Origin of the sequence: Brevibacterium aurantiacum, from assembly GCF_007558825.1 — a bacterium.
GTDB classification, from domain to species: domain Bacteria; phylum Actinomycetota; class Actinomycetes; order Actinomycetales; family Brevibacteriaceae; genus Brevibacterium; species Brevibacterium aurantiacum_A.
Window position 1 is genome coordinate 454,578 of record NZ_VLTK01000002.1, and the last position, 57,671, is coordinate 512,248.

Below are 57,671 nucleotides of genomic sequence, written 5' to 3' on the forward strand. Positions count from 1 at the left end.
GTTTCCGTGGACGTTGAACTCGTGGCGGAAGGATTCGGCCAAGGCGAGGAACTCACCGAGGGAATCCCAGCGGAGGTGGTTCTCCTCGACCAGCTGCTGGACGTGCTTCGGGGCCGAACCGCCGGCTCCCGTCTCGAACAGGCCGCCACCGGCGATGAGCGGAACCACGGAGAGCATCTTCGCCGAGGTGCCCAGTTCCAGGATCGGGAACAGGTCGGTGTTGTAGTCACGCAGGACATTGCCGGTCACCGAGATGGTGTCCTTGCCCTGACGAATGCGATCAATCGAGAACTGAGTCGCCTCGACCGGGTTCATGATGCGGATGTCGAGGCCCTCGGTGTCGTGGTCGCCGAGGTACGCCTCGACCTTGGCCCTCAGGTTGCGGTCGTGGGCGCGAGTCTCGTCGAGCCAGAACACGGCTGGAGTCTCGGAGAGGCGGGCACGGGTCACGGCAAGCTTGACCCAGTCACGGACCGGGATGTCCTTGGTCTGGCAGGCACGCCAGATGTCACCGGCGGCGACATCATGGGACAGGATGACCTCACCGACGGAGTTGACGACCTCGACAACGCCGTCCTGGGCGATTTCGAAGGTCTTGTCGTGGCTGCCGTATTCTTCGGCCTTCTGGGCCATGAGTCCGACGTTGGGAACGGTGCCCATCGTGGTCGGATCGAAGGCACCGTTGGTACGGCAGTCCTCGATCACGGTCTGGTAGACACCGGCGTAGGAGGAATCGGGGATGACGGCCAGGGCATCCTGGGTCGCGTCGTCCTTATTCCACATCTTGCCGCCGACGCGGATCATCGCAGGCATCGAGGCATCGACGATGACGTCGGAGGGCACGTGCAGATTGGTGATTCCCTTATCGGAATTCACCATCGCCAGGGAGGGGCCTTCGGCGATGCCCTTATCGATACCGGCCTTGATGCCTGCGGCTACATCGGCTGGGAGAGCGTCGAGCCCGCCGAGGATGGCGGCCAGTCCGTTGTCAGAGGTCAGACCCGCCTCGGCGAGGGCAGCACCGTATTCGGCGTAGACCTCGGGGAAGAACGCCTCGATGACGTGACCGAAGAGGATCGGGTCGGAGACCTTCATCATCGTGGCCTTGAGGTGGACGGAGAACAGGATGCCCTCGTCCTTGGCCCGTGCGATCTGGGCCTTGAGGAACTTGTGGAGCTCAGCCACATCCATCTTGGTGGCGTCGATGACCTCGTCGGCGAGGACTGGCAGCGATTCCTTGAGTACGACGGTCTCGCCCGAGGCAGGACGCAGACGAATCTGGAGGGTGTCATCGGCCGGAATGACAACGGACTTCTCATTGTCACGGAAGTCACCGGCGGCCATCGTGGCGACATTGGTCTTCGAGTCAGAAGACCAGTCACCCATCGAATGAGGGTGGGCCTTCGCGAAGTTCTTCACTGCCTGTGGGGCGCGACGATCGGAGTTGCCCTCACGCAGGACAGGGTTGACTGCTGAGCCCTTGACCTTGTCATAGCGAGCCTTGGCATCGTGCTCATCATCGGTCGACGGCTCGTCCGGGTAGTCGGGCAGTTCGTAGCCCTGGGACTGGAGCTCGGCGATGGTGGCCTTGAGCTGGGGGACGGAAGCCGAGATGTTGGGCAGCTTGATGATGTTGGCTTCCGGCTTCTTGGCCAGATCGCCCAGCTCTGCCAGGGAATCAGCGACCTGCTGGTCTGCAGGGAGGCGATCGGTGAACTGTGCCAGTACACGCGCAGCCAGGGAGATGTCTCGGGTCTCGACCTCGACGCCCGCAGAGGTGGCGAAGGCTTCGATGATCGGCTTGAGCGAGTACGTCGCCAGAAGTGGCGCTTCATCGGTGCGCGTATAAATGATTTTGGCCATGGTGATGGACTACTCCACATCGTCTTGGGGTTTGACCACCCCATCCTACCGTTGCCCCGGTTGTGCTCAGCTTCCCGGTAGGGTTCTGTTTCGTCACACACAACAGGACGATGATGACGAACAACTGAGAAATCATCACGAACGACTCAGAGAGGACGACGGTGGCCAAGCTCTACTTCCGTTACGGGGCGATGAATTCCGGAAAATCGACCGCCCTGCTGCAGGCCGCCTTCAACTACGAGGAACGCGGCCAGCGAGTTCTGCTGGCCAAACCCCACATCGATACGAAGGGTGCCGGCGAGATCGTCTCCCGCCTCGGTGTCACCAGAGAAGTCGACTTCCTCATCCCCGCAGGCTCCGACGTTGAGACCATCTACCGTGAGCACGCTGACTACGTCGATCATGATGCTCTGCTCGAATCCATCGACACGCCTAAGGCCCGCGTGGCCTGCCTGCTCATCGACGAAGCTCAGTTCCTCGAACCGCTCCAGGTCGATTCGCTCATGCGCATCACCACCAACGCCTCGGTGCCGGTGATGTGCTACGGAATCAGAACCGATTTCCGTACTAAGGCTTTTCCCGGTTCTGCCCGACTGCTTGAGATTGCTCACACTTTGGAAGAACTCAAGACAATCTGCCGCTGCGGACGCAAGGCGATGTTCAACGGACGGCTCGTCGACGGCCGATTCATCTTCGACGGTGACCAGGTGGCCATCGACGGCAACGCGGTGACCTATGAATCACTGTGCCCACGCTGTTATCTCCAGTACTCGGGCGGTAGGCTGAGTGCGGTGGTCTCCTGACCTTCCAACAGCACTCCTGACCTCGAATATCTCATCTGATCTCGAACCTTGCTAGGAGCACTCTTGCGCATTGCAGTCCACCCCCTCAATGACAATCCGGGTTCACCGGCCATCGTCTTCGGAAACGCCCTCGGCACCAGGGTCTCCCTCTGGGCCGCAGTCGCGGCCAGATTCGCCGATGACTATCAGATCTACCTCAGCGATCTTCCCGGTCACACACTTCCTCGAACCGATGACGGGGCGGACTTCACGGTCTCCGATCTCGCAGCAGGCCTCGTCACCAGCCTGGCCGAACTGGGTGTGGAGAAGTTCACCTACTGCGGTGTCTCGATCTCGGGCGGCATCGGACTGATGCTGGCACTCGAACACTCTGACTCGCTGACTGGTCTTGTGGCTTGTGCGACGGCGACGAAGTTCGGCACCGACGAATCCTGGGCCGAACGAATCAAGGACGTCACCGAGGACGGCACCCGCGGCCAGCTCGACGACACCGCCGACCGGTGGTTCGCCGCCGGTTTCCTCACCGAGGACATCGCATCGGGACCGGCCATCCTCACGGACCTGGCAATGATCGATGATGCCGCCTATATCGCCTGTGCACGGGCTCTGACTCAATACGACGTGACCGGTCGCCTTGAGGCTGTCTCCACGCCGACCCTGTTCATCGCCGGATCACAGGATCCGGGCTGCACCCCCGAGGCCATGACCGAGCTGTCGGCACAGGTGGCCGACTCAGCCATGGTTGTCATCCCCGATGCGGCTCATCTGCCGATGGCCGAGCATCCCGACATCGTCTTCGACCACATCGAGGCGTTCTTGAGTAGGGTGTAGATGTAGTCCACAGCATCCGACCTTGCTCAATGAGGAGCGCAGATGACTCAGGAACAGTACTCACGAACCGACAACTCCGCCGAGTTCAATGAACTCTCACCGGGTGAGAGGGCCCCAGGGTTCTCCAAGCAGGTGGTGCGCATACGCTGGACCGGTTTCCTGCTCGGGCTCATCCTCTCGACCCTCGTCTATGCGATCATGCCCGACGGGGTCGAGCACGGCGCGAAGCTGACAGCTGCTGTCGCCGTGTTGATGGCTGTGTGGTGGATGACCGAGGCACTGCCGATCGCGGCTACCTCTCTGCTGCCGCTCGTGGCCTTTCCAGTCTTCGGCACCGAGGTCGAGATGGACACCGTCGGTGCGTCCTACGGCAACCCGATCATCTTCCTGTTCCTCGGTGGATTCCTCATCGCCCTGGCCATGCAACGATGGAACCTGCACCGACGAATCGCCCTCATCACGCTGTCCGTCATGGGCAACAAGCCGGGACCGATGATCGCAGGCTTCATGGTCGCCACCGGTTTCGTGTCCATGTGGGTATCGAACACTGCGACGGCGGTGATGATGCTGCCCATCGGAATCTCTGTTCTGATGATCGTGAGCAAGGTCATCGGAGGAGCCGTCACCGATGCTTCGGGCACTGACTCCGCGGACTCAGACGAGGGTCAGGACGACACCGGGCTCGACGCCGTGGTGAAGTCCAACTTCGGCACCGCACTCATGTTGGGCATCGCCTATTCGGCCTCAATCGGGTCCCTTGGCACCATTATCGGCACACCGCCGAACCTCTTCCTCGTCGGCTACCTCAAGGACAACCACGACATCTCCATCGGCTTCGGCCAGTGGATGCTCGTCGGGGTCCCTCTGGCGGTCGTGATGATGGTCATCGCCTGGTTCCTTCTGGTCAAAGTGCTGTTCAAGCCTGAGATCGATGAGATCCCCGGCGGCCGAGAGCTCATCCGTGAGGAATTGCGGAAGCTCGGTCCGATGTCGACCGGGGAGAAGCTGGTGCTGGGCATGTTCGTCCTCGCCGCGGTCAGCTGGATCTCCCTGCCGCTGATCTTCGATGAGCCACCGATCAGCGATGAGGGCATCGCGATGGTCATCGGTCTCCTCCTCTTCCTCATTCCCGGCGGAGCCAATCGCGGTGTCCGCCTCCTCGACTGGGACACTGCCGAGAAGCTGCCCTGGGGTGTGCTCCTCCTCTTCGGCGGTGGTTTGGCTCTGTCCGCGCAGTTCTCCTCCTCGGGACTGACCGAGTGGATCGGCAAGTCCACGAGCGGATTGGGAGTCCTGCCGACAGTCTTCGTCGTCGCGATCTTCGCCTTGATCATCCTGTTCCTCACGGAGCTGACCTCGAACACCGCGACCGCGGCCACCTTCGTTCCCGTCGTCGGCGGGGTGGCGCTGGGACTTGACCTCGATCCGTTGCTGCTGACAATTCCGGTGGCGCTGGCTGCGACCTGTGCGTTCATGCTTCCGGTCGCGACGCCGCCGAACGCCGTCGCCTACGGTTCGGGATACCTGACGGTGGCGCAGATGGTCAAGGGCGGCGTCCTGCTCAACGTCATCGGAATCGTCCTCATCACGGTCACGGTGTATGTCTTGGCCGTACCAGTATTCAACATCGTGCTCTGAACGACGAGAGAAATTGGCAGACTGGTGGAATGACTCAACTCTTCTCACCCATGACAATGCGCGGAACTGAGATCGCCAACCGCATCTGGCTCGCCCCGATGTGCCAGTATTCCTGCGAGTCCGAAGACGGGATGCCCAACACCTGGCATCTCGTTCACCTGGGCGCCCGTGCCCAGGGTGGGTTCGGACTCATCCTCACCGAGGCCTCCGCTGTCCTTCCCGAAGGACGAATCTCACCTCAAGATGCCGGCATCTGGAATGACGATCAGGCAGAGGCGTGGTCCTCGATCACTGACTTCGTCCATTCACAGGGCAGTCGCATCGGTGTGCAGCTGGCACACGCGGGCCGCAAGGCCAGCACCTACCGTCCCTTCGAGGGCAATCCTCGGGGCAGTGTCCCCGAGGCCGACGGCGGTTGGCCCACCCTCGGTGCCAGCGCCATCGCCTATCCCGGATACGAAGCGCCGCAGGAGATGACGAAGGACGACATCGCCGAGGTGGTCGATGCCTTCGCCGCGGCCGCTGTCCGAGCCATCGATGCCGGGTTCGACCTCGTCGAACTCCACGCAGCCCACGGCTACCTTCTCCATTCGTACTTGTCCCCGCTGTCGAATGAACGCACGGATGAGTACGGCGGCGACCTTACTGGACGTTCGCGAATGCTGACCGAGACCTACCAGGCAGTACGCGCAGCAGTGGGCGAGGAGGTGCCGGTATTCGTCCGTCTCTCTGCCAGCGAGTGGCGTGAAGGCGGCTTCGACATCGCCGAGGCCGTCGTGGTCTCCCGTGACCTCAAGGAACGCGGCGTCGACCTCATCGATGTCTCCTCCGGAGGCAACTTCCCCGTCAAGGTTCCAGTCGGCCCCGGCTACCAGGTGCCGCTGTCGGCAGCGATCCGGGCAGAAGGCGTGAACACAGGAAGCGTCGGCCTCATCACCGACCCGGAGCAGGCGGAGACGATTCTGGCCTCGGAACAGGCCGACGCGATCTTCCTGGCACGGGCGGCACTGCGCGAACCGGCGTGGCCGCAGAGAGCAGCCCACGATCTCGGAGTCGAACCGGGACCGTATCCACCGCAGTACACAAGAGGAGCATGGTGAACCGACAATGACGAACACTATCGAAACCGAACACGTCGTCATCCGCAGCATCGCAGTGTCCGAGATGGCGAACAACGTCTACATGATCACGGCCAAGGAATCAGGATCACAGGTCCTCATCGACGCAGCCGACGATGCTGAGGCGATCAAGGATCTCATCGCCTCGGGAGCCGAGGACACCTCGGCGGCCCCTGAGCTGCACGCGATCATCACCACACACCAGCATTGGGATCACATTCGGGCACTGCCTGCCACCTCGGCGGCATTCCCCGACGCGATGACGATCGCAGGCAGCGACGATGCGGAGGCGATCACAGCGGCCGAGGGCGTGGAGATCACGCGAGCGGTCGACCACCTCGACGTCGGAGACTTCGGCGGTTTCGTCCTGCAGGCGATCGTCCTCCGCGGTCACACGCCGGGGTCGATCGCCCTGCTGCTGCGCGACGGGGGAGAGACCATCCTGTTCTCAGGCGATTCGCTGTTCCCCGGTGGACCCGGAAAGACCTGGAGCACAGAGGACTTTGCCTCCCTGATGGACGATCTGGAAGAACGAGTCTTCGACCAACTGCCCGATGAGACGAAGGTGCTGCCCGGGCATGGTGATTCCACGACGCTAGGCGAGGAACGCCCGAAGCTGAGCGAATGGCGCGAACGCGGCTGGTGATCAGCTGGGCAGGGCGGCGAAGCCGATGCCTGCCCAGATGATGGCAGTCACAAGTGCGGCGATGATACCGAAGTTCCACGAAGTTGTGATGGTGCGTTCGCCGCGAGGGTTCGCCAGCTCCTCGTCGCTGAGGCCGGAGTAACGGTCGAGCACGGTATCGACAGCGGGATTCGGATTGTCCATCAGCCTGCGGATGCCGTGTTCGTCCTTCTCCATCTTCTTACCCCTGCCGGCCAACGGCCACGACGAGTAGACCTTCTCATGGGTGCGCACCCCGAGTCCGAAGTGGATGTCGAACCCGTCGACGAGGTTCCAGGGGATGTGCGCGGACTGCATAGGGTTGATCAGTGCGATCTCCTTGCGCCTGAGCTCGACGCGAGGGAACCGATAGAGGGCGTAGACGACGGTGATGATGGCGACCGGAATACCTGCCACCGCAAGCCCTCGTGTTGTGAAGTCTCCGACAATGATCGAGCCCAGGCCGATCACGCAGAGCCCCGCGATGACGACGAAGAGCACTGTGGAGCTCGTCGTTCGCACGATCGTCGGCTGATTGTTCCCTGCATTGCGATCCATCTCACTGTTCACCACCTGAACATCCTATCCACTGAGACTGCAGGTTGTGTGCATGTTTCCTTGATCTCGAAAGGGTAACGATTGTGAAATATGCTCAGCATGTGGACTCCGTCACAGTGCCGCGTGAATTAACTTTGAGGCATTCCATGTGAAAAACATGAACGCGGTCACACTCCCGACCAGGGAGTGATCGAGCGCAACACGCCCCGGATTGCGGGCGTGGCTACACGGGCGAAACAGCCTCATGACAACAAGGAGAGAACGTGAAAAAGCGCTTCCTCGCGGCCGGAGCCTCAGTTGCCGCAGCAGCAATGGTGCTCACTGCGTGCACACCCCCCGGCGGCGGAGACGATGAGAAGTCGTCAGAGAAATCAAGCATCAACATCGGATGGAACGAATCCTTCCGGTCGATGAACACATTGACGGCCAACGGCAATGCCGTCTCGAACGCCATTCTCACCTACATGATGAATGACAACTTCAAGCACTATGACGACAAGCTTGAGCTCCAGGATGGTTCTCTCGGCAGTGTCGAACAGGTCTCCGAAGATCCTTTGAAGGTCAAATACACCTTCAATGATGACGCCAAATGGTCCGATGGCACCCCGGTGGACGCGGCCGACTTGGCTCTGACCTGGGCCGGGCAGTCCGCGAACTTCAACACCGTCGAACAGAACAACGCTGACGACGGGTCGGTCAAGGAGAATGACGCGAAGACGGTCTACTTTGATGCGGCAACCGCAGGGTCTGCCCTGATCAAAGACTTCCCCGAAGTTTCCGACGATGGCAAGGAAGTCACCTTCAGCTACTCCAAGCCGTTCGTCGACTGGGAAACCGAGCTCGGAACGGGTGCTGACGGCGTAGGTGTTCCTGCCCACATTGTGGCTAAGAAGGCTCTCGGAATTGACGATCCGGCTGAAGGCAAGCAGGCGATCCTCGATGCGCTCAAGGACAAGGACACCGAGAAGCTGTCCAAGATCTCGAACACCTGGAACACGGGCTTCGACTTCACATCGATGCCCAAGGACGAGGATCTCCTCGTCCATACCGGCCCGTACAAGATGACCGACTTCAAGGAGGGGCAGTACGTCACTCTTGAACTCGATGACCAGTATTCCGGCCCCGTCAAGCCGAAGGTCGACACCGTGACGGTTCGCTACAACGGAGACCCGATGGCTATGATCCAGGCGATCGAAAACGGCGAAGTCGATATGACCCAGCCGCAGGCCACAGCCGACGTTCTCTCCGCTGCTGAAGACCTTGACGGTGTCACAGTCGACGCGGCCGACGGTGCAACCTACGAGCACGTGGACTTCACCTTTGACAACAAGGGTCCATTTGACCCTGAAGCCAACGGCGGCGACGAGGAGAAGGCGAAGAAGGTTCGCCAGGCGTTCCTCAAAACCGTTCCCCGCGAGGACATCGTCGAGAAGATCATCAAGCCGCTCAATGAGGAAGCCGTCACCCGTGACTCATACTCACAGGTTCCCGGCTCGCCGATGTACGACGCGGTCACCAAGGAGAACGGTGTTGCCGACGCCACCGATGTCGACGTTGAAGCTGCGAAGAAGCTCCTCAAGGAAGCCGGTGCCGATGCGCCCAAGGTGCGCATCATGTACGACAACACGAACTCGCGTCGTCAGCAGGAGTTCCAGCTCATCAAGGAATCGGCGGAGAAAGCCGGTTTCAAGATTGAGGACGTCGGAGACGTCAACTGGGGCACTCGCCTCGGCGATGGCACCTATGATGTTTCGCTGTTCGGCTGGCAGTCTGAGGGCACAGGCGTGACTGAGAACGATGCGAACTTCCGCACCGGTGCTCAGAACAACTACGGCGGCTACTCGAGCAAGAAGACGGACAAGATCCTCGATAAGCTGCTCGTATCCAAGGAAGACGAGCAGGAGAAGTTGCTCACTGATCTGGAGAGCCAGTTGAGCGAAGATGCCTTCGGTGCACCGATCTTCCAGTTCCCTGAGCTGACGATCTACCGTGACAAGGTTAAGAATGTCTCGTCGACATCTGTGTCGCCGACCATGTTCTGGAACTACTGGGAGTGGGAGACCAACTGATCCGCGACTGACGCGATCGGTTCTCCTTCACCCCCAGCTGCTGTGGGGATCACTCTGTGATCCCCACAGCAGCGTTTTCGGAAGATTGAAACGGACACCCAATGACAAGATTCATCCTCAGACGACTCCTCTCGACTGCACTCGTGCTCCTAGTCGTGACCTTCGTCCTCTACCTCCTGCTCAATGTCGCCCTCGACTTCTTCTGGGACCTGCGTTCGAGTACCTCTCCCAACATCGAGGCACTCTACGAGTCCCGCCGTCGGCTCCTCGACCTCGATACGCCCGCCGTGGTTCGCTACTTCAAGTGGCTGGCCGGCGTGGGCGGCTGTGTGGTCGGGCAGTGTGACTTCGGCGTCGCCTGGAAATCCGGCCAAGAGGTCACCTCTCAGCTTCAGGGCGCCATCGCCAACACGGTCAAGCTGATCACAGCCTCGACGATCGTGGCCATCATGCTCGGCATCGCAGTCGGAATGATCTCAGCGATCCGCCAGTATTCGGGCTTCGACTACTTCATCACCTTCGTCTCCTTCCTCCTCTATTCCCTGCCTGTGTTCTGGGTGGCGGTTCTGCTCAAGCAGTACGGTGCGATCGAGATCAACAACTTCATCAACGATCCGACGCTGAGCAGCTGGGTGCCGATCATCCTCATCTGCATTGCGCTGGGACTGTTCTGGATGGGAGCGCTGGGCGGTGGCCGAAAACGCAGGCTCATCACCTTCCTCGCAGCCACGGTCATCACCTTCGTGACGATCTACTACATCCTTGCCAGCGGTTGGCTGCAGCAGCCGAGCATCGGCATCGTCGGAGTGGTCGTCATCGGCCTCGGTGCTGCTGTGGTCATGACCTTCCTGTCGACAGGTCTGAAGAACAAGCGAGTGCTCTATGCGACGTTGGCGATGGCTGTCATCGGGGCTCTGCTGTACATGCCGCTGCAATACCTCTTCTACTACCAGGAGATGAACTGGCTGTGGATGTTCGGACTCCTGATCGTGACGATCGGTGTGGCCGTCGGCGTGGGTCTGGCGTTCCGCGGACCCGATCCTTGGGACACTGTGCGCACCACATTCTTCACCGGCCTCATCGTCGCCGTCCTCATCTTCGCCGACCGAGTGCTTCAGGGATGGGGCGAGTATTCGGACCAGCCTGCGATCAATAACCGACCGATTGCGACGATCGGCGCATCGACGCCGAATCTCGAGGGCGACTTCTGGATAGCGAACCTGGACACGTTCACCCACCTCCTCCTGCCGTCTATCGCTCTGATCCTCATCTCCTTTGCTTCGTACACCCGCTACACGCGCGGTTCGATGCTCGAGGTCATGGGTCAGGACTACATCCGCACAGCACGAGCCAAGGGGCTCAACGAACGAACTGTCGTCATGCGTCATGCGCTGCGCAATGCGCTCCTGCCTCTGGCATCTATCATTCCCGTTGACATCATCACGATGATCGGCGGCGCCGTGATCACTGAGACGATCTTCGGCTGGAACGGCATGGGCAAACTCTTCATCGATTCGATGAGACAGTCCGAACTCGATCCGATCATGGCCTACATCCTCATTACGGGCCTGCTCGCCATCATCGCCAACCTCGTCGCGGACTTCCTCTACGCAGTCCTCGACCCCAGAATCCGAGTGAACGCATGAGTACCAACAACGACAACGAAAATGCTCTCGCGCCCGACGACGTCGGGGACAACGCGATCGAAGCCAAGGAAACCGAAGGTCTGTCCCAGGGCAAGATCGTCTTCCGGAAGTTCCTCCGCCACAAGGGCGCGATGATCAGCATCGGCGTCTTCGCCTTCGTCGCCCTCTTCGCCTTCTCATCGGTGGGCTTTGGTCCGATACCTGGTTGGTGGATCTACAACCACACCTCCTCGGGACAGATCCTCAATTCGGGAGGTGCACCTACCTGGTCGTTCTCGAACTTCTTCACGTTGGGCCAACACCCCTTCGGGCAGGACGACATCGGTCGTGACAACTTCGCCCGCGTGATGAAGGGGACGCAGATCTCCATCATCGTCATGGTCATCATCGGCCTGGTCTGTCTTGTCATCGGCACGATCGTCGGCGCGCTGGCCGGCTATTACCGTGGCTGGATCGATTCTGTGCTGATGCGCATCACGGACGGCTTCATCATCCTGCCCGTCATCGTCATCGGTTCGATCCTCGGCAAGCTTGTCGGCGGTGCGAACGGACCGCTGCTGGGCCTGGCCCTCGGCGCGATCCTCTGGACCGGTCTGGCACGACTCGTGCGCGGTGACTTCATGTCCCTGCGAGAACGTGAATTCGTCGATTCGGCGCGTGTGGCCGGAGCCAGCGACTTCCGCATCATGTTCAAGCACATGCTGCCCAACGCCATGGGTGTCATCATCGTCAATACGACCCTGGTGATGAGTCAGGCGATCGTGCTCGAAGCGGCACTCAGCTACCTCGGATTCGGCATCAGTCCACCCGGTATCTCACTGGGCCAGCTGATCAGCGAATACCAGACCTCCTTCGCCACACGCCCGTGGCTGTTCTGGTGGCCCGGTCTGTTCATCATCGTCATCGCTCTGTGTGTGAACTTCATCGGCGACGGTCTGCGCGACGCGTTCGACCCGCGAATGAAGACCATTCCCAGCTGGAGGAAGATGAAGAAGGCCGAGCGCATGACCCAGAAGAAGGTCGCGAACACGACGCAGAAAGAGGAGGCGAAGTGATGACTGAACAGACGAACACAGCCAAATCACCGGTCCTCGACGTCAAAGACCTGGGAGTGAAATTCTGGGTCAATGACGAATGGTGGATGGCCGCTGAGGAACTCAACTACACGGTCAACGCTGGTGAAGTGCTCGCGATCGTCGGCGAATCCGGCTCCGGCAAATCGCAGTCGAGCATGTCACTGCTCGGCCTGCTGCCCAGCAACGGTCGGGCCACCGGCTCGGCCAAGATGGGCGGCACCGAACTCATCGGCATGCCGCCGGAGAAGATGCAGCAGATCCGAGGAAACGAGATCTCCGTCATCTTCCAGGAGCCCATGACGGCGCTCAACCCGGTCTACACGGCGGGTTTCCAGATCGTGGAGACGCTGCGTGTGCACCTGGACGTCGGCCCGACTGAGGCAAAGGAGCGCGCTCTCGAGCTGATGCGTCTCGTCGAGATCCCGGACCCCGAGGAGCGTTTCCACTCGTTCCCGCACCAGCTCTCGGGCGGACAGCGCCAGCGCATCATGATAGCTCAGGCTCTGGCGTGCCAGCCCAAGCTTCTCATCGCCGATGAGCCGACCACGGCACTGGACGTCACGGTCCAAGCGGAGATCCTCAAGCTCATGCGTGAGTTGAAGTCGAAGCTCGACGCCGGCATCATCCTCATCACCCACGACATGGGCGTGGTCGCTGATATGGCCGACCGGATGATTGTGATGAAGGCGGGGCGCGTCGTCGAATCAGGCAATGCGGAAGAGATATTCTACAATCCGCAGCACCCGTACACGAGACAGCTCCTCGAAGCCGTGCCGCACCTTGGTACAGCCATTGAGGGAGAGGCTTTCGGGGCCGACCTCGCCACCGTCGAGGACTCGGCGGTCGTGCACGAGACGGAAGCCTCCCACAGCACCGATGATGACGTCACGGCGGGCACCAACGATAGCGGGGCTCACCCGCCGAAGGCGACTCTCAGCCCCCTGGTGGCCGAGGGCGGATCAGACCGAGTCTCGGGCCTGGCCGAGGCCGCGGAGGCGGAGCAGGACCATGACCACGACATCGAGATGGACTCGACAGAGACCTATTACCACCCAGGATCTCAGGCCGATTTCTCTCAGCCCTCTGCACTGCAGCTGCGCGATGCCGCGATCGAGTATCCGGCGATCGGACGGAAGAAGGCATTCCGGGCCGCCCATCACATCAACCTGATGGTCGCTCCTGGAGAGGTCGTGGGACTGGTCGGCGAATCCGGTTCGGGCAAGACGACGATCGGTCGTGCCGCACTGGGTCTTCTGCCCACGGTCGAAGGCGATATGGTCATCAACGGCAAGAGCATCAAGGGACTGAGCAATAAGCAGCTGCGGCCTCTGCGCAAGGAAGTCGGGATCGTGTTCCAGGATCCCGGTTCCTCGCTCAACCCACGCCTGCCCGTCGGCGAGTCCATCGGCGAACCTCTGTACCTCCACGAAGGAATGAAGGGGCCAGCGCTGAGCAAGAGCGTCGAAGAGCTGCTCACCGCGGTTGAACTGCCTACATCGATGCGCAACCGCTACCCGCACGAACTCTCGGGCGGTCAGCGACAGAGGATCGGCATCGCCCGAGCACTGACGCTGCGGCCGAAGCTGCTCATCGCTGATGAGCCGACTTCGGCGCTCGACGTCTCGGTCCAGGCGAAGGTCCTCGACCTGTTCGAAGGGCTGCAGCAGGAGTACGGATTCGCCTGCCTGTTCATCAGCCACGACTTGGCCGTCATCGAACGCATCGCCTCACGTATCGCGGTGATGCGTCACGGTTACCTCGTGGAGATCGGGAAGAGCTCACAGGTCGTCGCCAACCCGGTCCATCCCTACACTCAGCGACTGCTGTCCGCGGTCCCGGTCCCGGATCCACGCGAACAGCGTAAACGTCGTGAAGCCAGGGACGCCGTTCTGGAGGCCACGGCCAACGCCTGATCCCTTGACAGGTCAGCGAATGACGAAGTGATTCGGTGGTCGCAGCGGAGAAGTCAGATTCGCCCTCGGGTGCGTTCTCACTCGCCGCTGTGACCACCGAATGCATTCACGCTCGTATTCTTCGTGCTCGATTTTGAACACCAGCTGTCATTTCCGGTAAGCGTGTGGCCGTATAATGGTCTGTTGGGTCCGCACCGGACCAATCTCTCTAGCTCATAAGGTTCTTGATGACTGAAGCCATCACGCGTCGGGAAAACCGCCGCAACGTCGCAATCGTCGCCCACGTCGACCACGGCAAGACCACTCTGGTCGACGCCATGCTCCGCCAGACAGGTGTGTTCAGCGAACACGGTGATTTTGCTGAACGCGTCATGGACTCCGGCGACCTCGAACGCGAGAAGGGCATCACCATTCTCGCGAAGAACACCTCGGTTCTCTACAACGGACCCTCAGCCGGTGACGATCCCATCGTCATCAACGTCATCGACACGCCGGGTCACGCCGACTTCGGCGGAGAGGTCGAACGCGGCCTATCCATGGTCGACGGTGTCGTTCTCCTTGTTGACGCATCCGAGGGCCCTCTGCCTCAGACCCGCTTCGTGCTACGCAAGGCGCTGGCCGCGAAGCTGCCGGTCATCCTCCTGATCAACAAGACCGACCGTGCCGATGCTCGCATTGACGGAGTCGTCGAAGAGGCCCAGGACCTGCTCCTCGGTCTCGCCTCCGACCTCGCGGATGAAGTCCCCGACCTTGATGTCGACTCGGTCCTCGATGTGCCCACAGTCTTCGCAGCAGCCAAGGTCGGCGCAGCCTCCCTCGAACAGCCCGCAGATGGAGAGGCTCCGGCCAATCCTGATCTCGAGCCGCTGTTCAAGACGATCCTCGAGACCATTCCGGCTCCGGAGATCAACGATGACGACATCCTTCAGGCACACGTCACCAACCTCGACGCTTCGCCGTTCCTGGGCCGTCTTGCTCTGCTGCGCATCTTCGGCGGCACCCTGCGCAAGGGCCAGCAGGTCGCCTGGGCTCGTGGCGATGACATCAGCTCGGTCAAGATCACCGAACTCCTGGAGACTCAGGGCCTCGACCGGGTTCCGGCCACCGAGGCATCTGCCGGCGACATCGTCGCCGTGGCCGGCATTCCAGACATCATGATCGGTGACACGCTCACCGACTTGAACAACCCGAAGCCCCTGCCCGCGATCATCATCGACGATCCTGCGATCTCGATGACCATCGGCATCAACACCTCGCCGCTGGCGGGTCGCGAAAAGGGCACCAAGGTCACCGCGCGGATGGTCAAAGATCGCCTTGACCAGGAACTCGTCGGCAACGTGTCCCTCAAGGTCCTTCCCACCGAGCGTCCCGACGCTTGGGAAGTCCAGGGACGCGGCGAGCTCGCGCTGGCGATCCTCGTCGAGCAGATGCGTCGTGAGGGCTTCGAGCTCACCGTCGGCAAGCCGCAGGTCGTCACCAAGAAGGTTGACGGCAAGGTCCACGAGCCCTTCGAAGAGCTCCAGATCGACGTTCCTGAGGACTACCTCGGTGCCGTCACTCAGCTTCTGGCCAGCCGCAAGGGTGTCATGTCGACCATGACCAACCACGGCACCGGCTGGGTCCGGATGGAATTCACCGTCCCCGCACGTGGCCTTATCGGATTCCGCACCCGGTTCCTCACCGAGACTCGCGGTACCGGCATCGCGAACTCCTTCTCGGCAGGTTACGGCCCCTGGGCCGGCAACATCGAGTTCCGGACCAACGGGTCCCTCGTCGCTGACCGTCCCGGCTCCGTGACCCCGTACGCGATGATCAACCTGCAAGAACGCGGCAGCTTCTTCGTCCAGCCCACCTCGGAGGTCTACACCGGCCAGATCGTCGGCGAGAACTCTCGCGCCGATGACATGGACGTCAACATCACGAAGGAGAAGAAGCTGACGAACATGCGTTCAGCCTCGGCGGACTCCTTCGAAAACCTCGTACCGCCCCGCAAACTGACGCTCGAGGAAAGCCTCGAATTCGCCCGTGAAGACGAATGTGTCGAGGTCACACCGGGTACAGTGCGCATCCGCAAACTGGAACTCGACCCGAAGGAACGCGCGAAGACCTACGCCAAGATGCGTAAACAGAACGCGTGAGTTCGAACAGCACAGTATGACCTCGAGCGCTCAGGACCCCATGACCGTCGTACCCCGCATCCTCTTCGTGCACGCTCATCCCGACGATGAGACGATCACGACCGGAGGGACGATCGCCGCACTGTCCGGCGAGGGCGCACAGGTCACGGTCCTGAGCGCCACACGAGGTGAGGACGGCGAGGTGATCCCCGCCGACCTCAAGGGTCTCGAGGGAAATCGGGCAGGGCTGGCCCGCGTGCGGGAATCGGAGATCGCCGAGGCGATGGCTGCCCTGGGTGTGCGCGAGCACTTGTTCCTGGGCGGCAGCGCCCACACCTTCGAAGACTCCGGCATGGAGTGGGGCGGCGATGGTCATGCCGTCGCCGCCTCGACCATGCCGGCCAATGCTCTCTGCGCGGCCGAACTGACGACCGTTGCCCGCTACATCGCCGCGGTCATCGACGAAGTCCGACCGCATGCGGTCATCACCTACGCTTCCAACGGCGGCTATGGTCACCCCGACCATGTGCGCGTCCACGAGGCCACCGTCGCTGCCGTCGATACAGCCGCATGGAGGGCCGGGCGACTCCTGTTCGTCGATGTCCCGACTGAAGCGGCCCGAGAAACATTCGACCCGAACCAGCCGGGATTTGCCGAGACTGGTTTCGCACCGGCTCAGACGATCCCGACCAAACCGCCTGTGAGCGAGATCGTCGTCGCCCAGGACATCTCCTCTGTCCTCGACACCAAGCGTCGTGCCTTGGCTGCCCATCGCACCCAGGTGACAGTGTCCGGGGCCTTCTTCGCCCTGTCGAACGGCATCGGCATGAAGATCCTCGACCACGAGTACTACTCCATCGGCGCAGGAGCCCTCATCTCTGACCTGCGGCTGCGTTCGGGTCCCGCACCCCATGTGCTCACCGACCTCGACATCGACGCCTGCGAGACGCAGGATTCAGGCGCCGGAGCCGCGGATGGAGCTGCCGGCGGCGCTCTTCCTCTGCGCCGGCGACGCCGGGAGCCGAAGAAGCCGGGCTTCTTCGCGTACGCCCACGCAGTAGTGTTGGCCGTACTCATCGGCTTCCTCGGCGCCATGCAGCACCTCAACGTGAGTGTGTTCGACTTGGCGGGCACCCCGGTCATCCTGCCCTGGGGGCTTGCCCTGTCCCTTCTCCTGGTGGCCAGCGGGCTCTGGCACCTCAAAACGATGTACCGGAGCTCCTCGCCGATGCTCATCGCCGCATTCGTCATCGTCATCCTCTCCTATGTCCTCGGCCAGCCGACGTGGCTGCCTGGCGCGGACATCATCGTGACCGGGATGCTGCGCTCAGCAGCCTGGCTGATCGGTCCGATGCTCATCGCTGCCGTCCTCGCGTTCACAAAGGTGCGGCGGCCCGAAGCAGCCCGTTAGAATCGGGAGAACTATGCCGACTCAGACCCTGTCCCACTCCTCACCGAACCCCGGCGGTCGCTCGCAGGGCACGACGGAGACTCCGAAGCGCAAGCCGTGGCTGATCGCGCTCTTCATCATCCTCGTACTCGCGGCCATCTACCTGGTGGTCGGGTTCCTCACCGGCCGCGTCCTGTCGCCTGGGACGATGGTCGCAGGCATCGATATCGGAGGCCAGTCCACCACCTCGGCCGAAGCGACTCTGCGAGAGGAGCTGGGTGACAAGGCCGGGGCGAAGATCGAGCTCAAGGCGGGAAAGCCCACCGCCGAACTCGACCCGGAGAAGGCCGGAGTCAGCTTCGACATCCCGGAGACCATCAGCCGGGCCACCGGATTCACACTGGACCCGACCATCATCTGGGACCGGCTCTTCGGCGATGACGAAATCGAACCTGTCATCAGCATCGACAACGAGTCCTTCGACGAAGCCACAGGCAAGGTGACTAAATCCCTCGAAGTTGAACCAGTCGACGCTGAGGTCAGCTACGTCAAGGCCAAGCCGGAGATCAAAGACGGCACCAACGGTCAGACCGTCGATGCCGAACAGGTGCGTACAGCCATCGAGGATTCGTGGCTGCGTACGGACAATGCACTGCCGGTCACAGCAAGCAAGGTCGAACCCGATATCACCACCGCCGAGGCGAAGGACGTCGCCGACGGCTTCGCTGAAGACGCAGTGAGCAGGGATCTGACTGTACGCGCGGAACCTGCGAAGGACGCCGACTCGGATGTCGATGCCGGCGATCTCACGATCAGTCCGACAACGATTGCGAAGACCCTGACCTTCGAACCGAAAGACTCGAAGCTGGCCCCCGTCTTCGACGAAGAGGACCTGCAGAAGCGTGTCCTGGCGTCTAACAAGGACGTCGGCAAGCCAGCGAAGGACGCCAGCTTCACGATCAGGGACGGCAAACCAGAAGTGGTGGAGTCCGAATCGGGAATCGGCATCAAAAAAGACGAACTGACGACGGCCGTCACCGACGCCATCACGGGCGAGACCGACAGGCCCACGGTCACGCTCGCCTCGGTGAAGCCGGACTTCACCACGCAGGACGCGAAGAAGGCCGATGTCTCCGACGTGATGTCAGAATTCTCGACCAGCTATTCCTCGGAGCCCAACCGCGACACCAACCTCAGAGTCGCGGCGAAGAAGGTCTCCGGCACAGTCGTTCAGCCGGGGGATCAGTTCTCCCTCAACGAAACCATCGGGCAGCGCACCGCCGCCAACGGGTACAAGGCTGCTGGAGTCATCTCGGATGGCCAGATGAAGGAAGACTTCGGCGGGGGAGTATCGCAGGTGTCGACGACGCTGTTCAACGCGGCCTTCTTCGCCGGCTTGGAACTCGACGAACACCAGGCTCATTCGCGCTATATCTCCCGCTATCCGGAAGGAAGGGAAGCGACGCTGGATTGGTCGACCATCGACATGAAGTTCACGAACACATCGAAGCAGCCGATTGTTCTCGACATGTATCTGTCCGGCGGTGAGGTTCACGCGAAGATTTTCGGCGACAAGAAGCTCAAGGTCGGCTCAGACTCCTCCGACCGTTACAACTACAGTTCGCCCGGTTCCGTGACCGATTCGGGTCCCGAGTGCACGCCGCAGACCCCGAAGCAGGGCTGGTCGATCAAGATCACGCGGACGATGAAGGACATCGAATCGGGCAAGACTTCGAAGGACTCATTCGTCACTGTCTACCGGCCGGTGAACAAGGTTGAGTGCAAGGACTGATCTGCGTCAGCCGCGGCTGGCGTACCAGGACCGGTGTCGGACTGTGGCACCGAGTGATGTGAAGAGGTTCAACGAGGCGTCATTGCTGGCCTCCACGTCAATGAGGTAAGAGCGGACTCCTCGCTGCGACAACAGTGCGGCAGCGGCCCGGGCCACAGAACGGCCTGCCCCGCGCCGACGCAGATCCGGACGGGTGACGAGGTTCGTCAGCACACCCCATTTGCTGCGCTCGACGATTCGGGCGCCGGCCACCATGGACCGGCTGCCATCCGGATGGTCGGCATAGGCCGTGATGAACTGACAGGGATCGGATGCTTCGATGAGCCCACGGAAGGCCTCGTCCGAACCCGGGTCGCGCTCACTGGCCCACGCCGCATAGTGCAGGGGACTCGGTTCCTCGCTGACGTCGATCGAGAGTCCAGGTGCGGCCGCGTCACCGGGATGCGCGGCCCCAGCTGCCGCCTCGGCGGTGGACCCGGCCAGCAGAAACACCGGCTCAGAGGGAGAATAGCCCCGGGCCGAGAGAAGTGGTGCCAGACCTTCGCACGCCGGTGCAAGCGAGTTGGAATCCTCGCTCGAATAGATCTGGATGCAACTTGGCTTCTGGCGTGCTGCGTACCAGGCCTCGACAGCATCGAGGCTCTGCTCCCAGTCCAATCCGGTGTCAGTGACGGGAAGGCAGCTGTTGGCACGCCTGGTCACCGATTCGGAGCTGCGCAGCAGCCAACCCTTCTGCAGCAATCCGATGTCGGCATCGGTTTCGGCGCTCTCATTGCGCAGATTCTCCATGTGCAGCCAGGAGATGTCCTGAGGCAGCCAGGCCGCGGCAGAGATCCTGCGCAGGTCGACGGCAGAGACGATCTCATGGGTGCGACCCGATTTCGTCGGTGCCGGCGGAACTTCGTGGACAAGCATGATCTGGTCCCGAGGTATGCGGATCGGCCCGCGTTTGGTCCCGATCTCCACCGATGTCTCGTCTGCGCTGTTGACGACGCCGAGGGCATCCGAGGTCGAGTGCGTGTCACCGGGCTCGAGCGAATACCGTACGACCACTCTTTTTCCGGGCTGCAGATCGTCCACTTGTCGCCTTCCGCCGAAACGCCTTTAAGTACTGGAGCCTCCAGCCTAATCCAGCCTCTGCCGCAGACGTTGCAGGCGTGACGGAGGACACGAATGTGAAAGCAGGATCACGTCGACCCGATGGGACCCTGCGCGGTCAGAAGGCGTAGTCTTAGGCTGTATACGTGCAATCTCGTTGAGTCTTAATAGGAGTCGTACTCGTGACGTACATCATTGCCCAGCCTTGTGTCGATCTGAAAGACAAGGCCTGCGTCGACGAATGTCCGGTCGACTGCATCTATGAAGGTGAGCGCAGCCTCTACATCCACCCCGACGAATGCGTCGATTGCGGTGCCTGCGAGCCGGTCTGCCCGGTGGAGGCGATCTTCTACGAAGACGACACTCCCGAAGAATGGTCTGAGTACTACAAAGCTAACGTCGAATTCTTCGACGAACTCGGTTCGCCAGGTGGCGCCGCGAAGCTGGGCAACACCGGCCTGGACCACCCGATCATCTCCGCCCTGCCCCTGCAGCAGCACGACTGAGCCATGTCTTCTCGCTTCGGCCTCAACCTGCCTGACTACCCCTGGGACCGGCTCACCGAATTTCGCAATCGGGCCGCAGAACATCCCGACGGGGCATGTGATCTGTCCATCGGCACCCCGGTCGATCCCACACCACAGGTGATCCAGTCCGCGTTGTCCGACGCTGGTGATGCCCACGGCTACCCGACGACGGCAGGTACGGATGAACTGCGCGAAGCCATCGCCTGGTGGTACCAGAACTGGCATGGGGTCTCGCTCGACCCCGCCGCCGAGGTGCTGCCCACGATCGGTTCGAAGGAAATGGTCGCGTGGCTGCCCACCCTGCTGGGGCTGCGCCAGGCCGGCTTGGACGTGGCCTGTCCTTCGGCGGCCTACCCGACCTACGAGATGGGTGCCACGATCGCCGGCGTCGACTGCCGCCGCCTCGACGCGGCAGACGTCGCCGCCGGAGCCTCCCTCGACGGGATCGGTCTGCTCTGGATCAACACCCCGGGCAATCCCACCGGGGAGGTGCTCGACACCGATACCCTCGCCGAGGTCGTCCGCCGTGCCCGCAGCGCCGGAGTCGTTCTTGCCTCAGACGAATGCTACGGACTCCTCAATTGGGAATCCGAGTCTCCCGCTCCGAGCATTCTCAATGCCGCCGGTGACGATCACAGCGGTGTCCTCAGCGTGTATTCGATGTCGAAGCAGTCGAACCTGGCCGGGTACCGTGCGGCCTTCGTGACCGGAGACAGTCAGCTCATCGGTGATCTCACCAGGTCGCGCAAACACGCAGGCATGATCGTGCCTTTCCCCGTCCAGGCCGCGATGATCGCCGGACTGCGAGACACTGCTCACGTCATCGAGCAGAAGGAACGGTATCGGACTCGTCGGGAACTTCTGCGCAGCGGACTCGAAGCCTACGGATTCCGCATCGATCACTCCAGTGCGGGTCTTTATCTGTGGTCGAGCGCTGATGTCAACTGTTGGGACTCGCTGTCGAAATTGGCAGAAATCGGCATCATCGCCGGTCCTGGCGAATTCTATGGTGAGGCAGCCACTGATCATGTGCGCATCGCCCTGACGGCAAGCGATGAGCGTATTCGCGCCGCCGCTCAGCGGTTGCACATGGCGGCTGGCTGAGCCGTTCGGCGGCCAGAAAGCTGGTCACTTCAGTACCCGAATTTGAGCCCGAGAACCCTCTGTAAGGCCAGTTCAAGTAGGTTACTGGCCGGTACCAGCAGGTGGCTGTGATTTTTTGATTCTGACAGTTATCGGTAGTCTTTGATGGAATTGTGCAAGACACCTCAGGAAGTTCTTGAGGTGGGTCCAAGCAGAGGAGAACATATGCCAACGGATGCGAGTCTGCAGGTCGGGGACACAGAACTGACACTGCCCGAGGTGGCATCCTCGGCGGGCAACAACGGATATCGCATCGGCTCTCTGCTGAAAGACACCGGCGCGGTCACCTACGACCCAGGGTTCGCCAATACGGCATCAAGCTCCTCGTCCATCACCTACATCGATGGTGACGCGGGCGTCCTGCAGTATCGCGGCTATCCCATCGAGCAGCTTGCCGAGCATTCCAACTTCGTCGAAGTCAGCTACCTCCTCATTCACGGAGAACTCCCGACTCAGGAGCAGTACGACGCATTCGATGGTCGGCTTCGCGGTCACACCATCGTCCACGAAGACCTGCGTCGCTTCTTCCGGGCCTTCCCCTACGATGCGCATCCGATGCCCATGGTGGCAGCTGCGGTCGCGGCTTTGTCGACTTTCTACCAAGATGACCTCGATGTCTTTGACGAGGGTCAGGTCGACACCTCCACATTCCGACTGCTCGCGAAGATGCCGACGATCGCTGCGCTTGCCCACCGCAAGAACATGGGTCTGCCGGTCATCCACCCAGACAACTCCCTGAGCCTCGTCGAGAACTTCCTGCGCGTGAACTTCGGCGTTCCCGCAGAGGAGTACGAGCCTGACCCACTGGCCGTCAAAGCCATGGACCAGCTCTTCATCCTCCACGCCGACCACGAGCAGAACTGCTCGACCTCAACGGTGCGCCTCGTCGGTTCATCGCAGGCGAATCTGTTCCAGTCGATCTCCGCAGGTGTCAATGCTCTGGCCGGACCGTTGCACGGCGGCGCGAACTCCGCAGTCCTGACGATGCTCGAGGAGATCTCGGCCTCAGACGATGGTCCCGAGAAGTTCATGGAGCGAGTGAAGAACAAAGAAGACGGCGTTCGCCTCATGGGTTTCGGTCACCGCGTGTACAAGAACTACGACCCGCGGGCGAAGATCATCAAGAAGACCGCTGACGAGGTCCTGGCTCGTTCCGGTGGCGACCCGCTGCTCGAGGTGGCACAGAAGCTCGAAGAGATCGCATTGGCCGATGACTACTTCGTCGAGCGCAAGCTCTATCCGAACGTGGACTTCTACACCGGTCTGATCTACAAGGCTCTCGGGTTCCCGACGAATATGTTCACGGTGCTCTTCGCCGTCGGTCGTCTTCCGGGCTGGATCGCCCAGTGGCGCGAGATGATCAACGACCCGGAGACCAAGATCGGCCGTCCGCGCCAGATCTACACGGGTGCCTACTCGCGCGATTACAAGGACATGAACGAGCGCTGATCGCACCGTCACTCTCAACCGGCAGCCTGTGCCGCAACTGACCCCTTGCGCCGTAGCCGGCAGCGGTGGCGGCAATAGGCACCGCTGACCAGATACGTCCTACACTCAGCACTGCTTCGACCCGTTGCAAGACGGTGTTCAGCAGCTGAGCGTAGGGCGTATTGTCATGTCTGCCCGCGCCGGCACGCTCACACCGACTGTCCGAGGCTGAGACACGACGAGGCCGCGACACGACGAGGCTGAGACACGACGAGGGCGCGCCCACTTTCGTGGACGCGCCCTCGTCGGTGTCAGTTCATGGCCTACTCAGCCAGCTGATGCTCAACCGCCTGCAGTGCAGCCGACCGAGCCTCAGCATAGAGGCCAGCAGCCTGAAGCTCAGTGAAGGTCGGGGTTGAGCTCAATGCCCTTGGACGAGCGGGAAATCGCCTCGACGGCGCCGGTGACGGAGTTGCGGCGGAAGAGGATGTTGTTCTGACCGCTGAGTTCGGAGGCCTTCACAACCGTGTCATCGTCACCTGGAACGGTGACGCGTGTGCCGGCGGTGATGTAGAGCCCGGCTTCGACGATGCAGTCGTCTCCGATGGAGATGCCCACACCGGAGTTCGCACCCAGCAGGCTGCCATTGCCGATCGAGATGCGGTGAGTGCCGCCGCCCGACAGGGTGCCCATGATGGAGGCACCGCCGCCGATGTCGGAACCGTCGCCGACGACGACGCCCTGGGAGATACGTCCCTCGACCATCGCCGAGCCCAGCGTGCCGGCATTGAAGTTCACGAAGCCCTCGTGCATGACGGTCGTGCCCGGGGCCAGATGTGCGCCGAGGCGGACGCGATCGGCATCGGCGATGCGGACACCGGAGGGGATGACGAAGTCGGTCATACGCGGGAATTTGTCCAGACCGAAGACGGCGACGGGACCGTTGGCCAGCAGCTTGGCACGAGTGGCTTCGAAGTCCTCCGGAGAGCAGGCGCCGGCGGAGGTCCACACGATGTTCGCGAGGTGACCGAAGATCCCGTCGAGGTTGACATCATTGGGAGCCACCACACGGTGAGACAGCGCATGCAGGCGCAGGTAGGCGTCGGCGGCTGAGGCGGGACCGGCGTCTAGGTCGATCGTCGTGGTCACGACCTCAGTTCGAGTGCCGCGGGCTTCATCGGTGCCCACGAGGGCATCGAGCCCGTCGGTGTTCGTACGGGAGACGGCGGCCTCCTCGGCGGCGTCTGGAGTTTCTCCCGTGCTCAGGGCGGGGTACCAGGCGGTGAGGACTGAGTCGTTGTGCAGGGTGGCCAAGCCACGCGCGGAAACTATGCGTTCTGTCATGCCACCAAGACTAGTCGCTAGCGGCAGTACTAGGCTAAGCGGTATGACTGTCGATCCATCTGCTGAGACCGAATCCGTTTTCACCCCCACCGGTGACCTGGCCGATTACCTGTTCGAAGCACTCAACAACCCTGCCGAGCTCACAGGTCGCCTGTGTGCCATCGAATCGGTCTCCGGCAATGAGACAACGATCACCGATGCTGTCGCCGAGGTGCTCAACCGCATCGGTGCGGGGCCCGGACCGGACCTGGAGATCCTGCGCGACGGAGACACCATCGTCGCTCGCACCCAGCTGGGGCATTCCGAACGCATCGTCGTCGCCGGGCACCTGGACACGGTGCCGGTGGAGAACAACCTTCCGGCTCGGCGCACGCACCTGGACGGTGCCGACTACACCGCCGACGAGGTCATCTGGGGCAGAGGTGCCTGCGATATGAAGGCAGGTGTCGCGATGGCGCTGGTCACTGCCGCGGCCCTGCGCGAACCGAACCGTGACGTCAGCTGGGTCTTCTACGACCACGAAGAGGTCGACGCCTCCCTCAACGGACTCGGACGAGTCTCACGCAACCACCCCGACTGGTTAGGCGGTGATTTCGCGATTCTCGGAGAACCCTCGAACGCTTCCGTCGAGGGCGGCTGCAACGGCACCATCAGGGTCAACGTGTCCACGACCGGGATCCGCGCCCATTCCGCACGTGCCTTCATGGGAGTCAACGCAATCCATGCCGCCGCAGAAGTACTGAGACGCTTGGCCGAGCACCAAACCGGGACCGTGAACGTCGACGGACTCGACTACCGTGAATCCCTGTCCGCTGTCTCGATCTCCGGGGGAGTCGCGGGCAACGTCGTGCCCGATGCCTGCACAGTCGCCGTGAACTACCGTTTCGCCCCAAGCAAGTCCGCGGCCGAGGCAGAGGGGTTCCTGCGCGAGTTCTTCACCGGCTTCGACGTCATCGTCACGGATGCGGCAGAGGGTGCCAGGCCCGGTCTCGATCGCGAGATCGCTCAGGACTTCATCGACACTCTTGGGCTCTCACCCGCACCGAAGCTGGGATGGACCGATGTCTCGCGGTTCAGCGCGCTGGGAGTGCCTGCAGTGAACTTCGGGCCAGGCAACCCCCTGTACGCCCACAAGTCCGATGAGCATGTCGCCGTCACGGAGGTCGAAGAGGCCACCCGGACGCTGCGCGAATACCTCGAAGGGCGCTGAGCCCCAATGGGCGTGCACGATCCGGCTGCCGGCGGGCCAGCCACCAACGAACCAGCCACCAACGATCCGGCCGTGGTCGAATCCCCGACCGATGACCCCGCACCCATTGACGCGGCGTTCTACAGCAAAGGGTCCCTGCGCCTGCGCGGCTCTCAGGTGCCCACGACCACAGCGGACCAGAGCCTTCTCGAATCCCGCGACACCTCCGACTGGGTCCACCAGGACCCCTGGCGAGTGCTTCGGATTCAATCCGAGTTCGTCGAGGGGTTCGGCTCCCTGGCAGAGATCGGACCGGCCGTGTCGATCTTCGGCTCGGCCCGACTGAGCGCGGACACGCAGGCCTATCAGGATGCCCGTGAGATAGCCCGGAGAATCGCCGCCCGTGGCAACGCAATCATCACCGGCGGCGGGCCAGGGGTCATGGAAGCCGGGAACCTGGGTGCCCGGGAGGCCGGTGGAGTCTCGATCGGCCTCGGCATCGAGCTGCCCTTCGAATCCGGACTCAACGACCACGTCGAACTCGGCGTGAACTTCCGCTACTTCTTCGTCCGAAAGACGATGTTCCTCAAATACTCGCGAGGCTTCGTCGTCATGCCCGGTGGCTTCGGCACTCTCAACGAACTCTTCGAAGCCTTCACCATGGTGCAGACCGGAAAGGTCACCTCGTTTCCGATCGTGCTCTTCGGCACCGCCTACTGGCAGGGACTTGTCGACTGGATGACCACGACCCTTTTGGCCGAAGGCACCATCAGCGACCGAGACATGAACCTGTTCACCCTCACCGATGACATCGATGAAGTCGTCGACATCATCGGCACCGCCATCGCCGAAGACGGAGACCGACAGTGAGGGATGCAGCGCAGCCAAGCCCCCACCTCGGCGGTTTCCACCTGTCACAGGCACGGCCGGGCAATCCTGCCATCATGGCCGTGATCAACAGGACCACGGACTCGTTCTACGAATCCGCGTCCACAGCCGAAGAGGCCATCGACGCGGTCGCCGCAGCTGCGCAGGAAGGTGCGCACATCGTCGACATCGGAGGAGTGCGGGCCGGCCGGGGCCGGGAGATCTCCGTGGCCGAGGAGATCGACCGTGTCTGCCCCGTCATCGAGGCCGTCGCGCACAGTCACCCCACCATGCTCATCAGCGTCGACACCTGGCGTCACGAGGTCGCCGAAGCGGCCTGCGCGGCCGGCGCCGGACTGCTCAATGACACCTGGGCCGGTGTCGATCCCGAGCTGGCATCCGTCGCAGCGAAGAACGATGTGGGCATCGTCTGCTCGCATACGGGCGGTCTGTCTCCGCGCACCGATGCCCACCGCAATCGATACGGTCTGACCGCAGGCGAAGTCGTCGGCCGGACTCTGGCCGGAGTGATCGGGCTGGCCGAGGCGGCACTGGACGCTGGTGTCACGGCCGAGAAGATCATCATCGATCCGACACCTGACTTCGGGAAGAACACCTATCAGTCACTGCGGCTGCTTCGTGAACTTCAGACGTTCACCGAGACCCGATTCCGAGTGCTGCTGGCAATCTCTCGCAAGGACTTCGTCGGCGAGGCCATCGGCGACGTGGAACCGTCGCAGCGACTCCACGGAACGATCGCGGCCACCGCACTGGCCGTAGCCAAGGGTGCTGCGATGATCCGCACCCACGACGTCCGCGCCACTGCAGACGCCCTCGCTGTGACCCTGGCGATCACCGGAGATGCGGTACCCAAACACACCGTGCGCGGCCTGCGCTGAGCCGGCGAGCCCACTGTGAGAAAATGACCGTATGCCATTGTGGATTGTGATCGGAGTGGCCGCAGCGATATTCGTACTCGTGATCGTGCTGGCGGCAACATTCAACGTCTTCTCCGCCGAATCCGCTGAGGAGACCGAAGCGGCGTGGGAGCCTCTGCCCCACGACTTCACACCTGAGGATCTCGACAGACTCTCATTCCGGCCCGCCCTGCGGGGCTACCGCATGGAGGACGTCGATGAAGCGATGAGAGTGCTGCGCACTCGCATCCACGAGTTGGAAGCCGCACGCGGGCAGCAATGAGCAGAGCCCACGACCTCCCCGGAATCACCCTCGCCCCTGAAGTCTTCAACTCCTCCCGCTTGTCACGATTCGGCACCCTGTTCCTCACCCTGCCCGTGTGGGTGCAGGCCATCGCCGTCTACTTCGTCTCACGAGTCGTGAGCATCTCGATCTTCGCCGCCGTCCTCAAGCGCCAGGACCCGGCGAACTGGTCCTCAAGTCCTGTCACCACCACCCTCAACGACTTCCTCAACTTCTGGGACGGCGGCTGGTACGGCCGAGTCGCGAAGGAGGGCTACCCGAGCATCCTGCCCACTGATGAGTCGGGAGCGGTGACGGAGAACCAATGGGCGTTCTACCCGCTGCATCCAGCCGTGGTCGGCAACCTCTCGAGCGTGACCGGCCTGAGCTACGAGGTGATCTCTCCGATCGTCTCGACAATCGCAGCCGGACTCGCCGCTATCGTCATCCTTGCGCTGTTTCGCAGATACACGGACCCGGGACAGGCCCTGACGGGTCTGGCCCTTGTGATGTTCTTTCCCCCGGCCGCCATCTTCTCCACCGGGTATGCGGAGTCTATGACGCTCCTCCTGCAGGCCACCGCGCTCTTCCTCGTCGTCGAACGCCGCTACCTGAGCGCGATACCCGTCGTGTTCCTGATGGATCTGTCTCGCCCCATCGGCGTCGCTTTCTCCTTCTTCATGCTGCTGCACCTCATCGATCGATTCGCTCACCGCAAGCAGGATGCGTATCCCTTCGCCGAGGTGGTCCGATCCTGGTCCTTGGGTGTGCTCTCCTGCGTTGCGGCGCTGGTCCACCCAGCCCACGCGTGGTTGACGACGGGATCGTTGACGGCGTACACGGACACCGAGGCGGCATGGCACACGGGGGAGTCGACCTATCTTGTGCAGTGGTTGGCTCAGGCCAACAGTCTCATCGGTCCGCTGGGCCCGGTGCTCCTCTTCGTCGTCATCGCAGGAATGTTGGCCCTGATCTTCTCCCCGGCAGGAGCCAGGATGGGCCGGACCCTGCAGTACTTCTGTCTGGCCTATGGTGTCTACCTGCTCATCTTCTTCACTCCGCAGACCTCGACCCTGCGACTTCTGTTGCCGCTGTTCCCGATGGCACTGACCCTGTCGCTGGTCCGCTCTCGGGGGTACCGGGCGGCGGTGCTGTGTGCGTTCGTCCTGCTTCAGATCGTGTGGGTCGCCTATCTGTGGCACTTCACTCCACCGGCGGATCTGCCGCCCTGACAGACAAGCTCAGATGTCATAATTCGATCGGGTTACCCGTCCTTGACCGGATCGTGGAATAATCGTGTGTACAACATTCGGTCCATCGAGAGTGAACCGTCTTTGCATAATCAACGGAAGGAAGAGCCCACATGGCAGCCCAGAAACCCCGCACCGGCGACGGACCTCTGGAAGTGACCAAAGAAGGTCGAGGCATGGTGATGCGGCTCCCAGTCGAGGGCGGAGGCCGTCTGGTGATCGAACTCAGCAGAGACGAAGCCACAGATCTGCACGACACCCTGGCCGAGACCTTGGGCCAGTGAGCAGCACAGCACATTTTCCCAGCTGAGCAATCAGCTCAGCGAACCGAACAGCAGAGACTTCGCAGAGTCTCTGCTGTTTCCGCATTCACCGCCGGGTCTTCTGCACCATCAGCAGGCCCTGGCCGATGGGCAGCAGGACGCGTTCGAGGCTTTCCTGTTCGGCCAGCCGGTTGAGCAGCCCCCGCGCCGCCTGGGTCCGCGGCGAACGGTCGACGGGATCGGCCACGCCGCCCTTGAGCAGCGTCTGGTGGATGACGAGAAGCCCGTGCGCGTCGAGCAGACGCAGCGCAGGTTCAATCATGCGTTCGAGGTTGGTTGGTTCCGAGTCGATGAAGACCATGTCATAGGCGCTCGGTGCCAGACGTTGGAGGACGTCTTCGGCACGCCCGCTCATCAGGCGCAGACGGCTGTGTCGGATGCCTGCCATGTCGATGAGATCGCGGGCGGCACTCTGAGCTGTGGAGTTCGTGTCAATAGAGGTCAGGATCCCTGCATTGGGCATTCCCCGCAGCAGCGCCAATGTCGAAGTGCCGGCACCAGTACCGACTTCGACCGCGGCGACAGGTGTGAGCAGACGGGCCAGAAGAGTCAGCGTCGACGCCGTCGTCTGCGACACCGGGGCCAGGCCGTTCTCGTGTGAGAGCGCCCGCGCGGCGTCCAGGAGCGGATCGGGCCCGTTGTACTGTTCGGAGAAGGTGAGATCACCTGCGTTCTCGCGTGACAATCGACCCTCCCTTTCGGCTGATATTTGGTTCCAAGTCTAACCGCTCCCGGGATCGATTCCGTGAGTCCGCCACAGCTCCTCGAGATCTTCGACGTCGACGAAGGCCGATCTGCTGACCTTCTCATGTGTGTGCGGGGTGCCCTCCTCATCCCAGTGTTCGCGAGCCGCGGGAAGCAGAGCCTCAGGCAGCACTCCAGCGGCGTTGACGACCCTCCACCAGGTGACATTCGAGCCGAATTCCTTCATCACCCGCCCGACGTAGCGCGGTGAGCAGGAGGCGACCAGTCCGATGGTCCCGTAATTGACGACGCTGCCCTCCGGCACGAGTTCGACGATACGCAGAACTCGTTCCACAACCACCTCGTCCATTCGCGCAGCTCCCTCCTGTGGCATGTGTCCGATTCTGTGCTGACCGTGAGTCGAGCCTACTGCGGTGCACGGTAGACTTGTTCTCATGTTGGGTATCAACGGCACCGAGATGTTGATCCTGGTGGTAGTCGCTCTTGTCGTCATCGGGCCCAAACGCCTGCCCGAATACGCGCAGAAGCTGCGCGACCTGGTACGCCAGATGCGTCGCATGGCCGAGGGCGCGAAAGACAGTGTGCGTCGCGACTTCGGGGACGATTTCAATGACGTCGATTGGCAGAAATTGGATCCACGCCAATACGATCCACGCCGGATCGTACGTGAGGCTCTCGTCGAAGAAGACTCAGCCATCCGGGAGTCGAAGCTTCGGGAGCAGTCGACGGCGGGCAGCGACAAATCCGCTCAGGCGATCGATTCCGAAGGCTCCACAGACGTCGCAGATTCCGCTGCCGAGTCCCGCCCGAAGACCCTGTCGCCGATCGAACGTTTCCAGGCTCAGACCGTCCTGCGTGATCGCTCAGTCAACGCGCCCTTCGATACCGAAGCGACCTGAGTCAGAACGACCTTAATCAGGACAACCTGGATCAGGACAACCTGAGTCAGAACGAGCAGACGGATCAGACCGGGCTGAGGCCCAGAGATCGTCCGGACAGACCGCGCGAGCGATGAGCCAGCGACGAAGCCAGAGACGCGAATTCCCGCGCGGCAGGGGAGTCCGGTTGTCCCAGAACTACTGGCGTCCCCGAGTCCGAACCTTCGCGGACCTGAGTATCCAGCGGCACCTGAGCCAGCAGTTCGACCTGAGAACCGATCGTCTCGGACAGATTCGCGGCCACCTGGGCGCCGCCTCCGGAGCCGAAGACATCCAGTCGAGTGCCATCGGGCATCTCCATCCAAGACATGTTCTCAATCACACCAGCCAACCGCTGGTCGGTCTGAGTCGCGATAGAACCTGCGCGTTCGGCGACCTGCGCGGCAGCCTGCTGAGGGGTGGTGACGACGAGGAGCTCGGATCCCGGAAGCAGCTGAGCCACAGAGATCGCAATGTCGCCGGTGCCCGGAGGCAAGTCGAGAAGGAGCACGTCGAGGTCGCCCCAGAAGACATCGGTGAGGAACTGCTGGAGGGCGCGGTGGAGCATCGGTCCGCGCCAGACGACGGCCTGGTTGGCCGGCACGAACATGCCGATGCTCATGACCTTCACATCGTGGGCGACCTGCGGAATGATCATGTCATCGACCCGGGTCGGCTTGCCGGAGAGTCCGAGCATGGCCGGGATCGAGAATCCGTAGATGTCGGCATCGACGACACCCACCCGCAGTCCGCTCTGGGCCAGGGACACGGCGAGGTTCGCAGTGATCGACGACTTGCCGACGCCGCCCTTGCCTGAGGCGATGGCATAGACCTTCGTCAGGGAGTCGGGTTTGTTGAATGGAACTTCGCGGCTCGTGCCGGCGCCCTGGAGCTTCTCGCGCATCGCGGTGCGCTGCTCGGGAGTCATGGTGCCGAGGACTACCGACACCTCGGTGACGCCCTCAACCTTCGACACCGCCGCCGTGGTGTCCTTGGTGATCGTGTCCTTGAGAGGACAGCCGGAGATCGTGAGAAGAACGGTGACGGTGACCTTGCCGCCGTCGATGCTGATGGACTCGACCATGTCGAGTTCCACGATGCTGCGGCGGATCTCCGGGTCGATGACGCCCGTCAGAGCTTCCCGAACGTTGTCCTCGGATGGCCCACTCATGTGCTCACGTCCTTTCTCTTCCCGATCAGTGTTCTCGGGGCCTTCAGCCTACCTGTTCGTCATCGGGGCGGTCACTTCTGATCGGATTGTCCTCAGGTGCCTTTGCGTCCTCTTCGAGTTCCTTGAGCAGGTCCTTGAGCTCGGAACGGATGAAGTCGCGCGTGGCCACCTCACGCATGGCGATGCGCAGAGCCGCGACCTCACGTGCCAGGTATTCGGTGTCGGCGAGGTTGCGTTCGGCGCGCTGCCTGTCATGTTCGAACTCGACACGGTCACGGTCTGTGCTGCGGTTCTCTGCCAACAGGATCAGCGGTGCGGCATAGGAGGCCTGCAGTGACAGGATCAACGTCAGGAGTGTGAAGTTCAACGACCGCGGATCGAACTGCCAGGACTCGGGCAGGAGAGTGTTCCAAATCAGCCAGACGGCGCAGAACACGGTCATACCGACGAGGAACGCGGGAGTGCCCATGAACCGGGCGAAGCCCTCGGCACCACGACCGAAGGTCTCCGGTGACATCGCGATGTTGGGGAGTCTGCGTTTGCTTGAACGGGGAACGTCGAAATCGTCAGCAGCCACGGCTATCCCCTCCTGAGATCATCACGACCGGTGACCCGCCAGTCGTCGGGCAGCAACTCGTCGAGGACATCGTCGACGGTGACAACACCGATGAGGTGGTCGTTCTCGTCGGTGATCGGCACCGACACCAGATTGTACGCCGCCAGCAGCTTGGTGACCTCGCCCAGCGGCGAGTCCGGAGGCAGCGCCTCGACCTCCGTGTCGAGCATGATGCCGACCGCCTCGTGCGGAGGATGTCGCAGCATCTCCTGAATATGGACGATGCCCAGATACTTGCCCGTCGGAGTCTCGATGGGCTGTCGGCAGACGAAGACCGCTGCTGCCAGTGCCGCGGGAAGATCCTCCCGTCGGACATGGGCCAGCGCCTCGGCGACGGTGGTCTCCGGGGTCAGGATGACCGGCTCCGTGGTCATCAGCCCACCGGCGGTGTCGTCGTCGTAGGACAGCAGGGTGCGCACGTCTTCGGCGTCGTCGGGCTCCATCAGGGCGAGGAACCGTTCGGCCTGCTCATCGCTGAGCTCCCCGAGGAGGTCGGCCGCGTCATCGGGCTCCATCTCCTCGAGGACGGTCACCGCACGTTCGGTGTCGAGGGCGGAGAGGAGCTCGACCTGCGTCTCATCGGGCAACTCCTCGATGACATCAGCCAAGCGCACGTCGTCGAGGGCGCGGGCGACCTGGAGTCGACGTTCGGGCTTCATCTCGAACAGGACGTCGGCGAGGTCGGCGGGCTTCGTATCCTGGTAGGCCGCAATGAGCTGTGTGGCCTCCTGGTCGACGTCGGAGTCGGCAGGATGTTCGGTGTCCGACCAGGAGATCTGCATCGTCTCACCGCGCCGTCGGAAGGCCGAGAACGCACTGCGTTCCTGGACTCTTCGCACAAAGAGGCGAGTCACCTCCCAGTCCTTGTTGACCTGCTGTTCGATGCCGACGTCTTCGATTTGGATGGGGGAGTCGTCCTCGCGCAGGCGCAGACGACGGTCGAGGAGGTCGTTGATCACCAGCGTCTCCGAGCGGCGCTGTTCGAAGCGGCGCATGTTCACCAGTCCGGTGGTGATGACCTGACCGGAGTCGATTGAGGTCACCCTGCCCATCGGCACGAAAACGCGTCTGCGACCGGGAACTTCGACGACGAGGCCGATGACCCGAGGAAACTGCCGCATGGTGGCGCGGTAGACGATGACGGCGTCTCTCACGCGCCCGACCTGGTCCCCGAGAGGGTCGAAGACAGGGACGGCGATGAGGCGCGCGACGAAGACTCTTTTCGGTGGACCACTCATGATCTCAAGCCTACGGGGTCATGGACCTGGTGTGAGCGAGGCGGCGCAGATCGAGATCGTCGAGCTCCGCCATTCCGACATCACTTGTTGTTCATTAACGGGCCGTGCCGCGGCCACACAGGAGTCTCACAGCCTCCCTAGGGTCTTTTCTCGGCAGAACTTCCCACTACCGAATACAAGGAGACCATTATGTCTGAAAGACGAATTCGTCCGCGAGTGGTGACAGGAGTAAGCGCCTGCGCCGCTCTCGCCCTGATGGCGCCGCTGGTGGGCGCAAGCTCTGCAGCGGCCGCCGATTCCCCTGCCGAACTCTACGAAGGCCACGTGCAGGTGGACCGCGGCAAGGCCGATGACCCTGAGACTCTGCGGGGTCAGGTCTTCGATGACGTCAACGAGAACTCGAAGCTCGACGGAGACGAAACGGGCATCGCCGACGTCGCCGTGACCAACGGCATCGACGTCGTGCAGACTGACGGCAAGGGTTCCTACGAGCTGCCCGTTCGTGACAATATGACGGTCTCCATCACCCAGCCGTCCGGCTGGCAGGTCCCGGTCGACTCGGACAATTTCGCGCAGTTCAGCTACAACCACCTGCCGAAGGGGTCGCCACAGCTCAAGTTCGGTGGAATCAAACCGACAGGGGACACCCCGAAGGCCGTGAACTTCCCGATGATCGAGTCATCGGCAACCGCCTCGGCGAAACAGAACTGCGCAATCGCCTCCGACACCCAGGCCTATGACAAGACCGAAATGGGCTACGCCCGTGACGGTGCCGTCGGCGACCTTGCCGATCGTGACGACTACAAGGGCTGCGGAGTCCTCCTGCTCGGAGACAATGTGGGCGATGACCTCAGCCTCAACGACGAGCTCCGCGACATCTACTCTGAAATGAATGGTCCGGTTCGTGCTGCTCCCGGCAACCATGACCAGGACTACGACTCCCCGGACGACGCCCACGCACTCGATACCTTCCGTGACCAGTTCGGACCCGGCCACTTCTCCTACGACGTCGGCAAGACGCACTTCGTCGTCCTCGACAGCATCGAATACTCGGGCAACCAGTCGACGAAGAAGTACAAGGAGAAGATCGGAGCAGAGCAGCTCGAATGGCTCGAAAACGATCTCAAGAACGTGCCGAGCAACGCCCACGTCGTCATCGCGACCCACGTGCCGATCGTCACTCACAAACAGGTTGTCGCCGAGGACGCCAAAGAATTCTATGACGTCATCTCCGACTACCCGAATGCGGTGACCGTCGGCGGTCACACGCACACGCAGGAGAACCTCGTGGCCGGTGAACAGCGCAAGGAATGGGCCGACGAGGGCATCGACACCCTTCCCAACACCCAGATCGTCGCCGGTGCCGTCTCCGGTGACTGGTACTCGGGTGGACTCAACGCAGACGGGCTGCCCTACTCCTTCACCGGTGATGCATCCGAACCGGGCGTACAAACCCTCGAATTCGACGGCTCCGACCGCAGCGAACGCTACACCGTCCGCAACGAGTCCGATGACCACCAGCTGCTGCTGGGCGTGAACTCACCAGAATGGCGCGATTGGGCACAGAAAGCACAGGACTGGCAGGACGCAGACAAGGCAGGTGAAGAGCCAGAGGCGATCTCCGAGCGCGTCGTGACCCGCGAGGACCTCAAACAGGGCGACTCCTGGCTGACATCGAGCTTCCTCGCCGGCACATCAGATGCTCGGGTCGAGGTCAGCTTCGACGGCAAGTCGAATACCGTCGCCGAGCACACTCAGCCTGGTAAGGGCGAGTCGCTGGCGAAGGGCTGGGAGTACACCGATCCCTACACGGCCTCGCAGAACCTGCGGACATCGGGCAGCGTCGGACAGTCAAGCTCGCACCTGTGGCGAGCCGAGCTGCCGACTCATCTCGACCTCGGCACCCACAAGGCCGAAGTGACCGGCACGGACCGCTACGGTCGTGAGTACACGGAGACCATCCGCTTCACCGTTGTCGAGGACGAAGCCGCTGCGGCGCAGACCTCGAAGAAGCAGCTGGCGAAGGACGGCTTCAGCACTCAGCAGGAGAAGAAGGTCGACGAAGACGACCGTAAGGGACTCGACTCGGACGAGGCACGCCAGGCGGACTCGAACTGATCGGTTCCCCTGAGCGAGACTGCTGAAACAGGGCGAGACTTCTGAAGCAGATCTGCACCTGTTGGGGCGGGCGCCGACATCAATGATGTCGGCGCCCGCCCCAGTTTCTGCCTGCTTCCGGCTGTCCGAGCCGCAGCTGTGCTCTGCTCAGGGCAGTGCGGAGAAGGCCGCTGCAAATTCGGGGGCGACATGGCTGAGCGTCGGCGGCTGGCCCCATGAGTCATCCACTGACGCAGCGGCGACGTGAGCATCGATGACCGCCAGGCTCAGGGCATCCGCGGCAGCTGCCGTGATCGTCACCTGGTCAAGTGTCGAGGCGGCGAAGTCATCAGGAAGTCCAACTTCACCGGTGGCGATGCCGAAGACTGTATCGCCGTCGAAGAGCGTGTGCGAGGGCCGGATCGCGCGGGCGATTCCGGCCTGGGCACCAGCGGCCATCCGTGTGACTTGGGCAGGATCCAACGCCGCGTTCGTGGCCACGATGGCGATGGTTGTGTTCTTCGCCGAGGTGGCATCCACCGTGGATGTGGGAGGTGCGGGCAGATGCCCGATGCTCGGCAGATCGAACCCATAGGAGTGCAGGAGAGGGTGCGCCCACAGTGTGCCACCGGGCGTCCCGATCGTACCGAAGGGGTTAGCCACCACAAGCGCGGCAACGAGGTATCCGCTGGGCAGACGGATCGAGACGGATCCCAGAGAGCTGCGCATGCTCTGCATCCCCGAACGAGCACCGAGACCCGCGCCGAGGCTGCCCCTGACTGCGGTGGATCCTGCCCCATCGTGGGTAGATCGAAGGGCCGCACGGGCCGCGGTCGCCCCGTCGGAATCCGTGGGCGGACACACGGGCCCATCACCTCGCCCGAGGTCGTAGATCGCGGCAGCAGGGACGAGTGGAACGACGGTATCCGTCAGGCCGGGGGCAGGGAATCCGCGTCCCGCTTCGGCGAGCGTGCGAACGACACCGCTCACCGACTGCAGACCCAGGGCCGAGCCACCGGTGATCACGATCGCATCGGCGCCGTAGGAATGAGTGCCGGGAGCGATGACGTCGGTCTCATGGGTGGCCGGGCCGCCGCCGCGGACGTCGACGCCCACCCTGGCACCCGGTGGAGGCAGGACGGCAGTCACCCCGGTCAGCCCATCCGGGGCGAACCGACCGGCGTGGCCCACAGCGATTCCCGGGATCTCCAGAATTCCCCGACCCCGGATCGGGCCTGTGGTCATCGTCCCTGAACCCAGGCCTCGACCTCTGCGCGGGTGCGCGGGAAGCCTGCGGACAGGTTCTCGACACCGTCATCAGTGACGAGGACGTCGTCCTCGATGCGCACACCGTTGCCGCGGAATTCCTCGGGCAGGAGCAGGTCATCGGTTTTGAAGTACAGGCCCGGTTCGATCGTGAAGACCATGCCGGGTTCCACCGCGGCATCGAGATACATCTCGGCGCGAGCCTGGGCACAGTCGTGGACGTCGAGTCCGAGGTGGTGGCTGGTTCCGTGGACCATCCAACGGCGGTGATGCTGGCCCTCCGGCGACAGCGACTGTGCCGCGGAGACCGGCAAGATGCCGAATTCCTCGAGGCGGACCGCGATGACCTCCATCGCCGCTTCGTGGATCTCGCGGAACTTCACCTCGCGGTTGACGTGGTCAGCGGCGACGGCGAAGGCAGCGTCCGAGGCGTCGAGGACGGCGTCGTAGATCTTGGCCTGGACCTCGGTGAAGGTTCCTGAGACAGGGAGCGTGCGAGTGATGTCTGCTGTGTAGAGGGAATCGGCCTCTGCCCCGGCATCGACGAGGACAAGGTCCCCGTCCCGGACCGCACCGTCATTGCGGATCCAGTGCAGGGTGCAGGCATGGTTGCCGGCGGCCGCAATCGTGTCATAGCCGATGCCGTTGCCATCGGATCGTGCAGCCGTTTCGAAGGCCGTCTCGATGACGCGTTCGCCGCGACGATGAGCGAGAGCGGTCGGCAGAGCGGCAATGACGTTGTCGAAGCCCGAGCGGGTGATGGCGACGGCTTCACGCATGGCCTCGATCTCGTGCTCGTCCTTGAGGAGCCGCAGCTCGGACAGCAGCTGGGCCAGTTCGGCATCGCCGGCCTCCGAAGTCTCGAGATCGGCCTGCACCTGAGTGCGGGCGACGTCGATGACCGAGTCGATGCGGACATCGGCCTGGCGGACGAGTCTCACGGAGATCGCACCGAGGTCTTTCGTGATCGCGTCGTCGACCGTTGCTGAGCTCTCGGTGGCGATGCCCGTCATCGTCGACATCGCCTCGAGATCGGCGCGGGGCCCGACCCAATACTCGCCGTACCGGGAATCGGAGAAGAACTCGACGGTGTCCGAACCTGCGCGGGGACGGAAGTACAGGGTCACGCTGTGGGTGTCGTCCTCGGGTTCGAAGACGAGGACGGCATCCGGCTCTGAGTCGGCTTCAAGACCGGTCAGATGGATGAATGCCGAATGGGCACGGAACCGGTAGTCGGTGTCGTTGGACCGGACCTTGTGGCCACCGGCTGGGATGACCAGTCGCTCACCGGGAAAGGCTGCGGAGACCTTCGCTCGTCGGGCGGGAGTGAATCCGGCTGCGGCGAGAGCCTGGGCGTCAAGCGGTGTACGGTCCCACCCCTCGGCGACGAAATCGCGGAAAGCCTGCGAATTGGGGCGGTGGGAACGGTTGTTGACGCGATCGTCAAGGGCCTGGGTCTTCTCGGTGCTGTCTGCATTCTGGGCTGTCATGCTTCCATTCTAGGCACTGCCTGGAGACCATGCCGGGACGAGGACCAGTATCCCGCGCGACTGCGGATAGACTGGGTGCATGGTCAATGATCTCCATGTGCACACTGCATTCTCGGACGGGACTCAAACCCCGTCCGAACTCATATCCGAAGCGGCGATGGAAGGCATCGACGTACTCGGCGTCACGGACCATGACACGACCGCAGGGTGGGCGCCAGCGGAGGCTGCCGCCAGGGTCTACGGTCTTGGTCTGGTTCGGGGAATGGAGATCTCATGTCGGCATGAGGGAATCAGCGTGCACCTGCTGTCCTATCTCCACGACCCCTACGACACCGACTTGGCAGCAGTCGTCGAGGAGACTCGACGTGCACGTATGGACCGTACACACCTGATCATCGACCGCCTCGCGGAGGACTATCCCATCGACATGGATGCGGTCCTCTCCGTCTCCGGCGAAGATGCGACCATCGGTCGACCCCACATCGCTGACGCTCTGGTGGCTGCAGGACTCGTCGAATCGCGGACCGAAGCCTTCGCCTCGATCCTGTCCAGCCACGGCAAATACCATGTCAGCCTGCCGACGATCGACCCCATCACGGCCATATCACTGATTCGCGACGCTGGGGGAGTCTCCGTCTTCGCCCACCCGCGTGCCGCAATGCGCGGCCTGGTCGTACCCGATACGGCGATGACCGAATTCATTGCGGCCGGTCTCGACGGACTAGAAGTCGATCATCGTGACAACCCGCCGAACGAACGTGAGGTCATGCGCAGGCTCGCCCACGACCACGACCTCATCATCACTGGATCGAGTGACTACCACGGCACCGGAAAGCCCAACCGCCTGGGCGAGCACACGACCACGGACTATATGTTCGCCAAGCTCCTCGATCGTGCGAACTCCCGTCCCGGGGGAGTCGACTTCATCCAGGGCTGAGACGCAGCCGCTGGGTTCCGACGGCTGCTCACCGATTTCAACCGAGGATCCTGCGCAGTCGCAGCTTTCCCCATGTCAGGCTGAGCGCGTAGGACAGGACCGCGGTCAGTCCGAGGTATCCCACATACTGCGCGACCAGCAGCAGAGGCGAGGCTTCGATGACGAAGAGGTGCTCGAAGAACAGTTCGAGGAAGAACACATGAACGAGAAATGCGCCGAATGAGGCCGATGCCAGTTTGGTGAAGAAACGGTTCGTGCGTTCGCCCAGTTCGATGCGGGAGATGATGAGGATGACGCTGACCGCCAGTCCGACGATGAGCGGATTCGCATTGGCGATCGGATACGCGAAGTCCGATTCCCACCAGAAGACTCCGGCTGCGCAGGCTCCGAAGGCGAGTATCAGCGTCCACATCGGCGGACGCAGATCCTTCGCATAGTGGATGAAGAATGCACCCATGCAGAAGTACACCACCTGGTAGGTTGCAAAGCCCCATTTCCACGCGTCCTGGCTGGAACCGAGCTGCTCGAGCACGAACGGCGCCCACACACTCGAACAGGCCAGCACGACTGCCAGACCCGCGAGCTTCCACGGCCGCTGTCCGCGCCAGAACAGCACGAGGGTTCCGAACACGAGGATGAGCGGGATATAGGCGTAGAGGTACCAGAGATGGAACGCCGGCCGGCCGGCCTCGAGGAAGGTTCGGACCAGATCGTGGCGGACGTCGACACCGTCGCTGTCGAAGAGATTGAAGCCGAGGATGAAGATGATCGACCATGCGAACAGCGGCACGAAGTGACGGATGATGCGGTCCCACACCTTCGCCCCTGACTTCGGAGGCGCACCCACGAGGGTTGCCCAGCCGGCGATCATGAAGAACATCGGGACCGCCCACGGATTGACCGCCTCGGCGAGGTGGCCCAACAGCCAGGCGTGATTGCTGTCTGCGTCCTGACCGCGTCCGATGAGGACTCCTCCGGAGTGGCCGATCATCACGGTCAGTCCAGCCAAGACGCGCATGACGTCGACGTCATGTCGGTGGCCCCGGGAGGCGAGAGGGAATTCCTGAGTCTGTATCTGGGGACGAATTCCATCCCGTGGTGCTGCTGCGACGGACTCCGCGTCCGGTCGGTGTGAACCGAACAAAACTCACTCTCGTTCATGCTAGACGACATGGGCTCCGCCATTGTCTGGGCACGAATTGAACGCAAGATGAACGAACGGCCCCGACCTTAGTGGTCAGAGCCGCTCGTTCGGTTGCGCCCGTTGGGGGCTTGCTGCCTATTCCGCGGAGGGCTGGCTGTCGCTGGGGGCACTCGAAGTGCGTCCCACAGGCTTGCCGCCACGGGTACGTCGACGTTCGCGGTTGCGTCGTGGCTTCTTCGTTCCTTCGTCACCCGTGGACGGTCCGCTGCGGCCAGAGGAGCTGCCTCGGCGCTGTTCGGGCTTCTTCGGTCCAGAGTGGTCCTCGGCGCCTTCGGTCTGCTGTCGGCGCAGACGCCCCTTTGTCCCTTTCGGAATGGAGAGATCGGCGAAGAAGTGCGGTGACGTCGAGTAGGTCTCGGCCGGCTCGTCATGGTCGAGTCCGAGGGCCTTGTTGATCAGTCGCCAGCGAGGCATGTCGTCCCAGTCGACAAGGGTCACTGCGATGCCGGTGTTGCCGGCGCGGCCGGTGCGGCCGATGCGGTGGACGTAGGTCTTCTCGTCGTCTGGGCACTGGTAGTTCACGACGTGGGTGACATCGTCGATGTCGATTCCGCGCGCAGCGACATCGGTGGCGACGAGGACGTCGACCTGACCGTCGCGGAACGACTTCAGGGCCTTCTCACGCTGTGCCTGACCGAGATCGCCGTGCAGCGGTTTGACCGCGAAGCCACGGTCGCCGAGCTCAGCGGCGAGTTTGTCCGCGGTCCGTTTGGTGCGAGTGAAGATGATGGTGCGTCCACGTCCCTCGGCCTGCAACATGCGGGCGACGAGTTCGCTCTTGTCCATCGAGTGGGCACGATAGACGTACTGAGCCGTGTTCTTGCCCAACAGCGACAGATCTTCGTTGTCGTGGGCGCGAATATGGGTGGGCCGGCTCATGTAGCGGCGGGCCAGGGTGATTACCGCGCCGGGCATAGTGGCTGAGAAGAGCATCGTCTGACGGTGCGCGGGCACAGCGTTGATGATCTTCTCGACATCGGGCAGGAACCCGAGATCGAGCATCTCATCGGCCTCGTCGAGGACGACCGTGCGGACCTTATGCAGCCGAAGGACCTTGCGTCCATAGAGGTCGAGGAGGCGACCGGGTGTGCCGACGACAACATCGACACCTGACTTGAGCTTCTTGATCTGCGGGTCGAAGTCCATGCCGCCGTAGATCGTCATGATGTCGATGTCACGCTGTGTCGAGGCGGTCACCAGGTCGGCAGCGACCTGTTTGGCCAGCTCACGGGTGGGCACGACGACCAGAGCCTGGGGGAGGCGTGTCTCGGTGCTGTCAGACACGATGTCCGGCGTGTTCTCCGGGTCTGCCGAGACAGCGCCGTCTTCATTCTTGCCGATGACACGCTGCAGGAGGGGTATGCCGAAGCCCAGCGTCTTGCCGGTTCCAGTCTTTGCCTGTCCGATGATGTCGGCTCCGGACAGGGCCACCGGCAGCGTCATCGCCTGGATCGGGAACGGATGTGTGATGCCCTTGGCAGCCAATGCGGCCACGATCGGTCCAGCAACTCCAAGCTCAGCGAAATCTGGTTCTGTCTCCGCCATGTTTCAAACTCCTTTTAGCGCCTTCGCGCTCGTCATGGTCGTGAACCGGTACTCTTGAGTTATGCCCGATTCTGCCCCATTGGCCGGTAATAATGCTGCTACGCTCGCGCTGCTGGCGTTCGGCGAGTTGACCGCTTTCGAACGAATGGCCACCAACGCGACCACCGCGGTGCACATGGACGATAAAGTCACTCTGGCGCGGCTGGCCTCTCTGTCCTTTGCGAACTTCGAAGAGCTCTCGCAGCACATCAGTCGATTGGGCCAGGATGCGGTCGAGCTCTGTCAGCATTTCGAGCCGACCTTCACCGTGCTGGCTGAACGGACTCGTCCTCGTGACTGGCACGAAAGTCTCATGAAGGGATTCGTCTTCGACGGAATCATGAATGACTTCTACCGCACGGCCGTGGAGGAGCTCAGCGAGCCCGGATACAGCCTGGCAATTACAATTCTCGATGATACACGTGCGACCGAATATGTGCGCAATCGCCTGACCGCCGACGTCGCCGCCGACACCCAGCTGGCTTCGCGTCTGGCGCTGTGGGGCCGCAAGCTCGTGGCCGAAACATTGGGGCGCGCACGCAACCTTCTCACCGACTCTTTTCTGGGCATCGATGAGGAGTTGGTGGTGGCATCGATTCCGGCAGTGACGGCCAACCATTCGAAGCGGATGTCAGCCCTGGGGTTGGTGGCCTGAAGCTCCTTGATTCGGGTCCGTGAATAGGCTGAGGGCCCGGTGTCTGACCGGGCCCTCAGCCTATTCACGGGGAATTCACCGAGATGCGACGTTCATCCGCGCACGTTGTGTTGCGCAGGCAGTCGTTCAGGCGCCGAAGCCGACGCGACGGGCAGATTCCGTGCCGATCTCGACGTAGGCCAGAGCGGAAGCCGGGACGAATACCTGGCGCCCCTTCATGTCTGTGAAGGACAGCAGTGAATCGGCCTTGACGGATTCTTCGATGCGCGCGGCCAGATCCTTCGGTGCCTCGTCTGATTCCATGACGATTTCGCGCGGTGACTGCTTGACGCCGATCTTGATTTCCATTGTGCTCCTTGTGCGGGTCGTGGTGTAAGTCGTCCTCAGCATAACGTCAGCGAGGTCGTGTTTTCTTCCCTCTCCAGATCAGAGTTCGCAATCACTTCGTCCTGAAGGACTGGAGGCCGCCCCAGCTCATCTGGGTGAGCAGGCTGACGGCGGTGTCGACGTCGATCTCCGGCGTCGTCTCGAGCTGCTTGACGACGACCTCGGCAGTGCCGATGAGAGTCCGGCACAGCATACGGGCCTGGATGTCATCGAGATCGGTGTAGCTCTTCAGCGCAGTCATGACACGTGAGGCGGTGCGTTCTCGCAGGCCGCGGATCCGCTCCTGTGCCTCCGGTTCGTAGACATCGGAGTTGAAGAGGATGATGAACTCCTCACGATGGGAGACAACGAACTCGAAGTAGGAGCGATAGGTGGCACGGACCTTCTCATGAGGATCATCGGTTGATCCGATCGCAGCGTCGAGTGTCGTGTCGAGGTGCGCGGCAGAATCGTCTATGAGTGCTAGATAGAGGTCTTGCTTCGATGCGAAGTGCTGGTAGAGGACAGGCTTTGAGACACCGGCCGCCTCTGCGATCGTGTCCATCGAGGTGGTCCGGTATCCGCGTGTCGCAAAGACCGAACGTGCCACCCCCACCAACTGGTCACGGCGCTGTTCACGGGGCAATCTCTGTTGCGGGCTTGACATTCCTTCATGCTACGCGAAAACCAGGTCCGGGATCGGTCAACGCGCTCGGGCTCGGCCACATCGTTCTCATGTCCGTGACTCATGATGGAATACGAGTATGGATGAAGTGACTGAGGGGATCAGCGCGAAACTGCTCGCGGGGGAGTCGGTGACAGTCGTCGGACGCCCCGGGACGGGCAAGACGTCGAAGCTCGAATCCGTGTATGCACAGCTGATGGTCGAGGTCAGTCCCGCCTCGGTGCTGGTTCTCACGCCCAATCGCGATCATGCTGATGTGCTGCGCAACCGTCTCGCCGTACCCAGAGACGCGGTGCTGGCCTCCGCCCCGGCTCGAAGCATCTCGTCGTTCGCCTACGGAATTGCGCGCGCTGCTCACACGACTCAGACCGGCGATGACCTCGAGTTCATCTCGGGCGCTGATCAGGACGTGTTCCTCGCCGATCTCCTCGCCGGCCACGAACTCGGCCACGGCCGTGGACCGGCCTGGCCTGCTGAGATCACCGCGGAGGTGCGATCGACCTCCGCGTTTCGGACCGAGGTCCGAGATTTCCTCAACAGGGTCATGGAGTTCGATTTCGGTGTGCGGGTTCCTGCCCCGACCGCCGGGGGTGGTCCCGCGCAGACACCCGAGTTCGTGTTCGACTTCGGGCGCAGCGTGCTCGATCGTGCGCTTGAGCGGCATCACGATCCGAGATGGGAAGCGGTGGCCCAGGTTCTCGACGAATACCTCGACATCATGAGCATGCCCGGCTACGGAGGCACAGACTCTGCGACTGTCTTGGCTCGAGCAGCATTCGAGGTTCTGCGCGAACCAGCCGAGGTGACCGCGGGCCGAACCTGGACCTTCGCCCCCGATGTGGTGCCCACCGTGGTCCTTGCCGACGGAGTTCAGGATTTTCCCGCTGCGAGCTGGGGTCTGCTTGAGCAGCTGCGTGAGCGCGGAAGTGCTGTGGCGCTCTTCGGCAGTCCGGAGACCGTGACCGGACGTTTCCACGGAGCCGATGCCTCGATCATCGACCGCAGTGCTGCAGACGACGGATTCACCACCGTGATCCTGCCCGAGGTGAAGGGCACAGGACCCGACATCGTCAACGTCAGCGATGACTTCGGCCGGCGGATCACCACTCGGTGGGGCCTGCACCATATGCCACGCCCCAGCGGCGGGCCTGGCACCTCAGATGACGCCTCGGTCGCCGTTGACTCTTCTGACGAGGCCGCAGCCCCGGCCCTCAGCGCTGACGAAGCAGTTCTCCATGCGGTTGATGACTCTGTCCTCGCGTCTTCGCGTGACCTGCCGGATACGGTGGAGACCCATGTGTTCGAGGGCGCGGCTTCGAGCTACCGGTACCTGGCACGTCGAGTGACGAGCTTCGTCGAAGACGGGCATTCATGGTCGGATGTGGCTGTGCTGTGTCGCAACACGTCGACGGCTCGAGTCGTCGCGAACGAACTGAGTGCCTCCGGTGTGGCCACCGCGAACCTCATGCAGCCTCTCAGCGTCGACCCCGCCACAGCACCGCTGCTCGAGCTGCTCTCGCGCACCCCGGACTTCGCCGACGACGATTCGATCGCTGCACAGGCTCTGGCCCTGGCCGGAAGCGTCTATGTCCGCCTCGACCCGGTGCAGATCAGACGATTCAAGCGTGTGGTGAGGAAGAAGTTTCCCGCAGCGAACAGTTCGACCTCGCTGGCACAGGCGCTGCGTAACGATGTCGACGACGCATCCCCGACAGGACTGGCCACGATCTCCCGGATGCTGCACGCTGCAGCTGAGGTGCGATCGGTCGACCCGCACCAAGCCCTCTGGATGATCTGGGAGGCCTCAGGCGTCGCAGAGAAATGGCAGTCGGAGGCCCTTCGCGACCCAGAATCCGTGGCGAATTCGCACCTCGACTCAGTGCTGCGCCTGTTCACCTTGGCGCAGAAGATCTCCGATCGTGGCGGATTCACAGCACGTTCGTTCGCCGGGATCGTGGCAGAGCAGGACATCGCGCAGGATTCCCTGGCTGCGCGGGCTGGCACAGACGATCATGTGCAGGTGGGCACCCCGTCGTCCCTGGCACATCTGCGAGTCCCGCTCGTCATCATCCCGGAGGTGAACGAGGGAGTCTGGCCCAACCCGAAGCTCCGCGGCGGCATCCTCGGGCTCGATGATCTCAGCTCTGTGCTGAGAACTGGTGAGACCGCGACAGGTGACCCGGGCTACCACGCCCACGCCAAACGGAAGAATCTGCGTGAAGAGGGCGAACTCTTCTACACGGCGCTGACTCGGGCCGAAGAGCATGTCATCGTCACCGCAATCTCCGATGCTGAGAGCAATCCCTCGCCATTCTTCGACGTGATCGCGGCGCGCACAGCGAAGGGCACCGAAGATGCGGACAGCTACGCGATCACTCACGAGGACGAACTCCTGCCCCTGTCTCTGGCAGAGATGGCTGCACACACTCGGGCACGGCTGCTGAGAGCCGCAGCTGACCCGGCACAGGAAGAGTCCGGGGAAGATGTGGATGCCTGGGCACAGCTGCTGGCGGCACTGACTGCCGCGAGCACTGCGGTCGAACCACCCGACCAGTGGCGCGAGACCGAAGACATCACCTCATCCGGGCCTCTCTTCACTTCCGAAGACACGGTGAGAGTCTCACCGTCCCAGGTCGAGTCCTTCACCGACTGCTCGCTGCGGTGGTTCCTCACCCGCAATGGAGGTGACAGGCCAGGTTCCCTGGCGCAGAGCTTGGGGACGATCATCCACGCTGCAGCGGAGAACTTCCCGCAGGGCCCACCCTCAGCGATCCGCGACTACGTGGACAAGGAGTTCACGACGCTCGAGTTCGACGCGGAGTGGGAGCGAGATCGCGAACACACCTTGGCGATGAAGATGGCTGACCGCCTCGGCGAATACATCAAGACCGCGCCCGGTGATCCCATCGGCGTCGAAGCCCTGGTGTACGCCACCGGCGTTGATGACAAAGGCCAGGAATGGAAGGTCACCGGTCGCCTTGATCGGGTCGAGCAGACTCCAGACGGCATCCGGATCGTCGACTTCAAAACCGGCAAGAACGTGGTCAAGGGGCAGGAGATGCCCCGTCACGCCCAACTCGGCGTTTACCAGGAGGCGATCAACTCCGGGACCATCACCATCGGAGAAGACCAGGTCATCGACGCCAAGGCGTACGGTGCCGAACTCGTGTTCCTGCGCAATTCCAAGCAGACGACGAGAGAGCAGTCCGCGCTCGAGATCGACGAGGATCCGGGCTGGGCCCGCGACCTCATCAACGGTGTCTCCGATCGTATGCGGGCTGCGCAGTTCCCAGCCAGGGTCGAGCCTCAGAAATGCCTGAGCTGTCCTGTGCGCACCTCCTGCCCGGCAATCGGGCCCCAGACGTTGGAAGAGTCCTGATGCGCTTCACCGCAGAACAACTTGCCCGCCTGACCGCCGCCGACCCTGCCCAGGCGTTCCCCCCGAGCGAAGAGCAGCGAATCATCATCGAAGCCGACCCTCAGCAGTCGATGAAGGTCACTGCCGGTGCCGGCTCTGGCAAGACGACAGTGATCTCGCAACGGGTGGTGTGGCTCGTAGCCAATGGCTTCGTCGCGCCCGAGGAGATCTTGGGACTCACCTTCACCCGGAAGGCCGTGGGCGAACTGGGTGGCAGGATCAGGGTGCTCTTGGCCCGCCTGCGCCACAGCCTCGGGCTGGGTTCCGACTTGAGCCTTCCTGGTCTCGACAACCCCACGGTCTCGACCTACAACTCCTATGCGGCCTCGATCGTCAGCGAGCACGGAGTCAGCATCGGCATCGAACCCGAGACTGTGCTCCTTGATGACGCCGGTGCTCACACGATCGCCGGCTCGATCATCGACTCAACCTCAACAGAGGAGATCCCCGGCAACTTCGCACGAGAGACGATGATCGCCGACATCATCTCGTTGGCAGCGGCGATGAATGACCACGGTCGCGACGTCGAGGAAGTCACTGACTATCTCGACCAGTGTCTGCAGGCACTGGTCTCAAGCAAGGGCAAACCCGTTGACCCCAACGGTCGCAGGGCAAAGCTCGAGGCAAAGATCAAGACAGCGAAACTGGCCGGCGAATACATGAGCGCCAAACGTCGCAACTTGGCCATGGACTTCTCGGACCAGGTTCGGTTCGCGCAACGCATCCTCGACGAAGTGCCGGCCGCTCGCAGTGCCGAACAGCGGCGATGGTCAATCGTTCTCCTCGATGAGTTCCAAGACACCTCGGTCGCCCAGCTGAAACTGCTGCGCGATCTGTTCCATTCCACCGCAGTGACAGCGGTGGGAGATCCCAGGCAGGCCATCTACGGTTGGCGCGGTGCCAGCGCTGACAACATGATCCGCTTCTCAGCGGATTTCTCAAACGTAGCGCCGTTGACACTGAGCACCAGCTGGCGCAATGACCACACGATCCTGAAGGTCGCCAACCGGACAGCGGACGGACTAGCCGGGAGCCGGGAAAAACCGCTGACTGCTCGCACAGGTGCAGGAGACGGTGACGTGGCCATCGACATCAGCTCGGGAGCGCATGATCCCGACTTCCTCACCGTCGGACTCCGGTCGCTGACAGAATGGGTGGCCACACTGCCCGCAGGATCGTCGACAGCGGTCCTGTGCCGCAAACGTGCCCATTTTGCGCCCGTTGCCGCGGCGCTGGAGGCTGCGGGCCACGCCGTGCATGTGCATGGCTCTTCAGGTCTCTTGAGCGATCCTTTCGTCGCCGATCTGCGGGCAGTCCTCACTGCCGCCGTCGACCCGATGGCCGGCGACAGTCTGATGAGGCTGATCAGCGGACGTCTGCTGGGCCTCGGCGCCACAGACATCGCCGCTTTGCAGACATTCACCCGGAAGCAGAACGATCTGCGACTGACCGAGTTCCTGGGAGAGGACCCTGACAGCACGGGAATCGTGCCGGAGGCCATCGATCAGCCCACGATCGTCGAAGGCCTTGACGAACTCGTCGATCTCTCCGAGGCACTTGCAGGTTCGGCGAATATCGCGGGCGCACGCTCCATGGTGAATAGCTTCCGCACTTCGGGTCTGAGCTCGATGGCACTGGAACGGCTGGTGAAGCTGGCACGAGCATTGCGTCATGTCCGTTCCGGTTCCGGCACCATCGCCTCGATCATCCGCACCGCGATGACGGAGACCGGAGTCGATTCCGACATCTGGGGGCTGAGTGATTCGCTGCGCAATCTTCATCGCTCAGCGATCGATTCCTTCCTGTCAGCAGCAAGCCAGTATTCGGCCACCGATGACCAGCCATCAGTGCCGGGTTTCCTGGAGTGGCTGACGTTGATGGAGGCGAAGGATTCGCTGAGCGTGGCCGAACCGAATTCTGCCTCCGACGCGATCGACATCATGACAGTGCACGCCTCGAAGGGCCTCGAATTCGATGCAGTCGCTGTGCCGTCACTGGTGGTCAAGGACTTCCCGACGGAACCGCGTGACAAAGAGGGGTGGATGGACAGAACCGCTCTGCCGTATCCGCTGCGAGGAGACCGCGCCCATCTGGTTGACTATGATCTTCGCACCGCCGACTTCGATACGAAGAAGGCACTCGACGAATGGGTCAACGAATTCATCAAACCAGCCATCGCGGACGCACACGAGGAAGAAGAACGCCGCCTCGCCTACGTCGCATTCACCCGGGCCAAGCACCATCTGTGGTTGGGTGCAGAGCTGATGGGTGCCAGAGCCAACCCCGACGAGCCGTCCCCGTTCCTGACCGAAGCGATCGAAGTGCTGCAGCGCGACGTCGAGATGCCGGAACCTGCCGAAGAATCTGCGGAAGACCGTATCGAGACAAGCATCTGGCCCGTGCCGCGAACAGAACGTGTGTCCACGGCCCGACGAGCGGCCGAATGGGTCACCTCCGCTGCACCAACCGGTCTTGACGAACTGGCCCAGCGCCCGGGACTCGTGGGCGAATATGCGCGACAGGCGCTGCGGATCAGCAGCCGCCCAGGCACAGCAAGCACCGGAAGCGTCCCGGATCGACTGTCAGCAACTGCTCTAGTCTCGTGGCGCAGAGACCCACAGCAGTTCATCACCCAGACCCTGCGTCCGATCCCGAATCCGCCGAGCCGAGCCGCAGAGATCGGGACCACCTTCCACTCCTGGGTCGAGCAGCATTTCGGGCAGGCGAGCATCGACATCGACGACGAACAGCAGGTGCAGGCCATCGACAAAACCACGATTGAGCGTCTGCAGCAGACGTTCATCGACTCCGAGTTCGCGAGCAGGCATGCCGACCACATCGAAATGTCATTCGAACTGGTCCTCGGCCGATTCAGGGTCCCCGGGAAGATCGATGCGGTCTTCATCACCGGCGATCATGCTGAAGTCGTCGACTGGAAGACCTCGAAACAGCCGGATGAGAAGACGCTTGAGGTGATGAAATGGCAGCTGGCTCTCTACCGTTTCGCCATCCAACGGGTCCATCCCGAAATCACCGAGGTGACGGGAACCTTCTACTTCGTCGGCAGCGACGACATTGTGAAGTTCACTCAGCTTCCGGAGGAAGCCGAGATCATTGCATGGCTGGAGGACAACGACAGCACATGAGGCGGTGAAACAGTCTGAGGCGGCGAACGGATCCGGTCCTCAGCTCAGGATCAGGTCCGGATCAGGGGCGGTGAACTCCGTCGTCTGGTTCAGTGTCATCGGGTTCAGCGTCATCTGTTTGAACGTCGTCCGGTTCAGGCTCCTCGTCGATGACGTTCTCGGTCTCCAGCCCCGCATCGGACTGCGGCTTGCTCTCCGGCTCCGACTCGCTCTCTTCCGGCAGCACATTCGCTTCTGGAGCTGAACCGTGGTCGGAGCTTTCGGCCGCCGGACCGGGGGAAACGGCGTTGGGGGCTGCAGCGTCCTTCGCGAAGAGGACGTCATTGAACGAGGACAGCAGTTCACCTGCGTCCTGTACTGCCTCCTCATCGCCGGAATCCACTGCTTCGAGGAGCCAGTCGAGGACGGCGAACTCGGCCAAGAGTTCGGCACGAGTGATCACATGTTCGTCGGCGCGGGGACGTGAGTTTCTGTACTCACTGAAGAAGGTCGAGACAGCGGCAGGGTCGATGAGCGCAGAGGCTGCGGCCAGATCGATGGCAGGATCGGAGACCCGCAGACGTTCGATTCCCGACAGCGCGAGCACCCGCTCCTGATCGGTGTAGACGCTCGTCTCGTCGATCGCTCCGTGGATGGGTGTGGCGAGGAAGCGCCACAGGGAGACCCTCTCGAACTCCTCTTCCCAATGCTGGAGCAGATCCGCTGGCACCCGGCCCGTGGCTGCGGCCTGATCAAGTCGCTCCAAGATCTGAAACTGGAAACGAGACGGGTCTTCGACGGGGAACCCTGCCTCGGAGATCGATTCCGGAGCCGCCGAATGCAGGGTGGCCAGGGCCTGTGCCAATGAGCTCGCCCGCGCGATGTCAGCAATGGCCTGATCGCCTACGGGAGCACCGGGCAAGGGTTCGATGAGGGTCACCGTGATGGGTGCAGAAGTATCGAAGTAGTCGGCCTCAACCTCGATGATGGCGCGCAGATGGGGCCAGGTGAATCCGGCATGCGGGTACATCGTGTCGTAGATTCGAGCAGCTTCAGCGGCCGAACCCGTGTCTGCGGATCGATCGAGACTCGTCTGTGCCGTCGCAACCAACTGCTGCTGACCATCGTCAAGCAGCACTCTGACTCCCAACCCCAGTGACGGCAGGGGGACCCACTGCGTCGGGGTAAAGTCTTCGAGCATCGTTGCCGCTACAGCTGCCAACTTGAGCGCCTTGGTATTCACCCTCCCCAATCTACCGTCTGGCGCGGCCGGAGACCGGAGATTCGGCTGTTGAGCGTGTCAGCACCCACACTTCCTGCGTCATGGCCCTGAGTTATCGTGGAGGGCATGAAGCCACTGCCACTCGTGAAGCCGATCAGTCTGGCCCGCCATGGGATCGATCGAGACCATCTCTCTCGTGGTCAGGACGGTGACCTGCAGGAGCTGTGGGCCAGCGGAGCAAAACCCGTGTTCGAACATCGTGGGTCACTCCTCGTGGCGGCCGGGGGCCTGTTCATCACTGATCCCGTAATGGTTCCGGAGGAGCAGACAGAGATCTACCTCGGCCGCGACGATGAAGGAAACCGGTACATCGGGGTCTCCCTTGATGATTCCGGTCGCAGCCAACTGGACACCTGGCTGGCGACTTCTCGTGCCCGCGACGCCACTGATCTGCTGACCGCTCCGGGGGAGGGCATCGACAGCGCTGAGCCTGTGTGGATGCCGCTGCGTCAGCTTGCCGAGACCCTCGATGACGTGCAAGTGTCCGTGGCATGCGAGATCGTGGGCCTGGGGAATTGGCACAGAGCCCACCAGTTCTCGCCCCGGACGGGGCAGCCGACACGTCCCACCCTGGGCGGCTGGGTCAGAACAGACCCAGACAACGGCAGCGAACACTTCCCTCGCACCGACCCGGCCGTGATCGTCCTCATCATCAACACGGACGCGGCCGGTGTCGAAAGAGTGCTGCTGGGAAACAATGCGGCGTGGGAAGTCGACCGCTACTCCCTACTGGCCGGATTCGTCGAACCCGGTGAGACCTTGGAACACGCAGTCATCCGTGAGGTGTTCGAGGAGGCCCACGTCGAAGTTGTGGACCCGAAGTACCTCGGATCCCAACCTTGGCCGTTCCCGTGCTCCCTCATGCTCGGCTTCTCAGCTGAAGCTCCGAGCCTCGAATTCGCTGCCGACGAGGCTGAGATCGCCACCTTGACCTGGTTCACACGTGAGGAGCTGCGCGCAGCCATCGAACGCGGCACGGTCAGGGCGCCTGGACTCGTCTCGATCGCAGGGCAGCTCCTCTACAGCTGGTTGGACAACATTTGAACGCTCAGGCTACAGCGCTCCTCGACGCTCTCGACGAGGAGCAGAAAGAGGTCGCCACCCAGTTCTCCACACCAGTGATCGTCCTGGCCGGAGCCGGGACGGGCAAGACCCGTGCCATGACCCATCGCATCGCCTACGGCATCGCCACCGATGTGTTCCCTCCCAACCACGTTCTGGCTCTGACCTTCACCGCCAAGGCAGCAGGAGAGATGCGGTCTCGTCTGCGCGACCTCGGGGTTCCCGCAGTCCAGGCACGAACCTTTCACTCAGCAGCTCTTCGCCAGTTGCGCTTCTTCTGGGATCGATTTGCGACCGGCGACTTCCCCCGAATCATTGACAATAAGGCGGGGATCCTCGGTTCAGTGCTGCAGAGCATGGGGATCGAGACCAGCCGGGAACTGAATCGAGATGTGGCCTCTGAACTCGAGTTCGCTGCCGCATCCCTCCTCGGTGTCGATGACTATGCCACCCAAGCCGCCGCACGCGATCTTCCCGGACAATTTGGTGTCGAAGACATGGTGCGCATCTTCGAGGCATACAGCGAAGCGAAGACACGCGGCCGGTTGATGGACTTCGAAGATGTTCTGCTTGTTCTGGACGGAATGCTCGCAGAATACCCGGCCATCGCAGCAGACATTCGTGATCAGTACCGACACTTCGTCGTCGACGAGTTCCAAGACGTCTCACCCCTCCAATATGATGTCCTCTCGCGTTGGCTGGGGCCACGAGACAACCTCTGCGTAGTCGGTGACCCGGCCCAGACGATCTATTCGTTCGCCGGAGCAGATTCTTCACTGCTGAGGACTCTCGGCGCCTCACTGCCGACGTCGACGACGATCCAGTTGGTCCGCAACTATCGGTCGACGAAGGCGATTGTGTCGACGGCGAACAACCTGCTTCGGCACACATCCCGCTCGGCGCTGACCCTGCGCACAGACAATCCCGAGGGACAGCAGCCGGCAATGACCGAATATCCGACCGATGACGCTGAGGCCGCTGGGGTCGTCAAGGCCATCTCTGCCGAGATCAATGCCGGGCGCCGAGCGCGAAACATCGCGGTCCTGTTCCGCACGAATGGACAGAGTCCCGCTTATGAGCAGGCTCTGGCGGCGGCCGGAATCCCCTACGTTCTGCGAGGCGGGGAGAGGTACTTCGCGCGCAAGGAGGTCAAAGAGGCCGTCCTCATGCTGAAAGCGGCCCGCGCCACCTCGAGCGGCAGGCCCCTACCGGAAGTCGTCGCCGAGGTGCTGGTGTCCCTGGGATACTCGAGCAAACCACCTGCGGCAGGGGCAAGCAGACAGAAATGGGAATCTCTGAAGGCCTTGGTCGATCTCGCGGAGACCCATCAGTCAGGATCTGAACTGCCGGTGCCACTGGAAACGTTTCTCGCAGATCTCAGCGATCGAGCCGAACACCAATTCGCCCCTGACATCGAGGGTGTCACCCTGGCCTCATTTCACGCGGCCAAAGGTCTTGAATGGGACAGTGTGCACCTCGTCGGGCTCAGTGAGGGCCTGTTGCCCATCAGTTACGCCCAGACGCCGCGAACGGTCGCTGAGGAGCGGCGCCTGTTCTATGTGGCGCTGACGCGTGCCGGCCGTGACCTCAGCTTGAGCTGGTCACAGTCACGCCATGACTCCAAGCAGCGACCACGTAAGCCGTCCCGATTCCTCAGCGAACTCGGGCGAGTCGATCAAACCGTGGGTCAGGGCCGTCGGACTGCAGCCTCGGTGGCGATGAATCGCTGCAGATCGTGTGGCAAGGTGCTCGTATCCCAGGTCGACCGAGCCCTGTCCAGGTGTGCGAACTGTCCTGCCGACATCGACCTCGAACTCCTCGACCGACTGCGCCGATGGCGGGCCCGTGTCGGCTTGGAACAGGGGCTGCCTCCCTATCTCGTCCTCACCGACGCATCGATCTCCGCGATCGCAGAGATCAGACCGCAGGACATGACATCGTTGGCGAAGATCCCTGGAGTCGGCGCCACCAAACTCGAACTCTATGGGTCAGGGTTACTGAGCCTGCTCGTCGACTAGGTCGAAGTGGGGGACGGAAACGCGGCACTGGCAGCGAGGATGGAACGTCAGAGCCTCGTCTGTGCCGATACCTGTGGCCAGTGAGACGCTTCTGCGCACCGGCTGTGTGTCTGGGCGCAGCAGAGATCGTCTGAGGATCTGGACGGCGTTGAGCGCGCCCAGCCCACGCGACAAGGGATCGCTGAGACTCTCGCGGTCTGGGAGGGCTCGAACGTGGGGGTACTGATCCAGCCAGGAATCATCGGCGTCTTTCCTCCGCAGGCACTCACACGCGGCGCACGGCGTCGTCCCGGGCCGGATGAGACCGCTGATCTCGAGAGAGTATTCCCCGATCACAACCTGGCAATGCGGGACCTCACGATCCGTGAGCCAAGTGGCAGTGTGAATGTCTGGGACGAGGTACGAAGTTGTGATCACCAGCGGTGAGGACAGCAGATCGAGGTCTTCGACGCGATGCTGTTCAGCGATGGCGAAACCGGAGGCTGAGAGATACTGTTCTGTGACGGCTCTCAACGGCCCCACCACCAGAATCGGCGAATCTCCGAGGACCCTCGATACGCGATCAGGTGAGAGGGCGAAGATCTGCGCAGTCGCCAACAGCGGCGAACTCTTCGTCATCATCACGGCATCGGCATCGTCGGGAACCATGACGCCGGCTTCATCGAGCAATGTGATCAGCGAGCTCGCCCGGCCCAGGTCGGCACCGAGATCCTGAGCTCGAGAGTAGTACTGGGCTGAACCGACACCCATCCGCAGCTCCTCGACGAGAGCGACATCTGCGGGCAGGAGACCGTCGATGAGGACAGGATCATCGACGCCGAACTGCACACACGATGGTGAACGCCATGTGATCGGCACACTGGGAAAAATTCGGAACATGTCTCCACCTCGCCTCGAACGCCTCGAACTTCCACAGTAGTGAAGGTGGACGACATCCGCCATGGCCGAGATGGAACTGTGGAAAACCCTGTGGAAAACAGTTGAGGGCAGGCCGGAAAATGCATTCCGACGTGCCCTCAACCGCTTTGTGCCCCAGGCGCTCGCGGAAACTCGTGCAGCTTCCCCTTCCGCACGCATCTCCGGGTTTTCCGGGGTCAATCATAGAACCTATTCTGCATCTGCCGCCCCGTCAATGTCGGTTCATGCACAGGCGAGTCAACAGTGTGTGGATAACCTGTGGATATCTCGCCATGAGCTGTGGAGAAAAGGTGCCTTGAATAATTGGGGAAATTGCTCCGCGGAGAGTGAAAGCGTAGGTCACTTCCGCACCTGGAGCCCACAGCGGGCAATTCGGCCTGTGGACAGCCCGGCAGGAGGTGCAGAATATCGATACTCAGGAAACTCACAACTAGAGACGAAAAAAATAATGGACGTTGAATTTCCTATGATGGGTCTGTGGCAGCTCAACAGCGATGGACCGAAGAGGACGTGCTGCGGGCAATTGCCCGCGGAGAGATCGAAGTGCGCCGTTCGGCACGCCGGAAGAAGACCATCTCGGTCTCGAAGGAAGTGGATACGTACGTTATCAGCACGCCTGTGAGATACAGCGTGGAGCACAACATTCGGTCGTTGACCGATCTCTTCAATCGGCTTGCCGCCAGAGACCATTCATCGGCGGCCGACCTCATCGATCTGGCGGATGAGATGAGCCAGCGCTATTTCGACGGTCGTCTGCGACCGCAGTCGATCAGGTGGGTGACGAATCAGAACATCAGTCGATGGGCATCGACGACGACGTCGTCAGGCGACATCAGGGTTTCCCACCGTCTGCAGACAGTGCCTCGTTGGGTGTTGGAGACAGTCATCGTCCATGAACTTGCCCATCTGCAGATTGGCCCGCATTCCAGGGCATTCCACGAGCTGGCGGACAGACACCCCAGGCAGGCGGACGCGAAGCTCTATCTTGAGGGCTTCAGTGCGGGGGAGCAGTTCAGCCGGGGTGGCGGACGCTGACCTGCTGGGATGCCACCCCTGCCCGGTACAGCTTC

48 protein-coding genes (2 of these 48 cut by a window edge) are annotated in these 57,671 nt (G+C 62.2%); 30 read left to right on the forward strand and 18 right to left on the reverse strand.

The window, feature by feature from the left end; genetic code table 11:
* Positions 1–1,863, reverse strand: partial view of an NADP-dependent isocitrate dehydrogenase gene (locus FO013_RS04570; protein WP_143921361.1) — the 5' portion only. Its footprint begins 366 nt before the window's first position; 1,863 of the gene's 2,229 nt are visible here — the first part of the coding sequence; its start codon is at positions 1,861–1,863; its stop codon lies beyond the left edge, outside the window.
* 161 nt (positions 1,864–2,024) lie between these two features.
* Here FO013_RS04570 and FO013_RS04575 point away from each other — a divergent pair, with 161 nt between their 5' ends.
* From FO013_RS04575 to FO013_RS04595, 5 genes are all read left to right on the forward strand, one after another.
* On the forward strand, positions 2,025–2,666 hold the full coding sequence (locus FO013_RS04575) for a thymidine kinase (protein WP_143921362.1): 642 nt from the start codon (positions 2,025–2,027) through the stop codon (positions 2,664–2,666).
* Positions 2,667–2,729: 63 nt separating this feature from the next.
* Positions 2,730–3,497: an alpha/beta fold hydrolase gene (locus FO013_RS04580; RefSeq protein ID WP_143921363.1), complete on the forward strand. Its 768-nt coding sequence runs from the start codon at positions 2,730–2,732 to the stop codon at positions 3,495–3,497.
* A 42-nt stretch (positions 3,498–3,539) separates the two neighbouring features.
* The gene (locus FO013_RS04585) at positions 3,540–5,135 is read left to right on the forward strand and encodes an SLC13 family permease (protein WP_143921364.1); all 1,596 of its coding nucleotides are present in this window, start codon (positions 3,540–3,542) and stop codon (positions 5,133–5,135) included.
* Positions 5,136–5,164: 29 nt separating this feature from the next.
* Entirely contained in the window at positions 5,165–6,235 is a 1,071-nt protein-coding gene (locus FO013_RS04590) for an NADH:flavin oxidoreductase/NADH oxidase (protein ID WP_143921365.1), read from the forward strand.
* A 7-nt stretch (positions 6,236–6,242) separates the two neighbouring features.
* Entirely contained in the window at positions 6,243–6,899 is a 657-nt protein-coding gene (locus FO013_RS04595; protein ID WP_143921366.1) for an MBL fold metallo-hydrolase, read from the forward strand.
* Here FO013_RS04595 and FO013_RS04600 read toward each other — a convergent pair whose 3' ends face one another.
* Entirely contained in the window at positions 6,900–7,490 is a 591-nt protein-coding gene (locus tag FO013_RS04600) for a hypothetical protein (protein WP_260847995.1), read from the reverse strand. It lies immediately after the preceding gene.
* Positions 7,491–7,738: 248 nt separating this feature from the next.
* Here FO013_RS04600 and FO013_RS04605 point away from each other — a divergent pair, with 248 nt between their 5' ends.
* The 7 genes from FO013_RS04605 (at position 7,739) to FO013_RS04635 (ending at position 19,478) form a co-directional block, all read left to right on the forward strand.
* Positions 7,739–9,544, forward strand: coding sequence for an ABC transporter family substrate-binding protein (locus FO013_RS04605; protein ID WP_143921367.1), 1,806 nt, complete (start codon positions 7,739–7,741; stop codon positions 9,542–9,544).
* A 101-nt stretch (positions 9,545–9,645) separates the two neighbouring features.
* Entirely contained in the window at positions 9,646–11,190 is a 1,545-nt protein-coding gene (locus tag FO013_RS04610; RefSeq protein WP_143921368.1) for an ABC transporter permease, read from the forward strand.
* Positions 11,187–12,245 carry an ABC transporter permease gene (locus tag FO013_RS04615; RefSeq protein ID WP_009881696.1) on the forward strand — a complete coding sequence of 353 codons (1,059 nt, stop codon included), beginning with the start codon at positions 11,187–11,189 and terminating at the stop codon, positions 12,243–12,245. Before FO013_RS04610 ends, FO013_RS04615 begins: the two co-directional genes overlap by 4 nt.
* The gene (locus tag FO013_RS04620) at positions 12,245–14,179 is read left to right on the forward strand and encodes an ABC transporter ATP-binding protein (RefSeq protein ID WP_143921369.1); all 1,935 of its coding nucleotides are present in this window, start codon (positions 12,245–12,247) and stop codon (positions 14,177–14,179) included. The genes FO013_RS04615 and FO013_RS04620 overlap by 1 nt, the downstream gene beginning before the upstream one ends.
* Before the next feature lie 227 nt (positions 14,180–14,406).
* Complete coding sequence (typA, locus tag FO013_RS04625) at positions 14,407–16,317, forward strand: translational GTPase TypA (RefSeq protein WP_143921370.1); 1,911 nt, start codon at positions 14,407–14,409, stop codon at positions 16,315–16,317.
* Positions 16,318–16,357: 40 nt separating this feature from the next.
* Positions 16,358–17,707: a PIG-L family deacetylase gene (locus tag FO013_RS04630; RefSeq protein WP_143921371.1), complete on the forward strand. Its 1,350-nt coding sequence runs from the start codon at positions 16,358–16,360 to the stop codon at positions 17,705–17,707.
* 13 nt (positions 17,708–17,720) lie between these two features.
* Complete coding sequence (locus FO013_RS04635; protein ID WP_143921372.1) at positions 17,721–19,478, forward strand: VanW family protein; 1,758 nt, start codon at positions 17,721–17,723, stop codon at positions 19,476–19,478.
* 6 nt (positions 19,479–19,484) lie between these two features.
* On the opposite strand, the gene FO013_RS04640 is transcribed toward FO013_RS04635, so the two are convergent.
* Positions 19,485–20,558 (reverse strand): GNAT family N-acetyltransferase, encoded by a 1,074-nt coding sequence (locus FO013_RS04640; RefSeq protein ID WP_143921373.1) that lies wholly within the window; start codon positions 20,556–20,558, stop codon positions 19,485–19,487.
* 200 nt (positions 20,559–20,758) lie between these two features.
* Here FO013_RS04640 and fdxA point away from each other — a divergent pair, with 200 nt between their 5' ends.
* The 3 genes from fdxA (at position 20,759) to FO013_RS04655 (ending at position 23,695) form a co-directional block, all read left to right on the forward strand.
* The gene (fdxA, locus tag FO013_RS04645) at positions 20,759–21,082 is read left to right on the forward strand and encodes a ferredoxin (protein WP_143921374.1); all 324 of its coding nucleotides are present in this window, start codon (positions 20,759–20,761) and stop codon (positions 21,080–21,082) included.
* Positions 21,083–21,085: 3 nt separating this feature from the next.
* A complete protein-coding gene (gene dapC, locus FO013_RS04650) occupies positions 21,086–22,207 on the forward strand; it encodes a succinyldiaminopimelate transaminase (RefSeq protein ID WP_143921375.1) in 1,122 nt (373 codons plus the stop codon).
* 204 nt (positions 22,208–22,411) lie between these two features.
* Positions 22,412–23,695, forward strand: a complete 1,284-nt coding sequence (locus FO013_RS04655) for a citrate synthase (RefSeq protein WP_143921376.1) — start codon at positions 22,412–22,414, stop codon at positions 23,693–23,695.
* A gap of 378 nt (positions 23,696–24,073) precedes the next feature.
* On the opposite strand, the gene dapD is transcribed toward FO013_RS04655, so the two are convergent.
* Positions 24,074–25,018, reverse strand: a complete 945-nt coding sequence (gene dapD, locus FO013_RS04660) for a 2,3,4,5-tetrahydropyridine-2,6-dicarboxylate N-succinyltransferase (RefSeq protein WP_143921377.1) — start codon at positions 25,016–25,018, stop codon at positions 24,074–24,076.
* A 43-nt stretch (positions 25,019–25,061) separates the two neighbouring features.
* Between dapD and dapE the strand changes: the two genes are divergently transcribed.
* The 6 genes from dapE (at position 25,062) to FO013_RS04690 (ending at position 29,808) form a co-directional block, all read left to right on the forward strand.
* Positions 25,062–26,228, forward strand: coding sequence for a succinyl-diaminopimelate desuccinylase (gene dapE / locus FO013_RS04665; RefSeq protein WP_143921378.1), 1,167 nt, complete (start codon positions 25,062–25,064; stop codon positions 26,226–26,228).
* Positions 26,229–26,234: 6 nt separating this feature from the next.
* Entirely contained in the window at positions 26,235–27,077 is an 843-nt protein-coding gene (locus FO013_RS04670; protein WP_143921379.1) for an LOG family protein, read from the forward strand.
* Positions 27,074–27,973 carry a dihydropteroate synthase gene (gene folP, locus FO013_RS04675; RefSeq protein WP_222103577.1) on the forward strand — a complete coding sequence of 300 codons (900 nt, stop codon included), beginning with the start codon at positions 27,074–27,076 and terminating at the stop codon, positions 27,971–27,973. Before FO013_RS04670 ends, folP begins: the two co-directional genes overlap by 4 nt.
* A gap of 31 nt (positions 27,974–28,004) precedes the next feature.
* The gene (locus tag FO013_RS04680; RefSeq protein WP_143921380.1) at positions 28,005–28,274 is read left to right on the forward strand and encodes a DivIVA domain-containing protein; all 270 of its coding nucleotides are present in this window, start codon (positions 28,005–28,007) and stop codon (positions 28,272–28,274) included.
* Entirely contained in the window at positions 28,271–29,506 is a 1,236-nt protein-coding gene (locus tag FO013_RS04685; RefSeq protein ID WP_143921381.1) for a hypothetical protein, read from the forward strand. Before FO013_RS04680 ends, FO013_RS04685 begins: the two co-directional genes overlap by 4 nt.
* Before the next feature lie 131 nt (positions 29,507–29,637).
* Entirely contained in the window at positions 29,638–29,808 is a 171-nt protein-coding gene (locus FO013_RS04690) for a DUF3117 domain-containing protein (protein WP_009881711.1), read from the forward strand.
* A gap of 85 nt (positions 29,809–29,893) precedes the next feature.
* Here the strand turns inward: FO013_RS04690 and FO013_RS04695 are convergent, their stop codons facing one another.
* Positions 29,894–30,532: an O-methyltransferase gene (locus FO013_RS04695; protein WP_143921382.1), complete on the reverse strand. Its 639-nt coding sequence runs from the start codon at positions 30,530–30,532 to the stop codon at positions 29,894–29,896.
* Between the two features lie 36 nt (positions 30,533–30,568).
* Positions 30,569–30,925 carry an MGMT family protein gene (locus FO013_RS04700; RefSeq protein WP_260847996.1) on the reverse strand — a complete coding sequence of 119 codons (357 nt, stop codon included), beginning with the start codon at positions 30,923–30,925 and terminating at the stop codon, positions 30,569–30,571.
* A 61-nt stretch (positions 30,926–30,986) separates the two neighbouring features.
* Between FO013_RS04700 and FO013_RS04705 the strand changes: the two genes are divergently transcribed.
* A complete protein-coding gene (locus FO013_RS04705) occupies positions 30,987–31,451 on the forward strand; it encodes a twin-arginine translocase TatA/TatE family subunit (protein ID WP_143921383.1) in 465 nt (154 codons plus the stop codon).
* Positions 31,452–31,515: 64 nt separating this feature from the next.
* On the opposite strand, the gene FO013_RS04710 is transcribed toward FO013_RS04705, so the two are convergent.
* Genes FO013_RS04710 through FO013_RS04720 form a run of 3 tightly spaced genes read right to left on the reverse strand, consistent with a single transcriptional unit; the run spans position 31,516 to position 34,494 of the window.
* Positions 31,516–32,640 (reverse strand): Mrp/NBP35 family ATP-binding protein, encoded by a 1,125-nt coding sequence (locus tag FO013_RS04710; protein WP_143921384.1) that lies wholly within the window; start codon positions 32,638–32,640, stop codon positions 31,516–31,518.
* A 43-nt stretch (positions 32,641–32,683) separates the two neighbouring features.
* Positions 32,684–33,217 carry a DUF1003 domain-containing protein gene (locus tag FO013_RS04715; RefSeq protein ID WP_143921385.1) on the reverse strand — a complete coding sequence of 178 codons (534 nt, stop codon included), beginning with the start codon at positions 33,215–33,217 and terminating at the stop codon, positions 32,684–32,686.
* Positions 33,218–33,219: 2 nt separating this feature from the next.
* Complete coding sequence (locus FO013_RS04720; RefSeq protein WP_143921386.1) at positions 33,220–34,494, reverse strand: magnesium transporter MgtE N-terminal domain-containing protein; 1,275 nt, start codon at positions 34,492–34,494, stop codon at positions 33,220–33,222.
* 189 nt (positions 34,495–34,683) lie between these two features.
* Between FO013_RS04720 and FO013_RS04725 the strand changes: the two genes are divergently transcribed.
* On the forward strand, positions 34,684–36,612 hold the full coding sequence (locus tag FO013_RS04725) for a calcineurin-like phosphoesterase family protein (RefSeq protein ID WP_143921387.1): 1,929 nt from the start codon (positions 34,684–34,686) through the stop codon (positions 36,610–36,612).
* 147 nt (positions 36,613–36,759) lie between these two features.
* Here the strand turns inward: FO013_RS04725 and FO013_RS04730 are convergent, their stop codons facing one another.
* On the reverse strand, positions 36,760–37,836 hold the full coding sequence (locus tag FO013_RS04730) for a P1 family peptidase (protein ID WP_143921388.1): 1,077 nt from the start codon (positions 37,834–37,836) through the stop codon (positions 36,760–36,762).
* Positions 37,833–39,347 carry an aminopeptidase P family protein gene (locus tag FO013_RS04735; protein WP_143921389.1) on the reverse strand — a complete coding sequence of 505 codons (1,515 nt, stop codon included), beginning with the start codon at positions 39,345–39,347 and terminating at the stop codon, positions 37,833–37,835. The genes FO013_RS04730 and FO013_RS04735 overlap by 4 nt, the downstream gene beginning before the upstream one ends.
* Before the next feature lie 79 nt (positions 39,348–39,426).
* Here FO013_RS04735 and FO013_RS04740 point away from each other — a divergent pair, with 79 nt between their 5' ends.
* Positions 39,427–40,284, forward strand: coding sequence for a PHP domain-containing protein (locus tag FO013_RS04740; protein ID WP_143921390.1), 858 nt, complete (start codon positions 39,427–39,429; stop codon positions 40,282–40,284).
* 37 nt (positions 40,285–40,321) lie between these two features.
* Here the strand turns inward: FO013_RS04740 and FO013_RS04745 are convergent, their stop codons facing one another.
* Positions 40,322–41,428 (reverse strand): acyltransferase, encoded by a 1,107-nt coding sequence (locus FO013_RS04745; RefSeq protein WP_260847997.1) that lies wholly within the window; start codon positions 41,426–41,428, stop codon positions 40,322–40,324.
* Positions 41,429–41,563: 135 nt separating this feature from the next.
* Positions 41,564–43,033: a DEAD/DEAH box helicase gene (locus FO013_RS04750; protein WP_143921392.1), complete on the reverse strand. Its 1,470-nt coding sequence runs from the start codon at positions 43,031–43,033 to the stop codon at positions 41,564–41,566.
* 61 nt (positions 43,034–43,094) lie between these two features.
* Here FO013_RS04750 and FO013_RS04755 point away from each other — a divergent pair, with 61 nt between their 5' ends.
* Positions 43,095–43,727, forward strand: coding sequence for a ferritin-like fold-containing protein (locus tag FO013_RS04755; RefSeq protein WP_143921393.1), 633 nt, complete (start codon positions 43,095–43,097; stop codon positions 43,725–43,727).
* A 126-nt stretch (positions 43,728–43,853) separates the two neighbouring features.
* Here FO013_RS04755 and FO013_RS04760 read toward each other — a convergent pair whose 3' ends face one another.
* The gene (locus tag FO013_RS04760) at positions 43,854–44,075 is read right to left on the reverse strand and encodes a DUF3107 domain-containing protein (RefSeq protein ID WP_143921394.1); all 222 of its coding nucleotides are present in this window, start codon (positions 44,073–44,075) and stop codon (positions 43,854–43,856) included.
* Positions 44,076–44,166: 91 nt separating this feature from the next.
* On the reverse strand, positions 44,167–44,760 hold the full coding sequence (locus tag FO013_RS04765) for a TetR/AcrR family transcriptional regulator (protein ID WP_252199625.1): 594 nt from the start codon (positions 44,758–44,760) through the stop codon (positions 44,167–44,169).
* A gap of 97 nt (positions 44,761–44,857) precedes the next feature.
* Between FO013_RS04765 and FO013_RS04770 the strand changes: the two genes are divergently transcribed.
* Positions 44,858–48,157: a PD-(D/E)XK nuclease family protein gene (locus tag FO013_RS04770; protein WP_143921395.1), complete on the forward strand. Its 3,300-nt coding sequence runs from the start codon at positions 44,858–44,860 to the stop codon at positions 48,155–48,157.
* Entirely contained in the window at positions 48,157–51,342 is a 3,186-nt protein-coding gene (locus tag FO013_RS04775) for an ATP-dependent helicase (protein ID WP_143921396.1), read from the forward strand. Before FO013_RS04770 ends, FO013_RS04775 begins: the two co-directional genes overlap by 1 nt.
* Before the next feature lie 61 nt (positions 51,343–51,403).
* Here the strand turns inward: FO013_RS04775 and FO013_RS04780 are convergent, their stop codons facing one another.
* Complete coding sequence (locus FO013_RS04780) at positions 51,404–52,564, reverse strand: protein kinase family protein (RefSeq protein WP_260847998.1); 1,161 nt, start codon at positions 52,562–52,564, stop codon at positions 51,404–51,406.
* A 105-nt stretch (positions 52,565–52,669) separates the two neighbouring features.
* Between FO013_RS04780 and nudC the strand changes: the two genes are divergently transcribed.
* Together nudC and FO013_RS04790 are read left to right on the forward strand one after the other, a co-directional pair.
* Positions 52,670–53,647 (forward strand): NAD(+) diphosphatase, encoded by a 978-nt coding sequence (gene nudC, locus FO013_RS04785; RefSeq protein ID WP_143921397.1) that lies wholly within the window; start codon positions 52,670–52,672, stop codon positions 53,645–53,647.
* Complete coding sequence (locus tag FO013_RS04790) at positions 53,644–55,683, forward strand: ATP-dependent DNA helicase UvrD2 (RefSeq protein WP_143921398.1); 2,040 nt, start codon at positions 53,644–53,646, stop codon at positions 55,681–55,683. Before nudC ends, FO013_RS04790 begins: the two co-directional genes overlap by 4 nt.
* Here FO013_RS04790 and FO013_RS04795 read toward each other — a convergent pair.
* Positions 55,660–56,562 carry a hypothetical protein gene (locus FO013_RS04795; RefSeq protein WP_143921399.1) on the reverse strand — a complete coding sequence of 301 codons (903 nt, stop codon included), beginning with the start codon at positions 56,560–56,562 and terminating at the stop codon, positions 55,660–55,662. The genes FO013_RS04790 and FO013_RS04795 overlap by 24 nt on opposite strands.
* Positions 56,563–57,078: 516 nt before the next feature.
* On the opposite strand from FO013_RS04795, the gene FO013_RS04800 reads away from it, so the two are divergent.
* Positions 57,079–57,636 (forward strand): M48 metallopeptidase family protein, encoded by a 558-nt coding sequence (locus FO013_RS04800; protein ID WP_143921400.1) that lies wholly within the window; start codon positions 57,079–57,081, stop codon positions 57,634–57,636.
* On the opposite strand, the gene FO013_RS04805 is transcribed toward FO013_RS04800, so the two are convergent.
* A protein-coding gene (locus FO013_RS04805; RefSeq protein WP_143921401.1) for an NUDIX hydrolase crosses the window boundary here: on the reverse strand, positions 57,614–57,671 show its final stretch. Its footprint extends 512 nt past the window's final position; 58 of the gene's 570 nt are visible here — the last part of the coding sequence; its start codon lies beyond the right edge, outside the window — the gene reads right to left on this strand; its stop codon occupies positions 57,614–57,616. The two genes, FO013_RS04800 and FO013_RS04805, sit on opposite strands and share 23 nt — an antisense overlap.

Coding starts and splice junctions, on each gene's coding strand:
- FO013_RS04765 (WP_252199625.1), bottom strand. CDS start 44,760: ATGTCAAGCCCGCAACAGAGATTGCCCCGTGAACAGCGCCGTGACCAG.
- FO013_RS04740 (WP_143921390.1), top strand. CDS start 39,427: ATGGTCAATGATCTCCATGTGCACACTGCATTCTCGGACGGGACTCAA.
- FO013_RS04685 (WP_143921381.1), top strand. CDS start 28,271: ATGAGCAGAGCCCACGACCTCCCCGGAATCACCCTCGCCCCTGAAGTC.
- nudC (WP_143921397.1), top strand. CDS start 52,670: ATGAAGCCACTGCCACTCGTGAAGCCGATCAGTCTGGCCCGCCATGGG.
- FO013_RS04725 (WP_143921387.1), top strand. CDS start 34,684: ATGTCTGAAAGACGAATTCGTCCGCGAGTGGTGACAGGAGTAAGCGCC.
- FO013_RS04700 (WP_260847996.1), bottom strand. CDS start 30,925: ATGCCACAGGAGGGAGCTGCGCGAATGGACGAGGTGGTTGTGGAACGA.
- FO013_RS04585 (WP_143921364.1), top strand. CDS start 3,540: ATGACTCAGGAACAGTACTCACGAACCGACAACTCCGCCGAGTTCAAT.
- FO013_RS04635 (WP_143921372.1), top strand. CDS start 17,721: ATGCCGACTCAGACCCTGTCCCACTCCTCACCGAACCCCGGCGGTCGC.
- FO013_RS04795 (WP_143921399.1), bottom strand. CDS start 56,562: ATGTTCCGAATTTTTCCCAGTGTGCCGATCACATGGCGTTCACCATCG.
- FO013_RS04705 (WP_143921383.1), top strand. CDS start 30,987: ATGTTGGGTATCAACGGCACCGAGATGTTGATCCTGGTGGTAGTCGCT.
- FO013_RS04770 (WP_143921395.1), top strand. CDS start 44,858: ATGGATGAAGTGACTGAGGGGATCAGCGCGAAACTGCTCGCGGGGGAG.
- FO013_RS04615 (WP_009881696.1), top strand. CDS start 11,187: ATGAGTACCAACAACGACAACGAAAATGCTCTCGCGCCCGACGACGTC.
- FO013_RS04670 (WP_143921379.1), top strand. CDS start 26,235: ATGGGCGTGCACGATCCGGCTGCCGGCGGGCCAGCCACCAACGAACCA.
- FO013_RS04595 (WP_143921366.1), top strand. CDS start 6,243: ATGACGAACACTATCGAAACCGAACACGTCGTCATCCGCAGCATCGCA.
- FO013_RS04720 (WP_143921386.1), bottom strand. CDS start 34,494: ATGAGTGGTCCACCGAAAAGAGTCTTCGTCGCGCGCCTCATCGCCGTC.
- FO013_RS04690 (WP_009881711.1), top strand. CDS start 29,638: ATGGCAGCCCAGAAACCCCGCACCGGCGACGGACCTCTGGAAGTGACC.
- FO013_RS04620 (WP_143921369.1), top strand. CDS start 12,245: ATGACTGAACAGACGAACACAGCCAAATCACCGGTCCTCGACGTCAAA.
- FO013_RS04760 (WP_143921394.1), bottom strand. CDS start 44,075: ATGGAAATCAAGATCGGCGTCAAGCAGTCACCGCGCGAAATCGTCATG.
- dapD (WP_143921377.1), bottom strand. CDS start 25,018: ATGACAGAACGCATAGTTTCCGCGCGTGGCTTGGCCACCCTGCACAAC.
- FO013_RS04750 (WP_143921392.1), bottom strand. CDS start 43,033: ATGGCGGAGACAGAACCAGATTTCGCTGAGCTTGGAGTTGCTGGACCG.
- FO013_RS04610 (WP_143921368.1), top strand. CDS start 9,646: ATGACAAGATTCATCCTCAGACGACTCCTCTCGACTGCACTCGTGCTC.
- FO013_RS04680 (WP_143921380.1), top strand. CDS start 28,005: ATGCCATTGTGGATTGTGATCGGAGTGGCCGCAGCGATATTCGTACTC.
- FO013_RS04630 (WP_143921371.1), top strand. CDS start 16,358: ATGACCGTCGTACCCCGCATCCTCTTCGTGCACGCTCATCCCGACGAT.
- FO013_RS04590 (WP_143921365.1), top strand. CDS start 5,165: ATGACTCAACTCTTCTCACCCATGACAATGCGCGGAACTGAGATCGCC.
- dapC (WP_143921375.1), top strand. CDS start 21,086: ATGTCTTCTCGCTTCGGCCTCAACCTGCCTGACTACCCCTGGGACCGG.
- dapE (WP_143921378.1), top strand. CDS start 25,062: ATGACTGTCGATCCATCTGCTGAGACCGAATCCGTTTTCACCCCCACC.
- FO013_RS04755 (WP_143921393.1), top strand. CDS start 43,095: ATGCCCGATTCTGCCCCATTGGCCGGTAATAATGCTGCTACGCTCGCG.
- FO013_RS04710 (WP_143921384.1), bottom strand. CDS start 32,640: ATGAGTGGGCCATCCGAGGACAACGTTCGGGAAGCTCTGACGGGCGTC.
- FO013_RS04735 (WP_143921389.1), bottom strand. CDS start 39,347: ATGACAGCCCAGAATGCAGACAGCACCGAGAAGACCCAGGCCCTTGAC.
- typA (WP_143921370.1), top strand. CDS start 14,407: ATGACTGAAGCCATCACGCGTCGGGAAAACCGCCGCAACGTCGCAATC.
- FO013_RS04730 (WP_143921388.1), bottom strand. CDS start 37,836: ATGACCACAGGCCCGATCCGGGGTCGGGGAATTCTGGAGATCCCGGGA.
- FO013_RS04655 (WP_143921376.1), top strand. CDS start 22,412: ATGCCAACGGATGCGAGTCTGCAGGTCGGGGACACAGAACTGACACTG.
- FO013_RS04775 (WP_143921396.1), top strand. CDS start 48,157: ATGCGCTTCACCGCAGAACAACTTGCCCGCCTGACCGCCGCCGACCCT.